The organism is Lentzea flaviverrucosa (assembly GCF_003350445.1).
GTDB lineage: Bacteria > Actinomycetota > Actinomycetes > Mycobacteriales > Pseudonocardiaceae > Lentzea > Lentzea californiensis.
The window spans coordinates 223,945-279,229 of record NZ_QQAU01000005.1 but is presented as its reverse complement, the minus strand read 5'-3'; the positions used below and the strand labels follow the sequence as shown (position 1 = coordinate 279,229).

Here is a 55,285-nt window from a genome sequence, read left to right as displayed (position 1 = left end):
CTGCAGGCACCGGTCGCGACCGACCTGCGTACCGTTCTCGCGGTGATCCACGCCGCCGAGAGCGTCGAGCGCATGGGCGACTTGGCGCTGCACGTGGCCAAGGCCGCGCGCCGCCGGCACCCGGCGTCGGCGTTGCCGGAGGACGTGCAGCCGTACTTCACCGAGATGGGCCGGATCGCGGTCAAGCTCGCGAACGAGGCGGCGTCGATCATCCGCAACAAGGACGTCGACCGTGCGCGCAGCCTCGAGGACGAGGACGACGCGATGGACGACATCCACCGCCACCTGTTCTCCGTGATCATGGACAAGGAGTGGCAGCACGGCGTTCCCGCCGCGGTCGACGTGACGCTGCTCGGCCGCTTCTACGAGCGCTTCGGCGACCACGCGGTGTCGGTCGCCAAGCGCACGGTCTTCGTCGTCACCGGCCGGATGCCCGGCTACGGTGGCGACGACAACCTTTAGATCATTCGGAAATCAGCGAAACTGCCCATCGCGCTCTGCCACCAGCTCCGGATCGGCGTAAGCCTCGGAGAACTCGGCGAGCACGGTGGGCAGTTCTTCGTCCCACACCGCCCGCGCCTCGTCACGCGGCAGATTCCTCGCGTCCACCGTGAAGTACGCCCACGCGCGCACGATCTCGGGCAGCAGCGCCAGGTCCGCGTCGGACACGTGCAGCTTCGCGGCCACGTTGAGGATCAGCACGGCGGTCAGCGACGCCGGCCCGTAGACGACGGGATCCCGGTTCTGTTCCACCGCAGCGGAAACGACGATCCGCGCGAACGCCCGGGCGGCCTCGACGTCGGCGATCCCGTGCTCCGAGGCCAGGAACGCGCCGACGACCTCGTCCGTCCTTTCCGGACTGATGGCGGGGATCTCGTACTCCTTGGGCACCAACGCGCTCACTCGGGCGTCGGCGAGGGCGATGAGCTGCACGGGGTGCCGCACGTCCTCCTCGCCCATCAGACCCTCCTCGGCCTCCTCGTCCGGGCCGTCCTCCCAGAACTGCTCGATGTCCGGCCACACCAGGTCGTAGACGCCGGTGGCGCTCAAGGGGGTGATCTCGTCGCGGAACGCCTCGGGCGTGGAGGCGATCATGTCCTCCAGCAACGCGACGGTGCCCTCGTCCGGCGTCGAGAACAGCTCGATCGCGGTGGCGCCGAGCACCGGCTGGCGCATGAACAGCACGGTCTCGCCGACGCCGGCGCGTTCCTGGGTGATCGCGATGACCTCGACGTCGCCCAGCAGGTTCGTGACGAGGAAGGCGTCGCGGAAGTCGGGGACGGTGCCGGCGACGTACCAGTCCGGCTCGGCGATGCCGCGTGCCGCAACGGTTTCCGCGGCGGCGAACGAGGCGGCCCTGTTCTCCTCCGAGCCCACGCCCGCCAGCGCGCGCAACGCGGTGAGCGCCGCGGGGTCGTCCATCGCCTGCAGCGCCTCGATCAGCGGCGCGGTGCCGGACCCGGCGAGCCAGAGCGTCGCGTAGAGCTCGCTCGCCCAGGCGTCCGCGAGCAACCAGGACTCGGAACGCACCGCGGCCGCCGACTCGAGCAGCGCCCCGTACGGGGACTGCTGCTCGGGCCTGCGGCCGGGGGCCTTGCCTTGCTTCTTCTTGCGGCTCTTGCTCTGCGGGCTCACGCCAGCAAGATAGTGCAACCCGCGAATTTAGCCGAACCGGCCGGAGATGTAGTCCTCGGTCGCCTTCTGGCTGGGGTTGGAGAAGATCTTCTCCGTGTCGTCCACCTCGATCAGCTGTCCGGGCTGACCGACACCCAGCAGGTTGAAGAACGCGGTCTGGTCGGACACGCGCGCCGCCTGCTGCATGTTGTGAGTCACGATGACGATCGTGTACTCCTTCTTCAGCTCCGTGATCAGGTCCTCGATCGCCAGCGTGGAGATCGGGTCCAGGGCCGAGCAGGGCTCGTCCATGAGCAGCACGTCGGGCTGCACCGCGATGGCACGCGCGATGCACAGACGCTGCTGCTGACCACCGGAGAGGCCGCCGCCCGGCTTGTCGAGCCGGTCCTTGACCTCGTTCCAGAGGTTGGCGCCGCGCAGCGAGCGCTCCGCCACCTCGTCGAGCTTCTTCTTGTCCTTCAGGCCCGCGAGGCGCAGCCCGGCCACCACGTTGTCGCGGATGGACATCGTGGGGAACGGGTTGGGGCGCTGGAACACCATGCCGATGGTGCGGCGCACCTCGACCGGGTCCACAGTGGACGTGTAGATGTCCTCGCCGTCGAGCAGCACCTTGCCCTCGACGCGGGCGCCGGGAGCGACCTCGTGCATGCGGTTGAGCGACCGCAGCACGGTCGACTTGCCGCAGCCGGAGGGGCCGATGAACGCGGTGACGTTCTTCGGCGGCACCGCGAGCGAGACGTTCTCCACGGCGTGAAACTTGCCGTAGAAGAGGTTCAGGTCCTTGATGTCGAGTCGCTTGGCCATGTTCGCCCGCTCACTTCGTCTTCGGCGCCAGCGACCGCGAGATCACGGTCGCCAGGAGGTTGAACAGCGTGATCAGCACGACGAGCGTGATCGCCGCGCCCCAGATGCGGTCGAAGCCCGCCGCCGTCGGGTTGTTGCGCTCGTTCACCATCATCAACGGGAGCGACGCCATGGGGCCGTCGAACAGGTTGTAGTTGATGAACGGGGCGTACGCCGCCAGCACCAGCACCGGTGCGGTCTCACCCATGACGCGGGCGAGCGCCAGCATGATGCCGGTCAGGATGCCGGACAGCGCGGTCGGGATGACGATCTTGGCGATCGTCTTCCACTTCGGGATGCCCAGCGCGTAGGACGCCTCGCGCAGCTCGTCCGGGACGATCTTGAGCATCTCCTCGGTCGTGCGCACGATGACCGGCACCATCAGCAGCACCAGCGCGAGCGACACGGCCAGGGCACTGCGGCTCAGGCCGAAGGTCGTGATCCAGACCGTGTAGACGAACAGCGCCGCGACGATCGACGGGACACCGGTCAGGATGTCGACCATGAACGTCGTCGCCTTCGACAGCCGCGAGCGGCCGCCGTACTCGACGAGGTAGATGGCGACCATGATGCCGATCGGCACGGAGATCACGGCGCAGACGAGGCCTTGGACCAGCGTGCCGTAGATCGCGTGGTACGCGCCGCCACCCTGCTGCCGGGCCAGGAGGCCCGACATGGACTTCTGCCACCAGTCACCGTCGAGGATGACCGGGAAGCCGCGTTGGATCACGGTGTAGAGCACCCACACCAGCGGGATGATCGCGATCAGGAACGCGCCCCACACGAGTGCGGTGGCCATGCCGTTCTTGATCCGGCGGCTGACGCTGACCGACTGGAACGTCGGCGGCGTCGCGAGGCGCTGAGGATCCGCGAGATTCGTGCTCACTCGTACTCCTTGTGGCCGGCGACGATCGAGCGCGCGATGGCGTTCACGACGAAGGTCAGCACGAACAGCACCAGACCGGCGGCGATGTAGGCACCGGCCGAGCGCGCGTCGTTGAACTCGGGCGCGGCCAGCGCGATCTTCGAGGCGAACGTCGAACCACCGTCGAACAGCGACCAGCCGAACGAGCTGGTGGCGGTGCTCAGGATGATCGCGACGGCGATGGTCTCACCGAGTGCGCGGCCGAGGCCGAGCATCGAGGCGCTGACGTAACCGGCCTTGCCGAACGGCAGGACCGTCGTGCGGACGACCTCCCACTTGGTCGCGCCGAGCGCGATGGCGCCCTCGACGTGCATCGTGGGCGTGCGCTCGAAGACCTCGCGGCTGACGGCCGTGATGATCGGCAGGATCATCACCGCGACGACGATGCCGGCGGTGAAGATGGTTCCGCCGAGCTGCACGTTGACGTTGCCCTTGGCGAAGATCGGGATCCAGCCGAGGTTCGCGATCAGCCACTCGGAGAACGGGAACAGCACGGGGCCGAGCACGAACAGGCCCCAGAGGCCGAAGACGATCGACGGCACGGCCGCGAGCAGGTCGATGACGTAGGCGAACGGCCGGGCGAGCCTGCGCGGCGCGTACTGCGTGAGGAACAGCGCGATGCCCAGCGCGATCGGCATGGCGATCAGCAGGGCGACCAGCGCGACCACGACCGTGACGAGCGTCAGGTCGAGGATGCCGAACCGCAGGTTCGTGGGATCGGTGGTGTTCCACTCGCGGCTGGTCAGGAAGTTGACGTTGTCCAGCCCGAGCGACGGGATGGCCTGCAGGATGAGGAACAGGCCGATCGCGCCGATGAGGACGACGATGAAGACACCGGACCCCGTCGCCAGGCCGCGGAAGATGCGGTCACCAGGCCGGACGTGAGGTGCCTTGGTCGTAACTGGAGCTTCCGGTGTCGGGGGAATCGGAGCCTCCGAGGCGGTGGGAGCAGCCGCGACGCCCCGCTCGGCCCCGGTGTCACCGGAGCCGGCGGGGCGCTTGGCCACGACGGGATCGTTCATCGCGTCTGTGTGTCAGCCGAAGTTTCGCATCAACCTCAGGCGATCGCCTTCACGGCGGTCAGGAGCTTGTCCTGGAACGCCTTGGGCAGCGGCACGTAGCCCGCGTCGGCGAGCTGGGCCTGCCCGGTGGTGGCGGCAGCCGTGAGGAACGCCTTGACGGCCTTGGCGGTGTCGGCGTCGTAGCCCTTCGAGCACACGATCTCGTAGGTCGCGAGCAGCAGCGGGTACGCACCGGCGGTCTTGGAGCCGTAGATCGAGTCGAGGTCGAGGACCAGGTTGTTGCCCTCGCCCTTGATCTTCGCACCGTCGATGGCCTTGCCGGCCGACTCGGCGGTCAGCTCGACGGGACCGGCACCAGAGTCGATCTTGGCGATCGAGAGCTTGTTGTCCTGGGCGAAGGACCACTCGACGTAGGTGATCGCACCGTCGATGGAGCCGACGGCCTGGCCGACACCGGCGGACTTCTCCTTGCCCTCGCCGACACCGCCCTTGAACTGCTTGCCCTCACCCTTGGTCCAGCCGCCGGCGACCTTCAGGTACTTCTGGAAGTTGTCGGTCGTGCCCGACTCGTCCGAGCGGTAGATGACCGAGATGTCCTTGTCCGGCAGGGTCGCGGAGCCGTTCAGCGCCTTGATGGCCGGGTCGTTCCACTTCTTGACCGCACCGGAGAAGATCGCGGTGATGGTCTTGGGGTCCAGCACGAGGCTGTCCACACCGGAGACCTTGTAGCCGACGGCGACGGGGCCGAAGACCAGCGGCAGGTTCCAGGCCGGGTTCTCCTTGCAGCGCTTGGCCGCGTCCGTGGTCTCGGCGCCTTCCTTGAGCGCGGAGTCCGAACCACCGAAGTCGACCTGGCCGGCGTTGAAGTTCTTCACGCCCGCGCCGGAGCCCGAGGGGTTGTACGCGAGGTCCACACCGGGGCAGGCGGCCTGGTAGGCCTGCACGAACGCGTCGACCGCGTTCTTCTGCGCGGAGGAACCCTCGGCGTTGAGCTTGGTCTTGCCACCGCACTCGACCGGGACAGACGCAGCGTTCGACGAGGGGTTCGTGCCACCCGTCGGCGCGTTGTTGTCACTGCCACACGCACTGAGCAGCAGCGCGCTGGCCGCGACGAGGCCGAGAACGGCACCGTGCCGCTGGATCTTCACCTTGGTCCTCCACCTTGCGGAAAGCATTAGCGGTTCGCGACGGACGCCGCCGCTCGCTACGGAAGGTAGGTAGCCAGAATGGACAGACCACCTAGTCAGGGTGAACGGGAGGTGAACACCGAACGGGAAGTGACGGGTCACACGGCCAAAAGAGTGATGGCGTGACCAGCGCGTATGCGTTTTGTGACGGTACGTTGACTACCGGGCGTACTGGACGTCGGCGTCCCACAGGGTGAAGCCGAGCTTCGTGTACACGCGGACCGCCGCCGTGTTGTCCGACTCGACGTAGAGCATGACTTCCTTGACGTGCTGTTCGCGCAGGTGACGCAGCCCTGCGAGGGTCAGCGCCTTGCCGAGGCCACCGCCCTGGCGGTCGGGGTCGACGCCCACGACGTAGACCTCGCCGAGCTCGGGCGTGTGCACCTTCGTCCAGTGGAAGCCCGCCAGCCTGCCTTCGGCGTCGAACGCGAGCAGGAAGCCCTCCGGGTCGAACCAGGGTTCTTCTTCTTTGGCTCGAACGTCCTCGATGGACATCGCGCCCTGCTCCGGGTGCCAGTCGAACGCGCGGTGGTTCACGTAGACGACCGCGGCCTCGTCCCTGCCCGGGACGAACGGCCGGATCGTGATGCCTTCGGGGAGCTTGGGCTCCGGCAGGTCGTTCTCGACGCGCAGCCGCATCCGCAGCAGCTCGCGCACCTTGCGGAAGCCGAGCTTCGCCGCGAGCTTCTCGGCGTCCGGGTGGCCACCGTGCGCCCAGATCCGCAGCGACTCCTGCGGGAGCGCCTTCACCAGCGCCTCGCCCACGCCCTGATGGCGATGCTTCGGGTGCACGGCGAACTCGGCGACCTTGTTGCCACCCGAGTCGCCGATCAGGTCGACGTGCGCGTACCCGGCGAGCTCGCCGTCCAGGTGCGCCAGGAGGTGCCTGCTGCCTGTCGCGCCGGGGCGCATCCGCAGTCGCACGGCCTCGCCGACCGGGGCGACGCCATCGGTGCCCTTCGCTGCCTCCAGCAGACCCGTCACCTCGGCGGCCTGGTCGGCCGTCAGCTCCTCGAACCAGCTCAGTTGCGCCACACCGGCGAACCTACCGCGCGATCAAACGCTCATCCAGGACGCGAGCGGAGTCGTCGATCTCCACCTCGGTCATCTCGGCCGGGCGGCGCGGCGATCCGGGACGCGGCGGGCGGACGAACTTGTAGCCCACGTTGCGGACCGTGCCGATGAGAGCCTCGTGCTCGGGGCCGAGCTTGGCGCGCAGCCGTCGCACGTGGACGTCGACCGTGCGGGTGCCGCCGAAGAAGTCGTAGCCCCAGACCTCCTGCAGCAGCTGGGCGCGGGTGAAGACCCGGCCGGCGTGCTGCGCGAGGTACTTGAGCAGCTCGAACTCCTTGTAGGTGAGGTCGAGCGGGCGGCCCTTGAGGCGCGCGGTGTAGGTGGCCTCGTCGATCACGAGGTCGCCCAGCTGGATCGCGCCGTCGCCACCGGGCGCGGTGGTGCCGCGGCGGGAGCGGACCAGGCGCAGGCGGGCGTCGACCTCGGCGGGGCCGGAGTTCGGCAGCAGGATCTCGTCGACGGACCAGTCCGAGTTGACCGCGACCAGACCGCCCTCGGTGACGACGGCCACCACGGGCACGTCCACACCGGACGAGTCGAGCAGGCGGCACAGCGAACGCGCGCCGACCAGGTCGGTGCGGGCGTCGATCAGCACGATGTCGTGAGGTCCGGCCTCGAGGAGCGCGGAGACCTCGGGGCGCAAGGGGCGCACGGCGTGGGGAAGCAGAGCCAGCGCGGGAAGTACCGCCTCCGGGTCCGGGTCTGTCGTCAGCAGAAGCACGTCGATGCTCATCGCGGCGCCCTCCAAATCGGCCGTGGACGGTCACCATGACCAGACCAGCGGCGTACGGTGACCGGGCCCCGTTGCCTGCGGATGACGGAGACGATACCGGTGCACCCCGAGAAAGTCCCAGGTCAAGAAGCCGTGCTCACACTTGTTTCCACAAGCGTCACGCCTGTTACATCCATGTCACACGATGGGGTGCGTCTGCACGGCGTCCACCACAAGGGTGAAGGCGACCTCGCTTTCGTTGTGGGACATGGGTTCACGAACAACGTGCGCAGGCCGTACGTCTCCCGCGTGCTCGCCCGGCTGGCCAGGAAGGCCGGCGTCGTCGCGTTCGACTTCCGCGGGCACGGACGCTCCGAAGGACGCTGCACGGTCGGCGCCGACGAGGTCCACGACATCGAGGCCGCCGTCCTCAAGGCACGCGAACTCGGGTACTCGAAGATCGCGACCATCGGGTTCTCGATGGGCGCCTCGATCGTCCTGCGGCACGCGGCGCTGGGGGAGAGCCGGCCGGACGCCGTCGTCTCGGTGAGCGGGCCCGCCCGGTGGTGGTCGCGCGAGACCGCTCCCATGCGCCGGGTCCACTGGTTGCTGGAGCAGCCGCACGGCAAGCTCGCGGCGCGGGCGCTCGGGGTTCGGCTCGGCGGCAGCTGGGTACAAGCGCCGGAGAGTCCGCTCGAGGTGGTCGGACGCATCACGCCGACCCCACTGCTGATCGTGCACGGTGACCTGGACCACTATTTCTCCGTGGACCACGCCAGGTCGCTGCACCGCGCGTCCTCCGGACATGCCGAGTTGTGGATCGAACCCGGCATGCGGCACGCCGAATCGGCCGCGACTCCAGACCTGGTAGACCGGATGGCGGCATGGATCGCCGTTAACGTCGAGGACGAGGAATGACTGCGCAGACCCCCGCACGGCCGCGAAAGAAGAAGTCCCGTCGCGGGAAGTTCCTCGTCATCACGGTCATCGTGCTGGGCGTGCTGCTCGTCGCCGCCGACTTCGCGCTGGCCGCGGCCGGCGAGTACCAGATCGCCCAGCGGATGCGGGAGAAGCTGCAGCTCAACGAGGACCCGGCGGTGCGCATCAACGGGTTCCCGTTCATCCTGCAGGCGTTGCGCGGCGACTACCAGCACGTCGAGATCCGCGCGTACGGCGTGCCGATCCGCAACGAGCAGCAGGGCGTCGACCTGCGCGACCTCGACGTCGAGGCGGACCTGCTGCACACCCGTGTCGAGCTCGCGGACCTGCTCGCGGGCAACGTCTCCAAGGCGACCATCGACACCGTCAAGGGCAGCGTCCGGATCAAGGCGATGGACCTGAACCGGCTGGCGAACCAGGTGACGCCGTTCGACAAGCTCTCGATCGAGCCGGACAACCGCGTCGCCACGCAGACCCCGGCCGACCCGAAGGCGCCCAAGACGACCGCCGCGGTGAAGCTCTCCGGCCAGACCAACGTCGCCGGCAAGGTCATCACGCTCACCGCGTACGGCCAGATCGCGCTGGTCAGCGGTGCCATCCAGATCAACATCGACGACATCGAGCTGGACGACGCCTCGCTGAAGCAGATCATCCCGCAGCTGCGCCAGGCGCTCGCGATCAAGATCGACCCGGGCACGCTGCCGTTCAGTGCCACGCCCACCGCCGTCGAGGTGGAGAGCGGTGCGTTCAAGCTGTCCGGCGAGATCGCGGATGTACCGTTGGTCCAACGATGACTGGTGTGTGGGCGCTGCTGGGCGCGCTGGCCGTGGCCGGCGCGATCGGTGTGCTGCTCAAGGTCCGCGAGGGCCGCATCTCCCGTTCGAAGGACACGGTCGACCTGCCAGCCCCCGTGCGCGACCTGCTCGCGCCGGGGGTGACGCTGGTCCAGCTCTCCACCACGTTCTGCGCGCCGTGCCGGCACGCGAAGGTCGTCCTGCGCGACCTCGCCGACCGCACGGACGGCCTCACCCACGCCGAGCTCGACGTCACGAACCTCCCGGACGTCACCACGAAGCTCGGCGTCATGCGCACCCCCACGACGCTCGCCCTGACGTCGGACGGCACCGAGGTGTTGCGAGTCGGCGGCGTGCCGAAACGGGACTCGTTGCTGGCGGCGCTGCGGCCGCATTTGCCCTAATCCGGTCGGGTGAATCTGCATTGTTCCACCAGATGGACATACCTCCCGCACCGAGGGATTGAGGACTACCCTCGCTGGCATGACCTTGCTGCTCACGAAGCGACGCGCGGTTGACCTGTGCCGCACGCGCAGCAGCCTGTGTCGCACGACGAGCTGAACCGGGCTGCTTGACGCCCTTCAGCTACCTCTGCCGGACTGTTTCCTCTCGTCCGTTCGCCCGGAGGTCGTCGTGCCCAAAGACTCCCCTGTAGACCCGCGCGGACCGCGCTTCTCCGCCTGGATGACCACCGTCATCCTCGCGATCGTGTTGCTCACCGGCTGGTGGCGTCTCCTCGCCGCGCAGACGGTGCTCTTCGCGATGTGCGCGTTCATCTCGCTGAAGCTGAACCCGTGGGGTCACGTCTACCGCTACGCGATCCAGCCGCGCCTGACCCCGACCTCCGAACGCGAGGAAGCCGCCCCGCTGCGGTTCGCCCAGGGAGTCGGCTTCGTCTTCGCACTGATCGGCACCCTCGGCTACGCCACCGGCCTCACCACGCTCGGCATGGTGGCGACCGGCATGGCCCTGGTCGCAGCACTGCTCAACGCGGCGCTGGGCCTGTGCCTCGGGTGCGAGATGTACCTGGTGCTGCGCAGGTACGTACCAGCCTTCGCTCGACCGCAATGACGACACGCACTACTACAGGAGCAACTTCCCATGAGCCGTGAGAACGTGCTGGTCTCGGCCGCCTGGTCCGAAGAGAACCTCCAGGCGCCCGGCGTCGTGTTCGCGGAGGTCGACGAGGACACCACCGCGTACGACGGCGGCCACATCCCCGGAGCCGTGAAGATCGACTGGAAGAACGACCTCCAGGACCCGGTCCGCCGCGACTTCGTCGACCGCGAGGGCTTCGAGAAGCTGCTCTCGGCCAAGGGCATCTCCAACGACGACACCGTCGTCCTCTACGGCGGCAACAACAACTGGTTCGCCGCCTACGCGTACTGGTACTTCAAGCTCTACGGCCACACCAACGTCAAGCTCCTCGACGGCGGCCGCAAGAAGTGGGAACTCGACGGCCGTCCCCTGGACAAGGAGGAGGTCGTCCGCGACGCCACCTCCTACAAGGCCCAGGAGCAGGACCTCTCGATCCGCGCCTTCCGCGACGAGGTCGTCGACTCGATCGGCAACAAGAACCTCGTCGACGTGCGCTCCCCCGACGAGTTCTCCGGCAAGCTCCTCGCCCCGGCCCACCTCCCGCAGGAGCAGGCCCAGCGCGGCGGCCACATCCCGTCCGCGGTGAACGTCCCGTGGTCGAAGGCGGCCAACGAGGACGGCACCTTCAAGTCCGACGACGAGCTCCGCGAGCTCTACGCCGAGGCGGGCTTCGACGGCAGCCGCAAGACCATCGCGTACTGCCGCATCGGCGAGCGCTCCTCGCACACCTGGTTCGCCCTGCGCGAGTTGCTCGGCCACGAAGACGTCAAGAACTACGACGGTTCTTGGACGGAGTACGGCTCGCTCATCGGCGTGCCGATCGAACTCGGTTCCGGCAAGGAGGCCTGATCACCATGTCCAACGGCTGCGGCGCCCCCGCTCAGGGCGGCACGATCGACGCTTCCACGACGGAAACCGTCCTGGAGGGCAAGGTCGTCTCGGACGGCACCCCGGTAGGCGGCGCCTTCGTCCGCCTGCTCGACTCGACCGGCGAGTTCACCGCCGAGGTGGTCACCTCCCCGGAGGGCGACTTCCGCTTCTTCGCGGCACCGGGCAGCTGGACCGTCCGCGCGCTGCACCGCACCGGCAACGGCCAGGCCGACGTGTCGGCCTCGGGCCCCGGCGTGCACGCGGTGCAGATCGCGGTCGCCTAGGACCGCAGGTCGCAAGACCTGGCAGGTATGACCGAGGGCCCCGGCGGTGTGACACCGCCGGGGCCTTTTGGCATCCCCGCGATGCCGAAGGCGAGCCGTTCCGACGGCGAAGCCGAGGCTTGGCTCTTCGCTTTGAGCCAAGCCAGAGGGGTGGTGTGTCCCATCACGAGTCGCGCCACAGCTCTTGCTGCACGTGAGGAGGGGTGTCAAACGGACACGCTCTTCGTCCGTTTGACACCCCTCCTCACGTGTGGCCCGCTCTTGGTGCGGCTCGTGATGGGACACACCACCGACGCCACCCAGCTACGCAACAGCAAGCCGCCCAAAGCAACAGGCGTGCCATCTGCCCGCTGACGGCGTGGACCCCTGATCAGATTGCCGGGGTCTGGGGCAGAGCCCCAGGGGAAGCACGCAACCGCAAGGTCGCCGCCCGCAAGGCGACCACCCGCCCGGTCGCGGCAGGCAAGGTGACCGCACGCAAGGTCGCCGCACGCAAGGTCGCCGCCCGCAAGGTCGCCGCCCGCAAGGCGACCACCCGCCCGATCGCGGCACGCAAAGGCGACCACCCACCAGGTCGCATCGCGGCGCTCCCGGTGTCCTCCACCACCACAACTCTGCACGTCACCACCAGCGAGATATCCTCACACCGTGGAACACATCTTCACCGGACTCCTGGTGCTAGTGACGATCGCCGTAATGTGGTTCGCCGGCTACGTCGTCTACCGCCTCTACTCCGACCAGCGATGAGCAGCGGCGACGAGGCCATCCGCCTGGCCGAGGAACGGGCAGCCGCGACGAGGGCGCGCAACCTCCCCCAGTTCGACGACATGCCCGTCCCGGGCGACACGGCGAACCTGCGCGAGGGCGCGAACCTGCACGACGCCCTCCTGGGCGTCCTTCCGCTGGTGGGCGTGTGGCGAGGCGAGGGCGAGATCGTCTACCCGACGATCGACGGCCCGTTCCGCTTCGGCCAGCAGATCACGTTCGCCCACGACGGCCGGCCGTTCCTCGTGTACGAGGCGAGGTCGTGGCTGTTGAACGAGGCCGGCGAGGTCATCCGCCCGGCGGCGAGAGAACAGGGTTTCTGGCGCCCGCAGGAAGACGACACGATCGAGTTCCTGCTGACGCACAACACGGGCATCGTCGAGCTGTACTACGGCAAGGTGCGCACGCAGACTTCCTGGGAGTTCGAGACGGACGCGGTCATCCGCTCCGCGACGGCCAAGGACGTCAAGGCCTCGCAGCGCCTGTACGGCGTGGTGAACGGCGACCTCGCGTACGTCGAGGAGCGCGCCATGATGGGCCAGGAGATGCAGCCGCACGCGTCGGCGCACCTGAAGCGCGTCGTCGGCTAGCTCGGCTAGCTCGGCTTGCTGGATCGCTGGATTGTTGAACGATTCGCGTGTCGGATTGTTCAACAATCCCACGATTCCCCGTAACATGGGCTCATGCTTCTGCGGCGCTGCGGAACCGACGCGCTCCTCGTCGAGGTCGACTCACTGAGCGAGGTCGCGGCCGTCCGCGCCGCCCTCGAACACCTCGACGGCATCGAGGAGCTGGTCCCGGCCGCGCGAACAGTCCTGGTCAAGGGCGCGCTGCCCCAGGTCAGGGACGCGCTGAAGACCATCGACCTGACCAAGACCCCCGCGAAGCACTCACGCGAGATCACCATCCCGGTCGTCTACGACGGCCCGGACCTCGCCCTCGTCGCCGAAACAGCCGGCATCACCCCGGGCGAAGTGGTCGAACTCCACACCACCGCCACCTACGAGGTCGCGTTCTGCGGCTTCGCACCGGGCTTCGGCTACCTCACGGGCCTCCCGGAGGCACTCCAGCAGCCAAGGCTCGACTCCCCGCGCACGAAGGTCCCGCAGGGCTCGGTCGGCATAGCGGGCGAGTTCACCGCCGCCTACCCCAGGCCGACACCGGGCGGCTGGCGACTGATCGGCCGCACCGAGACGACCCTGTTCGACCCGAGGGCCGAGACCCCCGCACTGCTGCAGCCGGGCGACCAGGTGAAGTTCGTGGTCGCATGAAGCGCAGCGTCACGATCATCAGGACCGGTCCGCAGGCGTTGGTCGAGGACCTCGGCAGGCCAGGCAACGCGCACCTGGGCGTGCCCCCGTCGGGCGCGCTGGACCAGGTCTCGCTCAAGCTCGCCAACCGCCTCGTCGGCAACCCCGAGAGCGCGGCCGGACTCGAACTACTACTCGGCGGCCTGACGCTCAAAGCCAACGCGAGTTGCACGGTCGCCGTAACCGGACCGCCCACCGAGGTCCACGTGAACGGCAGGCTCGCCGACTCGCACCACCCGATCCACCTGAAGCAGGACGAGGTCCTGGAGATCGGCACTCCGCAGACCGGCCTGCGCAACTACCTCGCGCTGTCCGGCGGCATCGAGGTCGACGAGGAACTCGGCAGCCGCTCGACCGACCTGCTCTCCGGAATCGGTCCAGACCCGTTGCGGGACAACGACGTCCTGCATCTTGGGACACCCAATCTGCCCGAAGGTGCCGATGTGGTGCCGCCGCACCACGCGCTGCAAACGTTGGTCATCCCGATTCGGCTCGGACCGCGGGACGACTGGTTCGACGACGCGGAAACCCAGCTGCGGCAGGGGTCCTGGACGGTGTCGGATCGCAGCAACCGAGTGGGCGCGCGGCTCAACGGAACGAAGCTGAATCGTCGTGACGGGGAGATTCCCAGCGAGGGGATGATCACCGGCGCGGTGCAGGTGCCGCCGGACGGGCAGCCCGTGGTGTTCCTGAACGATCATCCGACGACGGGCGGCTACCCGGTCATCGGGGTGGTGGACAACGATTACCTGCGTTTTCTCGGTCAGGCGCGGCCGGGCACGGAGGTCAGGTTCCGGCCGGTCGACTGAGCGCGGGGGCCGTTGACGGAGTGGTCCAGACCAAATACCGTGACTGGCAGCCGCCGCGGAATCTCTACCAAACTGGAGTTCCGCATGCGCCGGATCCCTGCCCTGCTAGCAGTTCTGATAGCCGCCTTGGCCCTGGTGTCCCCTGCAAACGCCGCCACGGGCATCACCGCGACCTTCTCCCGCACCGGCACGAGTGCCAAGTTCGTCGTCGCCAACGCGAGCACGACCGCGCTCAACGGGTGGTCGGTCAAGTTCGACCTGCCGGCCGGTGTCACGGCCAGCGCCCCGCAGAACGCGACGATCACCCAGAACGGCACGCGAGTGACGCTCACTCCGGCCTTCTACATCAACAACCTGCCGCCGGGGCGCAACACCGAGCCGTACAGCCCGGCGTTCACGCTGAGCGCCGCGGCCGACCCGACCGCCTGCACGATCAACAACATGGCGTGCGACGGCAGCGGCACCGCACCGCCGGCGCCGACCGGGCTGACCGCCGAGTACTCGGTGGCCGGGGGCGCGGCGAAGTTCGTCGTCCGCAACCACTCCGCCGCGGCCGTCTCCGACTGGTCCATCTCCTTCACGCTGCCCAGCGGTGTGACGGTGAGCAACGGCCAGAACGGCACGGTCGCCCAGAACGGCAACCAGGTCACGATCACCCCGGCGCACTACAACAAGACCATCAACGCCGGCGCGAGCACCGAGCCGTACAGCCCGGCGTTCTCGATCAGCCAGAACACCGACCCGGTGACGTGCCGGATCAACAACGCCAACTGCGACGGCAGCGCGGACACTCCGCCTGGCACGCCAACGGGTCTCGCGTCGCCGACGAAGACCACGCGCACGGTGGGCCTGCAGTGGAACGCCTCCACACCGGGCTCGCTGCCGATCGCCGGCTACGACGTCTACAACGGCGCAAACCTCGCCGGCAGCTCCACCACGACGTCGACCATCATCAGCGGCCTGAACCCGAACACCGCGTACTCGTTCACGGTGCGGGCCAAGGACACCAAGGGAACTCAAAGCGCCCCGAGCACCACGCTGAGCGTCACCACCAACAACCCGGCCAACGACACCACGCCCCCGACCGCGCCGGGCACCCTGCGTTCGACGGCGAAGGACGCGGGCAGCGTCACGCTGGCGTGGAACGCCTCCACGGACAACAGCGGGGTCGCGAACTACGACGTCTACGTGGGCACGACCGTGAAGACGACGGTCTCCGGCACAACAGCGGTCGTCACCGGCCTGTCGCCGTCCACGAACTACACCTTCACCGTCAAGGCACGGGACCTCTACGACAACGTGTCCGCCGCGAGCAACGCGCTGAACGAGCGCACTGGTGACATCGTCGGCGGCTACGCCCGTGTCGGGTACTTCGTGCAGTGGGGCATCTACGGACGCCAGTACTTCGTGAAGGACATGGACGCCGCGAAGATGACGCACGTCAACTACGCGTTCGGCAACATCGACCCGGTCAACCTGACGTGCCTGCACGGCGTCACGAAGGGCACGAGCCCGAACCCGCAGGACCCGAACCAGGGTGACGGCGCGGGCGACGCGGAAGCCGACTACAGCAGGCCGATGAGCGCGGCGCAGTCCGTGGACGGCGTCGCGGACAGCGGCTGGGAACCGTTGCGCGGCAACTACAACCAGCTCAAGAAGCTCAAGGCGAAGCACCCGAACCTCAAGGTGCTGATCTCGCTCGGCGGTTGGACGTACTCCAAGTACTTCTCGGACGTGGCGGCGACGGACGCGGCGCGCAAGAAGTTCGTGGCGTCGTGCATCGACGTCTACCTCAAGGGCAACCTGCCCGTGTACAACGGCGCCGGCGGCCCCGGCACCGCGGCGAACATCTTCGACGGCTTCGACCTCGACTGGGAGTGGCCGGGCGCGGAAGGCCACGCGGGCAACCACTTCGGCCCGCAGGACAAGGTGAACAACACCCTGTTGATCGAGGAGTTCCGCCGGCAGATGGACGCGTACAGCACCACCACGGGCAAGCGCTACCAGCTCACCGCGTTCACCCCGGCCGACCCCGCCAAGATCGAGGCGGGCTGGGAGCTCGGGCGGGTCGCGCAGTCGATGGACATCTTCAACGTCCAGGGCTACGACTTCCACGGCTCCGGCAGCGACAACTCGTGGGAGCCCAACAGGACCGGCCACCAGGGCAACCTCTACCCGGACCCGGACGACCCGTACACGACCAAGTTCAGCGTCGAGAGCACCGTCCAGGCCTACCTCGACGCGGGCGTGCCGTCGCGCAAGATCACGCTCGGGCTCGCGTTCTACGGCCGCGGCTGGCAGAACGTGGTCAACGGCGGCAAGAACGGTGAGTGGCAGACCGCGGGAGGTGCGGCAACGGGGCAGTTCCCGGAGGAGTCGGGCACGCGCGGGTACGCCAACCTCGTCGCGTCCGTGCCGAACTGCACCGTGTTCCACGACGAGGTCGCCGTGGCCACGTCCTGCTACACCGGCAACCAGTGGTGGACCTTCGACGACGTGTGGTCGATCCAGAAGAAGACCGCGTGGCTGAAGTCGAAGAACCTGCTCGGCGCGATGTTCTGGGAGATGTCGGGTGACCGCGGCCCGTTGATGGCCGCGGTCGACGCCGGACTCAGGTGACGCAGGTAGCTCAGTACTCCGACTCGTACAGGTCCTGCAGCTCGGTGAGCAGGGCCGACGAGTCGGGCAGCTGCTTGCCGTCCAGCACGGTCACCCGCGTGATCTTGCGGACGCTGGACGCGAGGAAGACGCCCTCGGCGTCGTAGAGCTCGCCGGTCTGGATCGGCTCCACGAGCACGGTCCAGCCGGCGCGCTCGGCGGCGCGGAACAACGCGTACTGCGTGGTGCCGGGCAGGATGCCGAGCTTCGACGGCGGCGTGACCAGGGTCTTGCCGCGCACCAGGATCAGCGTCGAGGTCGGGCCCTCGAGCACCGAACCGTCGGACGTCGTGAAGACGACCTCGGCGGCACCGCGGCGCTCGGCCTCGCGCAGCGCGGCCATGTTGACCGCGTACGACAGCGACTTCGCGCCCAGCAGCAGCCACGGCGCGCGGTCGGCGAGGTCCGCGTCGATGCCCCGGTCCAGGGTCACCGCGGACAGGCCCTCGACGCGCTGCTTGAGCACCTTCGCGCCGATCTCCATGCCGAGCGCGAACCCGGTGGGCGTGCCGTCGCCGCCCTCGACGCCGCGGGTGTAGACGAGCTTGAGCGCGAACTCCTCGCCGCCGGTCCAGTTGCCGATGACGAGCTCGACCGCGCGCTCGAACTCCGCACGCGGAGGGGGCTGCATGTCGAGCATGGCCGCGGACCTGTCGAGCCGGTCGAGGTGGGGCGTGAGTTCGCGGGGCTTCCCGTCGACCACGAGGATCGTTTCGAACACGCCGTCGCCGCGTATGAGTCCGAGGTCCTCGACGCGGATCTGCGGCGAGTCGGGGTCAGCGAGGGTTCCGTCGAGCAGTGCCAGCACGCGCATGCGCCGAGCCTACTAGCGGCAACTAACATGGTTGACGTGGAGACCGCAAGAGGCCTGCGCAAAACGCTGCACGACCGCGGTATGAGGATGACGCCGCAGCGTCAGCTCGTGCTGGACGCGGTCAGGTCGCTGGAACACGCGACACCCGAGCAGATCTGTCAGCGCGTCCAGGAGACGGCGCCGACGGTCAACATCACCACCATCTACCGCACGCTAGATCTCCTCGACCGGCTCGGACTGGTTCGGCACACGCACCTTGGCCACGGTGCGCCGAGCTACTCGGTCGAAGATCACCGGCACGTGCACCTCGTGTGCCACGTGTGCGGTTCGATCCAGGAAATCCCGTGTGAGCTTCTCGACCCGTTGGTCGGAACATTGCGGGAGCGCGACGGGTTCGAACTTGATGCAAGCCATCTCGCGCTGTCCGGCACGTGCCGCGACTGTTTGAAGCAGGAGCAGGAGATCGAGTGACCCTCCCAGGAGCCGTCCCGCCGCCCGACGATTCCACGGATGCCGGCGTCGCCTGGCACTACGGCGACCCGTTCGCCGAACAGCGTTCCGCCGCCCGTTCGGTGGTCGTGGTCGACCGCTCGAACCGCGGTGTCATCGCGATCCCCGGCGAGGACAGGCTCAAGTGGCTGCACCAGCTCACGAGCCAGCACTTCGAGCAGCTCGGTGAGGGCGTGGCGACCGAGGCGCTGATCCTCGACGCCCAGGGCCGCCTGGAGCACCACATGGTCGTCGCGAACGTCGGCGGCACGGTGTTCCTCGACGTCGAGAAGGTCGACGACCTGCTCGCGTACCTGAAGAAGATGGTCTTCTGGTCCAAGGTGGAGCCGCGCGACGCCACGGCGGAGTTCGCGCTGCTGACGATCACCGGGCCGGAGACGCCCGCGCTGCTGGAGAAGCTCGGCATCCCGATGCCGTCGAACGTGGACGCGCTCGGCGAGGGTTTCGTGCGCAGGGCGTCGTGGCCGGGCCGGGACGCGGTCGACCTGCTGGTCCCGCGGGCCGAGCTCACTGACTGGTGGCAGCGGATCACCGACGCGGGCGCACGTCCGGCGGGCAGCTACGCGTTCGAGGCGCTGCGGGTCGAGTCGCTGCGCGCCCGGCAGGGCATCGACACCGACGAGCGCACGATCCCGCACGAGGTCGGCCTGATCGACCCGGCCGTGCACCTGAGCAAGGGCTGCTACCGGGGCCAGGAGACGGTCGCGAAGGTCCACAACGTGGGACGCCCGCCCAGGCGGATGCTCCTACTCCACCTGGATGGTTCTGCCGACGCCCAGCCGGAGACCGGCGACCCGGTGACGCTGGACGGGCGCGTGGTCGGCCGGGTGGGCACCGTGACCCTGCACCACGAACTCGGCGCCGTCGCGTTGGCGCTGGTCAAACGGTCCGTACCGATCGAGGCCGAACTCGTCGCAGGCGCTCCCGAACGGGAGGTTCCGGCACGAATCGACCCCGACTCGGTGCCCGCGGACACGCCCGGTCTGGGCCGGGAAGCTGTTCGCAACTTGCGGGGCTGAGCCCAGCGGTCCGGTCACCAGCCTCCACCTGCGCTTTCGCCGGTCAGACGGGTGCATCGTGACGCCGCCCCCGCGCCCCTCATATCGGGCACATGGGGGTGCGGGGGCGGTGTCGCGAGGCGCCCTGCTGAGCGCCGAAAGCGACGGTGGAGGTTGGTGACCGGACCGCTAAAGTCCGGTGCATGTCACAGGGCACGCTGATCACTGTCGCTCCCACCGGAGCGGAGCACGCGAAAGCCGACGTCCCGCAGCTTCCGGTGACCCTGGAAGAGCTGGTCAAGACGGCGCAGAGCTGCGAGCAGGTCGGCGCGGCGATGATCCACGTCCACATCCGTGGCGAGGACGCGAAGCCGTCGCTGGACCTCGGCCGGTTGAAGGCCACCGTCGAGGCGTTGCGCTCCGAGACGAGCCTCGTCGTGCAGCTCTCGACGGGCGGGTCGGTGCACGACCCCGAGTCGGACCGGCTGCGCGTGCTCGAGGCGATGCCGGACTCGGCGTCCTGCACGATGGGCACGGTCAACTTCGGTGACGACGTGTTCATGAACCGCTGGGAGTTCATCGTCTCCCTGCACAAGGGCATGCAGGAGCGCTCGATCGTCCCGGAGTACGAGATCTTCGACATCGGGCAGCTCGCGTCGCTCAAGCGCCTGCTGGACCAGCACGGCCTGCCCGCGGGCGGTCACGTGCACGTCGACTTCGTGATGGGCGTACCCGGCGGGATGCCCGGTGACGCCGCGACGCTGGTCGCCGCGGTGAACGCCCTGCCGGACGGGGCAACGTTCTCCGCCACCGGCATCGGCCGGACGACCCTTCCCGTGATGTTCACCGCTTTGGGTGCGGGTGGCCACCTCCGAGTGGGTATGGAAGACACCATCAGCTACTCGCGGGGGGTGCCGGTGCGGGACAACGCACAGCTCGTGGCACGTGCCGCAGGTCTCTCCAAGATCGCCCAGCGACCCGTTTTGACCCCGGACGAGGCGCGAAAACTGCTGGGCGTGCACATTTGAGACAAGTTTGGTGCATGGGATGTGTTGGCGGGTAGGGAGGATCTACCGCAGGATGGACACGTGATCGAGGTGCGTCCTGGCGGGCGCCGCCGAATCGACAGGGTGCTCGCCCCCGACTACACGGAGGGCGTCGAGCAGCGCCCGCTCGTCGAGGTGCGCGAACTCCGCGACGAAGCTGCGCAGGAAGAGACAGATCTGTCCTACCTGCGGCGGTTGTTGCACGCGCGGATCGACATCGTGCGTGCGGAACAGGAGCGCCGCAGCTCGGGCGGCTCGGCTGTGGTCGACCAGTTGGCCACCATCCTCTCCACAAACGCCGTGGGTCCCGCGACCGGTCTCGGCCGGTATCAGACCCATGAGCCGTCACGGGCTGATGCGCACCACCGGCACGTCGAAGCGCTCATCTCCGACGTGGATCTCTCCGACGTGAGCTCGTTGACCGACGATCGCCTCGGCGACGTGCTGGAGACGCTCATCTCGGAAGAGGCGTCCGTGTCGGTGCGGCGGCGCGAGGTGCAGGTGGTCGTGGACCGGCTCAACGCCGAGATCGCTGCGCGCTACCAGCGCGGGAGTGCGTCGGTGGACGAGTTGCTGGCCGCCGAGCGCGGCCACCACCGTCCCAAGAGATAAGACGAGCTTTCCACTTACTGAGCAGCCGACCTAGCGTGCCCCCATGGGGTATCGCTGGGTCGTGCTGTCCGTCGGGGCGTTGGCGCAGGGCACGAACGCGGCCGTGTTCCTCGGCCTGCCCGCGATCAGCCCGCAGCTCCAGCAGCACTTCTCCCTCACCTTGCCCCAGGTCGGGCTACTTCTCGGTGCGGTCAACCTCGGCACGATGATCGCTCTCGTGCCGTGGGGCGTCGTCGCGGACCGACGCGGCGAACGGCTCGTGATGACCATCGGCGGCGTGGGTGCCGCATGTTGTCTTCTCGCCGTGGCGTTGGGCAACGCCTGGATCGCCGGTCTCGCGTTGCTCGGCACCGGGCTGTTCGGCGCCAGCGTCAACGCGGCCAGCGGCCGTGCGGTGATGTCGTGGTTCAGCCGGGAGTCGCGCGGCCTCGCCATGGGCGTCCGGCAGACGGCGACCCCGCTCGGCGCCGCGCTCACCGCGGCCGTCCTGCCCGGGATCGCGATCTCGGCCGGGATCCCCACGGCGTTCGTCGCGCTCGCCGGCGTGACGGCCTTCGTGGCACTGGCGGTGGCCCTGCTGGTCCGGGAACCACCCGGCGCGGTCCGGGCGGGCACGGACCACGGGCTGGTGCTCAAGGACCTCCGGTTGCTGCGGCTGTCGCTCGCCAGCGGGCTGCTGGTGGTGCCCCAGTTCACCGCCACGGCACTGCTGGTGCCCCTCCTGCACGGACACCGCGGCATGAGCGTGACGGCGGCAGCGGCCGTCTTCGCCGTGGCGCAGCTGCTCGGCGGTGCCGGACGGCTGGCGGTCGGCGTGTGGTCGGATCGCGCACGCAGCCGGATCGGGCCGCTGAAGATCATCTCCGTGCTCACGGCGGTCGGATTCGTGCTGGTCGCGGCACTGGACCAGGCGCCGCTGCCGTTGCTGATCGCCGTCCTCGTCCCGACCAGCCTGTTCGCGCTGTGCTGGAACGGGCTGGCGGTCACCGAGGCCGGTGAGCTCGCGCCGGAGGGCCGCAGCGCCACCGCCATCGCCATGCAGAACTCGGCGAACTACCTGAGCGCGGCACTGACGCCGTTCGTCGCGAGCTTCGTCGCGGTGCACGTGGCGTGGCCCGCCGCGATGGTGCTGGCAGCGGTGGCCGCCGTAGCCGCGCGGATTCTGCTTCAGCCGTGGCGTTCCCTGCGGGCCAGTTCGCCCCAGAACTCGCGCAGCGTCTCGTAGCGCAACGCGACCTCCTCGGCGTCGTCCGCTTCGAGGGCGTCGATGATGGCGTTCACGTCGGCCGCCGAGGTGTCCTCCAGGAGGTCCTTGTCCTCCAGCAGCTGCACCAGGCCGCCGTAGTCGAGCTCGACGGCCGAGTGCGGGTGGAAGTGCTCGAGCCAGCGGCCCGTGTCGGCGAGGACCTTGGCCGGCCCGTCATCGCCCAGCGAACGCTTCACGACCTCGAGGGCCCGCGCGATCCGCCGCCTGGCGTCGGCCATGGCCACGCGCCACGACACCTGGCGCTCCGGGTCGTCCTGGGCGCTGGCCAGCACCACGCGGCGCTGGGCGGGGTCGACGAGGGCGAACCACGGCAGCGGGATCGTCCAGGTCGTGGAGATCACGTGGACCGCGCCCGCGGAGAGCTCGGCCATCACGGCGGACGCGCGCGAACGGACCGTTTCCGACGAGAGGCTGAGTGCCTCGTCCTGCAGGATCCGCGGCGTGGAGGCCAGGAAGCCGACCAGAGCGGCGGCGGAACGGGCCCTGAGGTCGAGCGGGCAGACGAGCGGCCCGGGACCGACACGGGCGGCTTCGGAGGTCGGAACCTCGGCCGGACTGATCGTCATCACGTCGTACGACTCGCCCGGGAGGAGCTTTTGTCCCAACTGTGATCGCAACCACAGCTCTCTTTCCCGGTCTCCTACCTCCGACCGGGGGACAGGGCCCGCTTCCAGGGCTTTTTCGACCTTGGAAGCTAGCTTTGCGTCCAACACCGATAACGGTTCGTACACCCGTAGGTAGGCGACGAACGGTCTTGGCACGTGTGCATCCTTCCACGCGAGGGGGGCCGCGAGATTTGGCGGTACGTGTCACGCCTACCGCGTCGCGAGGAACCCCATCGGCACGGTACGGTAGTTACCAGGAATCAGTTGTCGAGACGAGTGGGGCCGCCGTTCCCCCGGCCGCCCCCGTCCCTGTGCGAGGGGGTCGAGCCATGGGGCGCGGCCGAGCTAAGGCCAAGCAGACGAAGGTCGCCAGGGAGCTCAAATACAGCTCTCATGAGACCGACTTCGCTGCGTTGCAGCGCGAGCTGTCGACTGATGAAAGGTCGCCGAACGGGAGTAGTGGTGGCGATGAGCCACACGACGACCCGTACGACGACTACGACGATTACCGTCGCTGAATTCAGCCTTCGGAGTTCAAGGGTTGGGCGTCCGGTTCACCGGCGCCCAGCCCTTGAACTCTGAGGGCTCTTTCAGAACGCCCTGGCGTACTGCTTCGGCGCCCTGACCTCCACACCCAGCTGCTGTGCCGCATGCAGTGGCCAGTACGGGTCGCGGAGCAGTTCGCGCGCGAGCAGGACCAGGTCGGCGGAACCGTCAGTCAAGATCTGTTCGGCCTGAGTCGCCTCGGTGATCAGGCCGACCGCACCCGTGGGCACGTCTGCCTTGCGTCGCACAGCTTCGGCCAGCGGCACCTGGTAGCCGGGCCCGATCGGGATTTCCGCCTGCGCGGTGTTGCCACCGCTGGACACGTCGATCAGGTCCGCACCCGCGGCCTTGAGCGCCTGTGCCAGCACAACGCTGTCGTCGGCAGTCCAGCCGTCGTCGACCCAGTCGGTGCCGCTGATCCTCACGATCACGGGCACCTCCGGGCCGACCGCTGCCCTCACGGCGGCGGTGACCTCGACGGGCAGGGCGATGCGTTCCTCGATGCTGCCCTCGTTCGTGAGCGGCGAGTAGAACTCGTGCAGCAGGTAGCCGTGGGCAGCGTGGACCTCCAGGACCTCGAAACCGGCCTCGATCGCCCGCAGCGCGCCGTCGACGAACGCCTTCACGATCCCAGTGTGGTTCTCGAGCTTCTCCGGCGTGTTTCCGCCGGGAAACGGCTCGGTCGTCGGCGCCACCGGCACCCAGTCACCGATCGCCTTGCGCCCGGCGTGCGCGAGCTGGATCGCGGGCACCGAGCCGTGCTCCTTGATGAACCTCGTGATCGGCTTCCAGGCCTCGACCTGCTCGTCGTTCCAGATGCCGGTGTCCTGCGGCGAGATCCGGCCGCGCGGCTCGACCGCCGTCGCCTCGGCCATGACGAGGCCGGCGCCTCCGACCGCGCGGGAACCCAGGTGGACGAGGTGCCAATCGGTCGGCACGCCGTCCTCCTTCGTCACCGAGTACTGGCACATCGGGCTGACCGCGATGCGGTTCGGCAGGGTGACCGAGCGCAGGGTCAGCGGGGAGAACAACAGGCTCACGGAAAGCTCCCTCAGAACGTTCGTTTCGCTACGAATATTTCAAGGGCCGAGGCCGGCGCGTTGTTCCCGGATGTGAGGGATCTCAGTCACTGAACAGCGACGCAGAGACACGGGCGGGCGTGAAGTCCGGAGGCCACAGCGTCCCGCGGTTGACGCGCGCCCCGGTCAGGACCGCCTTGTCCAGGTTGACGGCGCGCATGTCGGCGCCGCGCAGGTCCGCGTCCGTGAGGTCGGCGGCGCGGAGGTCGGCGCCTTCGAGGCAGGCGACCCGCAGCGAGGCCCTGCGCAGGCAGGCTCCCCGCAGGTCCGCGGCGCGGAGGTCCGCGGCATCGAGGACACCGTCGTCCAGACGGGTCCCGAGCAGTCGCGCACCGGCGAGGTTCGCCCGGCGGAACACCGCTCCCGCCAGCTCCAGCTTCCCCAGGTCGGCGCCGCGCAGGTCGACGTGCGACAGGTCGACCGCCGCGCCGGGCCTGCGGGTGAGCATCACCACAGCCGTCTCGACGTCCGGCGCCGGACTTCCGACAACGGCCGGCGACTGCTCCGCGGCGGTCCACGGAGATCGTTCGCGCAGGAAGTCCCCGATGGTGTCGTCCACGAGCAGCCGGCTCCTGGCCGAGTCCTTCGCGACCTCTTCCAGCGAGTGGAGCCCGCCGAGCCTGACCTCGGCGTGGTCACTGCCGAGGTCCTCGACGGCGCGGCGGTACCGGTCGATGACCTGGCCGTCCCTGACCTGGTGCCAGCCCAGCGCACCACCCACGACGACCAGGACTCCGCCCAGCAGCAGCAGCGACGTCGATCGCGGAGCGGTCTGCGGCACCAGCAGCACGACACCGAGCACGAACAGGGTGACCGCCCCGAGCCTGAACATCCGCTTGCTCACGGAGAGTCATCCTCGCGATGACCACCGTCCGGCGGTATCCGCTGTTGGAGTTCAGCTCAGATAGCGGACCTGCTTGACCTTGCCCTCCAGCACTTCCTCGCGGGCCTGGGCGATCTCCGACCGGTGCGAGACCTCGGGCACCCCGACCTCCCACCAGGCCCCTGCCTCGGTCCACGACGACGGGTGCGTGCGGATCACGACGACGGCAGGGCGCTTCTCGGCGACCGCGACCTCCCGCGCCTTGCGGTAGACGCCTTCGAGGTCGGCCAGCGAGTCGACCGGGAAGACCGCGCAGCCCATCGCTGAGGCGTGGGCGGCGAAGTCGGTGCGCGGGGGTTCGGGGTGGCCGGTCGTGCAGTCGGCGTACAGGTTGTTGAAGCCCGCGCCGCCCTGGCCCGTCTGCAGGCGGTGGATCACGGCGTAGCCGTCGTTGTCGCAGACGACGGCCACGAAGCCGTGGCCCGCGAAGGCCGCCGAGAAGAGCTCGGAGTTGAGCATCAGGTACGAGCCGTCGCCGAGCAGCGTGGTGACGACGCCCTGGGTGTGCGCGATCGCGGCTCCCCAGGCGCCCGCCAGTTCGTAGCCCATGCAGGAGAAGCCGTACTCGACGTCCATCGTGGACTCGCCGGTGGCGCGCCAGCCGCCGATCAGTTCGCCGGGGAGCCCGCCGGACGCCGTCATGACGTAGTCGGTGGGTTCGCTGACGTCGTTCACGACGCCGACGACCTGGGCGTACGTCGGGAGAGCGGTGGACGGTGTGCGCAGCGAGGTGATGTGGGCGTCCCACTTCCCGCGTTCGGTCTGAGCGCGGCCTGCCCAGTCCGCAGGAGCCTGCCAGGAACCCAGGACGTCGGTGAGTTCGCGCAGGCCCTCGTCGGCGTCGGCGACCAGGGCGAACGAGCCGTGCTTCACGGCGTCGAAGCGGGCCGCGTTCAGGGAGAGCAGGTGGGCGTCCGGGGAGAAGACGGTCCAGGACGCGGTGGTGAAGTCCTGCAGGCGGGTGCCCACGGCGATGACCAGGTCCGCCTCGCCTGCCAGGACGTTGGCCGAGGTCGAGCCGGTGATGCCCAGCGGGCCGGCGTGCAGCGGGTGCTCGTGCGGGACCAGCGTCCGGCCCGCCGTCGTTTCGACGACCGGGATGTTGTGCTGTTCGGCGAAGCGGAGAGCGCGGCCCGCGGCGCCCGAGTAGCGGACGCCGCCGCCCAGGACGAGCAGGGGGCGGGAGGCGTTGCGGATCGCCGACGCGGCTTCGGCCAGGGCGAGCAGGTCCGGGCGCTGGCGCAGCGGGCGGTGGATCACGGGGGCGAACAGCGCGTCGGGGAAGTCGTACGACTCCGCCTGGACGTCCTGCGGCAGCGCCAGCGTCACCGGGCCGCAGTCGGCCGGGTCGGTCAGGACCCTGGCCACCTGGGGCAACGTCGAGAGCAGCTGTTCGGGACGGGTGATGCGGTCGAAGTAGCGGCTGACCGCGCGGAAGGCGTCGTTGACCGTGGCGGTCGGGTCGTGGAAGTGCTCGACCTGCTGGAGAACGGGGTCCGGGGCGCGGCCGGTGAACGTGTCGCCCGGCAGGAGCAGCAGCGGCAGGCGGTTGGCGTGGGCCACGCCGGCCGCGGTGACCATGTTCAGCGCGCCGGGGCCGATCGACGACGTGGCGACGCCGACCTGGCGGCGGTGGGTGGCCTTGCCGATGCCGACGGCGGCCAGGGCCATGCCCTGCTCGTTGTGCCCGCGCCGCACCGGGATCCGGTCGCGGACCTCCTCCAGCGCGTTGCCGAGGCCGAGGACGTTGCCGTGGCCGAAGATCGCGAACACGCCGGGGAACAGCGGCGCGACCGTGCTGTCGAAGAGTTCGGTGCGCTGGGCCAGCATCCAGCGGACCAGCGCCTGCGCGGTCGTGAGCTTCACTTGGCCCGCCCCTCTGCGGTCGTGACGGGGCAACGGGGATCGAGTTCCTGCGTCGCCCAGCTGTCGCGGATCCAGGTGTGGGCCGGGTCGTCGCAGAACGCCATCGAGCGCTCGGAACCCGGACCGGCCAGGACGTTCAGGTAGTACATGGGATATCCCGGCGCCGCGACGCACGGGCCGTGGTAGCCGCGTGGGATCAGGAAGACGTCGCCGTCCCGCACGGTCACGTCCTCGTCGATCGCGCCGTCGTCGGTGTAGGTGCGGTGGAAGCCGAAACCCGTGCGGGACGGGGTGACCTGATCACGGTCGGCGATGCGGAAGTAGTAGATCTCCTCGTTGTTCACCTCGCACGGCTCGGACTCGTCGTGCTTGTGCGGCGGGTACGAGGACCAGTTGCCGTCCGGGGTGATCAGCTCGCACGCGTTGAGCTTGTCCGCGTGGTCCCACACACCCGGCACACCGAAGTTCGTGACCTGGCGGGTCGCGTTGCCGGAGCCGCGCACCTCGACGGGTACACCGTCGGCCGGGCCGTACTTCGGCGTCAGGCGGTTCTCGCAGCGTGCCATCGGAAGTGCGATCTCGCAGCCGTCCACAGAGGATAGCTTGACCGAGGCGTCGCGCGGCACGTACGCGAAGTCCGTGACGCGGGTGAAGACCGACTCACGGCCCTGCAGCTCGTACCGCTCGTCGTCGACCTCGACCGTCAGCGACCCGGCGAGGGGCAGCACGAACGCCTCGAACTCGCCGGTCTCGATCGTGCGCACCCAGCCGGCCTCGATCCTCAGCACGCGCAGGCCGGTGTAGGTCCAGCTCGCGTCCTCCGGCGTCAGGTAGATGACGTCGGTCGAGGTCGAGAGAGTCCCGTGTGGACGGTGCAAGGTCATTCCGTGACCCCCTTCGCGGTACGCAGGATTTCGGCGGCGGCGGCAACGGCAGCAGCTACGTCGCCGTCCGGCGGGTAGAGCAACGCCCGGCCGACGACCAGGCCGCGCACGGTCGGATGGCCCAGCGACCGGCCCCACGACGCGAGGTCGTCCTGGGGGTTCGCGGACGGCACGCCACCGAGCACCAGCGCGGGCAACGCGGTGGTGTCCAGCACGATCTCCGGTTCCTCCGGCGCGGGCAGCTTCAGCCACGTGTACGCGGAGGTCGATCCCAGTCCGGCGGCGACGGCCGAGGCACGGGAGAGAGCCGCAGAGTCCTTCTGCAGCACCAGTTTGTCGTTGTGGTCACGCTTGTACGGCAGCGGTTCGACCATCGCCATCAGGCCGTGCTCGGCGAGTTCGGTGACGGCTCGCGCGCAGCCTTCCAGCGTCGGGATCGTGCCGGGGTCGGAGTCGACCAGGCGCAGCAGCATCTTGCCGCCGTCGAGCCCGAACGTCGCGATGGACGACGCGTCGTAGGCGGTGAACCTGTCGTCGATCTCCCAGTCCGCACCGGCCAGGCCACCGCGGTTCATCGAGCCGATGACCACGCGGTCGTTCAGGCCGTCCAGCAGCAACAGGTCCTCGATCACGTCCGGCGTGCCGAGCACACCGTCGACGTCGGGGTTCGCCAACGCCGTCAGCAACCGGGCCAGCAGCGAGCGCCGGTCGGCCATCGCCATCGGGTCGCCGCCGACGCCGAGCGCACCGCGCGCCGGGTGGTCCGCCGCGACCAGGAACAGCGTGGACTTGCCGTTCAGCAACGAGTTCCGCCGCTTGCGCGACTGGTAGGCCCGTCTGATCGAGCCGGGGTCCTCGGCCCGCCGCCACAACAGTTCGCGCCACTGGCCATCGGTGATCACAGCAGGTCCTCGATCTCTTCCTGGTCGGGCATCGCGTCCGCACAGGCCAGGCGGGAGGCGACGATCGCACCGGCGGCGTTGGCGTACCGGGCGATCTTCACCGGGTCCCAGCACGACAGCAGGCCGTGCACCACCGAGCCGCCGAACGCGTCACCGGCGCCGAGCCCGCAGACGACCTCGACCGGGTTCGGCTCGACGGTCCAGCGACCTTCGGGCGTGGCCACGAGAACGCCCTCGGCGCCCTTCTTGACCAGCGCCAGCGAGATTCCGTGCCCAAGGAGCCGATCAGCGGCTTCATCGGGATCGGACGTGCCGACCGCGATCTCGCACTCGGTCCGGTTGCCGACGGCGACCGTCACGTGGTCGAGCATCCAGCTGATCTCGGCACGCGCGGTCTTGACGTCCGGCCAGAACATCGGGCGGTAGTCCAGGTCCAGCACGGTGTGCCCGCTGCGGGCCCGGTTCGCCAGCATCATCCGCTGCGACGTGCGAGCGGGCTCGGCGGAGACCCCGGTGCCGGTGACCCACAGCAGCGGGACTTCGCGCGTGAGCGACCACGGCACGTCGTCCTCGCCGATCGTGAGGTCCGGCGCGACCGGCAGGCGGTAGAACAGCAGCGGCGGGTCCGCGGGTGGGTTGAGCTCGCAGAACACCACCGGTGTCAGGAGGTCCGGCGAGGTGCCGACGTACTTCGACGACACCCCGAAGCCTTCCAGCGCCTCGCGGACGTAGGTGCCGAAGCCGTCCGGGCCGACCTTGGTGAGCACACCGGCACGACGGCCGAGCCGCGCGGCGGCGACCGCGACGTTGGTCGCGGTCCCGCCGAGCGACTTGGCGAACGTGCTGACCTGGGCCAGCGGCACCCCGGACTGCTCCGGGTACAGGTCCACCCCGACCCGGCCCACGGTCAGCACTTCTAGAGACGTCACGCCTCGGCACCCCGCAGCTCGTGCTCCAGCGCCTCCAGCTCGGCGCCGCCGGCCATCTGGCGCGTCAGCTCGTTGATGTCGATCTCGGACTTCTCGTAGCTGCCCAGCGCACGGCCGCGCTTGAGCAGCAGGAACCGGTTGCCGACCGGGTAGGCGTGGTGCGGGTTGTGGGTGATCAGCACGACGCCGAGGCCGCGATCACGCGCCTGGGCCACGTACTTCAGCACCACTCCTGCCTGCTTCACGCCCAGCGCGGCCGTCGGCTCGTCCAGGATCAGCACCTTGGCGCCGAAGTGCACCGCGCGGGCGATGGCGACGCACTGCCGTTCGCCGCCGGACAGCGTGCCGACCGGCTGCTCGACGTCGCGGAGGTCGATGCCCATGTCGGACAACGCCTTCCTGGTGACCGCCTTGCCCTTCTTGCTGTCCAGGAAACCGAAGCGGGTCGTCGGTTCCGAGCCCAGGAAGAAGTTGCGCCACACCGACATCAGCGGCACCACCGCGAGGTCCTGGTACACGGTCGCGATGCCGCGGTCCAAGGCTTCGCGGGGCGACGAGAACTTGATCTCCTCGCCCTCGACCTTGAACGAGCCCTGGTCGTGCTGGTGGACACCGGCCAGGATCTTGATCAGGGTCGACTTGCCGGCGCCGTTGTCGCCGAGCACGCAGGTGACCTCACCCGCGTTGACCACGGTGGACACATCGCTCAGGGCGATGACGCTGCCGTAGGTCTTGCCGATGTTCTCGGTCTCGATGAGGGACGTCATCGCCGGACCCTTTCCGCTCGGCGGCGCAGCATGTTGTTCACCAGCACGGCGGCCAGCAGCATCACGCCGAGGAACAGCTGGAACCAGTCGCTGTTCCAGCCGGCGTAGACGATGCCCTGCCGGGCCATGCCGAAGATCAGTGCGCCGATCGCCGCGCCCACCGCGGAACCGAAGCCTCCGGTGAGCAGACACCCGCCGATCACCGCCGCGATGATGTACTGGAACTCGAGGCCGATGCCCTGGTTCGCCTGCACGCTCGCGTACCGCAGGATGTTGATCGAGCCGACGAGCCACGCGGCGAACGCCGTCGTCATGAACAGCAGGATCTTCGACCGCACGACCGGCACACCGACCGCGCGCGAGCTCTGCGCGGCACCACCGATCGCGAAGATCCAGTTGCCGAACTTGGTGCGCATCAACACCGTCGACGCGACGACGGTGAACAGGACCCACCAGATGATCGACACGTAGAAGCTCGTGCCGCCGATCTGGAACGTCGAGGCGAACAGGAAGCCCGCCGACTCGTACCCGGCGGCCTCGCGCATGCCCGACACCTGCACGCTGCCCGTCACCAGGCGCGTGATGCCGAGGTTGAGGCCCTGCAACGCGAGGAAGCTGCCCAGCGTCACGATGAAGCTCGGCAGGCCCGTGCGCATCACGAGCCAGCCGTTCAGCGCGCCCACCGCCAGTGCGAAGGCGAGCGACACCAGCAACGCCAGCCAGACGTTGAGTCCCAGCTGGGTGGCGAGGAGAGCCGTGACGAGCGCGGTGGACGCGGTCATGACGCCGGCGGACAGGTCGAACTCGCCACCGATCATGAGCATCGCCACCGCGACGGCCATGATGCCGAGCATGGAGGCGTCGTCCAGCCAGGTGGCGGCACCACCCACGCTCAGGAACTGCTCGGTGACCACGGAGAAGAACAGGAACACCAGCAGTGCGCCGAGCATGGCGCCGATCTCCGGGCGTTTGATCAGCTGATCCATCGCCCTGGGCTTGCCCAGCCGTTCGTCGGCAGCCGGTGGAGCTGTGGCCGTCACGGTCATCTCCCCGCCTCCTCCTTACCTCTTGCCGTTCTTGGCGTACTCCGCGACCTTGTCCACGTTGGACTTGTCGACGAAGCCGGGACCGGTGAGGACGGGCTTGCCGCCACCGAGGGTGTTGGCGTTGTCCTTGAAGAGCTTCAGCATCACGATCGGCAGGTAGCCCTGCTGGTACTGCTGCTGGTCGACGGCGAACAGCACGTCGCCCGCCTTGATCGAGCTGACCACGTCGGCGTTCAGGTCGAACGTCGCGACCTGCGCCTTGGAGCTCGCGCCCTTGATCGCGGAGGCCGCGTTCACGGCGACCTGCGGGTTGAGCGCCAGCACGCCGTCGACGGCGGTGTCGGACTGCAGCTTGGCCTTGATGCGGGCCTCGATGTCGGTCGGGTTGGAGATGTCGACCTGGAGGTTCTCCACCGCACCGCCGAAACCGCTGCGGGCACCGTCGCAACGCTGGTTGAGGCCCGAGTTGCCGGCCTCGTGGATCACGCAGAGCAGCTTGGTCTTGCCGGCGGCCTTGAGCTTCTTGCCGGCTTCCTCACCGGCGATCGACTCCTCCTGGCCGACGTGCGCCATGGCACCGAACTCCGCGCTCTTCGCGCTGCCGGAGTTGATCGTGATGACCGGGATGCCGGCCTTCACCGCGTTGTCGATGGACGTCTTGAGCGCGTCCGGGTTCGCCATCGACACGACGATGCCGCCGACCTTCTGCGACACGGCGTTGTCGATCAGCTTGGCCTGGGCGCCGGGGTCGCCGTCGGAGTTGTAGGTGACGCCGACGCCGAGCTGCTTGGCCGCGTCCTCGGCACCGACCTTCACGACGCTCCAGAACGCGTCACCCGCGGTGCCGTGCGTGATGACGGCGACCTTGAGGTCCCCGGTGGCCGGTGCGCTGTTGTTCTGCGTGTTTGAGGTGTTGGTTCCCGTGGGACCGCTGCAGGCGGCGAGTAGAGCAACACCGGCGAGAGCAACGCCCGCGCGGATGACCAGACGAGACTTCATCGTCTCCAGTCCCTTCAGAGGATCTTGCTGAGGTGCGCGAGACTGCGCCCGGTGTCCTTCAGTGGCTTGTCCACTGGACTTCCGTGCTTGAGCTGGGTGTCCTGCTCCAGCACGAACCAACCGGTGTAGCCCGCCTCTTGAACGAGCTTCACCAGCGCTTCCACGTCCACGTCGCCGTCCCCGAGCGGCACGTAGATGCCCTGTTCCACGGCATCGGTGTAACTGAGCTCGCCGCTGCGCACCTTCGCCGCGATCTCGTCACGCACGTCCTTGAGGTGCACGTGACCGATCCGGTCCGGGTAGCGGCGCGCCAGCTCGACCGGGTCCGTGCCACCGATGAGGAGGTGGCCGGTGTCCAGGCAGAGCTGGAGATCGGAGTCCGCGAGGAACCTGTCGACCTCCGCCTCCCGTTCGACGTGGGTGCCCACGTGCGGGTGCAGCACGGTTTGGAGGCCGTGCCCGGCGGCGATCTCCCGGATCTTCGCGCAGGTGGCGACGAGGGTGTTCCACTCGTCGTCGGTGAGCTTCGGTGTCTCGTCGTAACCGTCGAGCCCGGTCGCGGCGGCGAGCACCAGGACCTCGGCGCCGCCCGCCTTCAGGATCGCGGCGACGCGGTCCGCCTCGTCCAGGGTGGACTGGGCACCGGTGTGCAGCGTGACCGCGAGGAAGCCGCCGACCAGGGTGAGGTCGTGGCTGCCCAACAGCGTCTTGAGCTGGTCGGGGTCGGCCGGCAGGTAGTCGGGCGGGCCGAGTTCGGTGGCGGTGAGGCCCAGGGAGTGCATCTCGGCGAGAACGGTGTCCGAGGGCAGCACCTCGCCCCACCCGGGAACCTCGCACACGCCCCAGGAGATCGGTGCCCCAGCGATCTTCGCCATGCCTAGTTCCCCTCGATCCGCACCGGTGCGCCACTGCGGCGCGACTGCTCACAAGCTTCGGCCAGGCGCAGGCTGATCAAACTCTCTCGCGCCGGGGACGGGTTCGCGACCTCGCCCTTGATGACCTGCGTGAACAGGTTCATCTCGTTGACGTACGCGCGGTGGAAGCGCTCCGGGAAACCGGGGTAGGCGTCCGGTCCGGCGACGTGGCCGCCGGGCTCCAGCGAGTTCAGCGGTGTGCGCGCGTCGACGCCCGCGACCAGGGAGTCCTTGCTACCCAGGACCTCGATGCGGTGGTCGTAGCCGACCGGGTCGTGCCGTCCGCCGGCCAGCGTGGCGTGCGCGCCGCCCTCGAACTTCAGCATCACGACGGCGTTGTCCACGTCGTCGGCGTCCGCGAACGCCTGGTGCACCAGGACCGAGCCGCTCGCGTAGACCTCGACCACCGGCTGGCCGACCAGCCACGGCACGCAGTCCAGGTCGTGGATCAGCAGGTCGCGGAAGATGCCACCGGAGGCGGGCAGGTAGGAGAAGTCGGGCGGGTTCGCGTCGTTGCCGACGGCCCTGACCAGGTAGATGTCGCCGACCTCGCCCGCGCGGATGCGGCGGTGGAGCTCGTAGACGGCCGGGTCGAACCGGCGCTGGAAGCCCACGAGCACCTCGACGCCGGACTTCTCGACGTCCGCGATCAGCGCGGCCATCTCGGCGACGTCGCTCGCGATCGGTTTCTCGCACAGCGTGGGGACGCCCTGCGCGATGGCCGCGCGGAGCATCTCGGGGTGGGTGTTCGTCGGGGTGGCGAGCAGGACGCCGTCGACGTTGCCCAGGAGGCTGTCGAGGTCGTCCACCGCCTTGGTCCCGGCGAGGTCGGCCGACGCCTGCGCTGCCCTGCCGGGTACCGGGTCGAAGAGGAGCACCTCGTCGACTCGATCCAGTGCGGCGAGGTTGGTCGCATGCATGGTGCCGATCCTGCCGACACCCGCTACTCCGATCCGCATCGCAGGTTTCCCCTGTTCATCGCCGAGATGTGTTAGAGCGCTCTATTGGTTGGAGCGCTCTAACCCTGTAACTTCGGCCACAGGGTGTCAAGAGGGGAGGTGGTTGCGAAGTGGTCAGGCCGACGATGGAAGACGTCGCTCTGCGGGCGGGCGTGTCCCGCGCACTGGTGTCGCTGGTGATGCGCGGTTCACCCAAGGTGAGCGAGTTGCGACGCAGCGCTGTGCTGAAGGCCGCGGAGGAACTGGGGTACTCCCCGCACGCCATGGCGCGGTCACTGGCCTCGCGCACGTCGACGGTTCTCGGCGTGATGGTGTCCGACCTGCACAACGCGTTCTTCGCGGAGGTCGTGGACGGCATCGACGAGGTGGCGCGCGAGCAGGGGTTCGACATCATCATCAACACCGGCGGCCGCTCTCCCGCCCGTGAGCGCCGGGCCCTGGAATCGCTGCTGTCCTTCCGGCCCGCCGGGCTGATCCTGCTGTCGCCTGTGGTGCCGGCGACCGCGATCGGCAAGGCCGCCGAACAACTTCCGGTGGTGCTCGTGGCCCGGTCGTCGCGCGTGTCCACTGTGGATACCGTGAACGACGACGGCGAGACGGGCGCACGACTGGCTGTCGAGCACCTGGTTTCATTGGGGCACAAGCGCATTGCTCATTTGGACGGCGGGGAGGGCACACAGGCCAGCCCTCGGCGGCGCGGGTACGTCGCCGCAATGGAAGCCCACGGGCTCGTGCCGCAGGTCGTGTCGTCCGAGTACACGGACGCTGCCGGGGCGCGGGCGATCCGTGGGCTGCTCGACGATGATGCTCTGCCCACGGCCATCCTGTCCTGCAACGACTTCAACGCCGTCGGCGCGATCTCCGCTTTGGAGGACGCCGGGTTGCGCGTGCCGTCCGACGTTTCCGTTGTGGGGTACGACAACACTTCGCTGGCGGCTCTGCGCCACATCTCGTTGACCACGATCGACCAGCCCCGTGCCGAGTTCGGCCGGTTGGCCGCCGACGCGCTCCTGCAGCGCGTCCGTGAAGAGCGCACCGAACCCGTGCGCCATCTCCTCAACCCCTCGCTCGTAGTCCGCAGCACGACAGCTCCCCCAGGAGGACCGCGTTGAGCACCATCCCCCACTGGATCGACGGCGCCCGCACCACCGGGGTGTCGTCCCGGACCTCTGACGTCTTCAACCCCGCCACCGGTGAGGTCGCCGCGCAGGTCGTGCTGGCCGAGCAGGCGGACGTCGACCTCGCGGTCTCGTCCTCGCTGAAGGCGGCGCAGTCCTGGTCCGAGTCGTCGCTGTCGACGCGCTCGCGGATCCTCTTCGAGTACCGCCACCTGCTGCACACCCACCGCGACGAGCTCGCCGCGATCATCACGTCCGAGCACGGCAAGGTGCTCTCGGACGCGTCCGGTGAGGTGCAGCGCGGCCTCGAGGTCGTCGAGTTCGCCTGCGGCATCCCGCAACTGCTGAAGGGCGAGCACTCCGAGCAGGTCTCGCGCGGTGTCGACGCGTACTCGTTCCGGCAGCCCCTGGGCGTCGTCGCGGGCATCACGCCGTTCAACTTCCCCGTGATGGTGCCGATGTGGATGTTCCCCATCGCCATCGCGACCGGCAACACGTTCGTGCTCAAGCCTTCCGAGCGCGACCCGTCGGCGTCCATCAGGCTGGCCGAGCTGTTCGGCGAGGCCGGACTGCCCGACGGCGTGCTGAACGTGCTGCAGGGCGACGCCTTCGCGGTCAACGCGCTGCTGGACCACCCGGACGTCGCCGCCGCGTCGTTCGTCGGCTCGACCCCGATCGCCCGGCACGTCTACTCGCGCGGCACGGCGGCCGGCAAGCGCGTGCAGGCCCTGGGCGGCGCCAAGAACCACATGGTCGTGCTGCCCGACGCCGACCTCGACGTGGCCGCCGACGCCGCGGTCTCCGCGGGCTACGGCTCTGCGGGAGAACGCTGCATGGCGATCTCGGTTGTCGTGGCCGTGGGCGAGACGGGCGACGAGCTCGTCGAGAAGATCGCCTCGCGGACCCGCGACCTGCACCCGTCCGTGCTGCCGGGCACTGATCCCTCAGCCCAGATGGGACCGCTGGTCACCGGCGTGCACCGGGACCGCGTCCGGTCCTATGTGGACGCGGGTGAGGCCGCTGGCGCCTCGTTGGTCGTGGACGGCCGGGGTTACGCGCCCGAGGGTGCGGAGAACGGCTTCTGGCTGGCGCCGACGTTGTTCGACCACGTCACCCGCGACATGACGATCTACACCGACGAGATCTTCGGGCCGGTGCTGACGGTCGTGCGCGCGGAGACGTTCGAGGACGCGCTGGAACTGGTGAACGCCAACCAGTACGGCAACGGCACGGCGATCTACACCGGTGACGGGCTTGCCGCCCGCGAGTACCAGCGGCGCGTGCACGTCGGCATGGTCGGCATCAACGTGCCGATTCCCGTGCCGATGGCCTACTACTCGTTCGGCGGCTGGAAGGACTCGCTGTTCGGCGACACGCACGTGCACGGGGCTGAGGGCGTGAAGTTCTACACGCGGGCCAAGGCCGTCACGGCCCGGTGGCCGCAGCAGCACGGCGTGAACCTGGGCTTCCCGACCCACGGCTGATCCGTTCGGAGCAACGGCCGCCCTGTCCGCCTCAGGCGAACGGGGCGGCCGTTCGCATTTGGTACGAACCAATGACGACCCGAACGACTCGCTGATCTGGAGAAATGAACTAAGCGAACGATTGTCCTGCTGAAATCGTCCGCAGTTTCGCTGATCTTGGAATATCAGGACACGACTGATCGGTTCGACAAAGGTGCTGGACACGGAGGTAAGATCCGCGTTCACACTGTCGAACACCGCTCCCTTTTCGCGGGCGCCGCCCCGTTCGTTACACCCGCACAAAGGGAGAAGAACGCCTCAGCAGGAGGACCGAACACGATGTCGCCCAGCGAGGACGACAGTCCGTTCGCGACGGCATGCCGCGCCACCACCCGAATCGAATTCGTCCGCGCACTCAACCAGCTGCGCACATCGAGAGAGCTGTCGTGCCGGCAGGTCTCGATCAACGCGGGCGACCTCGCGTTGGCGAAGAGCAGCGCACACGCGATGTGCACCTACCGGCCCCCGAAGCAGGAAGAACCGCTGAGAGCCTTCCTGACCGGCTGCGGAGAGCCGCCTGAGGCGCTCGACGGCTGGGTGGAGCAGTGGCGGCGCGTGACGGCCTCCCGCGCCAACGGGAGGCCGTACCCCGCTGCTCAGCTGGTCCAAAGCTCGGCCAGGGGTTTCTCGCCACCGGAATAGCATTCCGGCGCGCTCGCGAGCCTAACGGCCCGCCACAGCTCCGGCCAGGGAGTTGGACGTCATTGGACGCGGACAATACGACCAATCGACCACCTCGTGGTCAGCGACTGCGGAAAAGTGGTCAGAAACTGGCCAGTTGGACCTTGTTGGACGGAGCTGGACACCGTTGCACGGGGGACATGAAAAACCTGGACGGCGATTCAGTTGGCAATCACCCGTGTGAGTGACATGCTCGTGCTCAAGCCGTTATGTCGCCGGGTCCGGTGGCAACGCCAATTGCCCGCACGGACGCTTTCCACACATCCGGCTTTTCGCTGTTCCGCAAATCAGTTGGTCCACCCCGGCGCGCGGTGACGCCTGCGCCGACCCCATCCAGGAGTTTCTGATGACCACCACCCCTTACAACGGGGCTCTTCACCCGCGCCGGCGGTGCTCCACCTCCGGCGCCAGCACGGTCATGCTGGCGACGGCCGCGTTCATCTTCACCGCGTGGATGCTCGCGCACGACCACTCGCCGGTCGTCGCCGTGTCCACGACGGCCGCGGTGCTGGCCGTGACGGTCACCCTGGGCCGCAGCCGCCCGTTCACCGCGAGGTTCGGCCCGCTGCCGCCCGTGAACCCCGTGGTGATCTGGCCGGAAGAGCAGCGGTGACCTACCCGGAGGGCGATCCGCTCGAGCGCCTGCACCGGCTCTGGCCGCAGCTCCTGCTCGGCCTGTCGAGACCGGGGAGGCGCGCGGAGGCGATCGCGGCGTACCGCGAGATGAACGCGATTCTCGGAACAGAACTCGGCATCGACCCGCCGCCCGTGCAGCCGCTGATCGCGACCTCGACCGCCGAACTGCGGGCGGCGACCGAAGCCGAGTTCGTCGAGCTGCTGCGAACGATCCAGGTCCGGTCCGGCCTGACCCTGCCGGAGGTCCACCGCCGGGCGGGCAGACGGCTGCCGCGCAGCCAGGTCTACTCGTTGCTCAGGCGCGGCAAGCTGCCGACGAAACCCGAGCAGGTGCGGGCGTTCGTGACGATCTGCGGGATGCCGGAGCCGCAGGTGGCCCGCGTGATGGAGCTCTGGGCGACGTTGCGCGAGCAGACCGAGCTCGCGGTGCGCGGCCCGCAGGACGAGAGACCGTTCGCGATCCTGATCGTGCGCAGCGCATGAGAAAGCCCCCGCTCGGTTGCTGAGCCGGGACAAGCGAAAGCCCCCGCCGGGAGAGCGGGGGCTTTCGCGTGCGATCAGGCGTCGACCTTCTCGCGTTCCGGTTCCGCCGAAGCGGGCGGCTTCGGCAGGAACCTCTTGAGCAGCGGGAAGAACAGGATCACGACGATGACCACGTAGACGACGACCGCCATCGGGCTGTTGACCAGACCCGTCAGCGAGCCGTCCGAGAGCTGCAACGAGCGGCGCATCTGCTGTTCCGCGGCCGGGCCGAGGATGACGCCGATGATCGCGGGCAGCACCGGCAGGCCGTAGCGCCGCATGCCGAAGCCCAGCAGGCCGATCACGAACATCAGCAGCAGGTCGAAGATGTCCGCGTTGACCGCGTAGGCGCCGACCGAGGCGAAGAACAGGATGCCCGCGTAGAGGTACGGACGCGGGATGCGCAGCAGCTTCGCCCACAGCGGCGCGAGCGGCAGGTTCAGCACCAGCAGCAGGGTCAGGCCGATGAACAGCGACGCGATCAGCGCCCACACCAGGCCTGACTCGCGCTGGAACAGCAACGGGCCCGGCTGGATGCCGTACTGCTGGAACGCCGCGAGCATGACGGCCGCGACCGCCGTGGTCGGCAGGCCCAGCGTCAGCATCGTGACCAGGGTGCCCGCGGCGGAGGCGGAGGCCGTGGACTCCGGACCCGCCACGCCCTCGATGGCGCCCTTGCCGAACTCGTCCTTGTGCTTGGAGAGCCGCTTCTCCGTCACGTACGACAGGAACGTCGGGATCTCCGCGCCGCCGGCCGGGATCGCGCCGAACGGGAACCCGATCACCGGGCCGCGCAGCCACGGCTTCCAGGTGCGCTTGAGGTCCGCCTTCGACAGCCACGGGCGGCCGACCGGGATCGGTTCGAACGGCTTGCGGCGCAGGTGGGCGGCTACCCACAGGGCCTCGCCGACCGCGAACAGCGCCACCGCGACCACGACGATGTCGATGCCGTCGGCGAGGTGCAGCGAGCCGAACGTGAGGCGCTGCTGGCCGGTCATCTCGTCGAGACCGACCAGGCCGAGCGTCAGGCCGATGAGCAGCGAGGCGAACCCGCGGATGCGGGACGCGCCGAGCACCGAGGTGACGGCGATGAACGCCAGCACCATCACGGCGAACAGGTCGGGCGCGCCGATGTCGACGGCGTGCTTGGCGACGAACGGGGCCAGCAGCACGATCAGGATCGTGCCGATGATGCCGCCGGTGAAGTGGCCGATGGCAGCGGCGGCAAGCGCTTGCGCACCACGACCCTTGCGGGCCATGGGATTGCCTTCGAACGCCGCTACGACCGCGGCGCTCTCGCCCGGTGTGTTGAGCAGGATCGACGTGGTCGAACCGCCGAACATGCCGCCGTAGTAGATGCCCGCGAACATGATGAACGCGCCGGTCGGCTCCATGCCGTAGGTGACGGGCAGCAGCAGGGCCACCGCCATGGCCGGGCCGATGCCCGGCAGGACGCCGATCGCGGTGCCCAGGAGGACACCGATCGCGGCGAGCAGCAGGTGTGTCGGCGTCAGCGCGGTCGCGAAGCCGTCGAGCAGTTGTTCCACCTAGAACACCTCCATCAACGGGCCACCGGGCAGGGGGACGCCGAGCAGGTTGTTGAACACCACGAAGGTGAAGATCGACAGGCCGGCCGCGAGCAACGGGTCGCGCACCAGGTTGCGGCTGCCCAGCGCGTAGGCCGCGCCCCAGAACAGGATCGCGCCGGAGATCGGGAACCCGACCACGCCGATCAGCACGGCGTTCGCCAGGAAAGCGCCGCACAGCAGCAGGACCGTGCGCCAGTCGGCGGGTGCGGACAGGTCGACGTCCTCGCCGGCCTCCGCCTCGCCCTTGCCGCCGCGCAGCACGTCGCGGGCGAGCAGCGCGGCGACGAGCAGCAGCAGCGAGCCGACCAGGATCGGCACGGCCTTGGGGCCGACCGGGCCGCGCTGGGCGAAGTCGGTGGGGATGCGCAGCGCGTCGGTGAGCACCAGCACGCCGAGCACGACCAGCAGGGCGCAGATGCCCAGCTCGGAGTGGTCGCGGAGCCAGCTCCTGCGCTCCGGTTTCGTCACGGTCGTCATGCCAGCCCCAAGTCCTTGAGCACCGTTGCCACCCGCTTGTTCTCGTTTTCCAGGAAGGTCCTGAACTCGTCTCCCGGCGCGAAGGCGTCCGTCCAGCCGTTGCGCTGCAGCGCTTCCTTCCACTGCGGCGTCTTCTGGAGGTTCTGGAACACCTCGACCAGCTTCGCCTTGTCGGTCGGCGAGATGCCCGGAGGAGCGACGATGCCGCGCCAGTTGGTGAACTCGACGTCCACACCGGACTGCTGCAACGTCGGCGCGTCGACGCCCTCGATGCGGTCCTTGCTCGTCACCGCGAGCACCCGCAACGTGCCGGCCTGGATCTGGTCGCGGTACTCGCCGACGCCGGAGACGCCGAACGCGACCTTGCCGCCGAGCACCGACGCCAGCAGTTCGCCACCGCCGTCGAACGGGATGTAGTTGACGGTCTTGGGCGGCAGGCCCACGGCCTTGGCGATCAGCATCGGCGCCAGGTGGTCGGGACCGCCGGGAGCCGAACCGCCGCCGACCGTCACGGTGCCGGGGTTGGCCTTCCAGGCGTCGACGAGTTGTTGCATCGACGTGTACGGCGAGTCCTTCGCGACCACGACGATGTCCGGCTCCTCGATCAGCTTCGCGATCGGCGTGGTGTCGAGCAGCGAGTTCGGCGACTTGTTCGTGTACACCGCGCCCACGACGCCCAGGCCCATCGACATGATCAGCTTGCCGTTGCCGCGCTCGCCGACCGTACGGCCGAGTCCGACCGTGCCGCCGGCGCCGGGGAGGTTGAACACCTCGGCGTTGCGCAGCAGGTCAGCGTCCTCCATGGCCTTCGCCGCCGTGCGCGCCGTGATGTCGTAACCGCCGCCCGGCGCGTTCGGCACCAGCACCCGCAACGCCCGCACCTGACTGCCTTCGCCGCTGTCCGCACCCGGCGTCAGCAGCGGTGGCACGAGCAGGACGGCGAGCAACGCCGCCGCCACCGCCACCCACACCTTCACCGACACTGTGATCCCCGCCTCTCGTCCGCGTGGTTGGACATGTTGCTCTGGTGTAAACCTTGATGTCGCTCTTGCGCTTCTAAGGTTTCTTTCGGTCTTTCTGGTCACGGGAGGTCTCATGCGTCGCCGCCGTTCCCTGGCCAGTCAGCTCCTCGCATGGCAACTCGTAGTCGTCACGCTGCTACTGGGCGCGGTGGGCGCGCTGACAGTCGTCCAGACGGGCAACAACTTTCGCTCCAACGAGGAACGCCGGATGCTGTCGGTCGCCGAGACCGTCGCCGCGAACTCGCTGGTCCAGGAGCGGATGGGCAACTGGCGCGAGCTGTCCGCGCCCGCCGAGACCGCCCGCAGCCTGTCCGGTGCCTCCTACGTGCTCATCCTCAACGACAAGCGGCTCGTGATCGCCTCGCCGGACCCGTCCCAGATCGGGTCCACACTGGACACCAGGACCACCGCGCTGGAGGGGAGGTCCTGGACGGGCACGGTCCGCGACTCGATCGAGGCGCACGTGCCGGTGTTCGACCCGCAGAGCCGCCGGGTCAACGGCATCGTGATCGCGGGTGCGGAGAACCCCGGGGTCTTCGCCGGAGCGCTGGAGCAGCCCGTCGACGTGCTGCGCTACCTGGCGATCGCGCTGATCATCGGCGTCACCGGGTCGTTGCTGCTGGCCCGCCGGGTGAAGAACCAGACGCTCGGGCTGGAGCCGCACGAGATCACCGCGCTGGTCGAGAACCGCGAGGCGTTGCTGCACGGCATCCGGGAGGGCGTTGTCGGCCTCGACGGGCAGCACCGCATCACGCTGGTCAACGACCACGCGAGCGACCTGCTGGCGTTGCCGGAGGACGCGGTCGGCCGCTCGGTGGAACAGCTGGAGCTCAACGCCCGGCTGCGCGACGTGCTGACCGGCCGGGCGACCGGCGTCGACCAGCTGGTGCTGCGGCAGGGCGTCGTGCTGACGTTGAACCGCATGCCGATCGAGGGCGGCGACGGTGCCGTCGTGACGTTGCGAGATCGCACGGAACTCCTTGCGCTGCAACATGAACTCGACGCCTCACAGCACGCGACGGACACGCTGCGGGCGCAGGCGCACGAGTTCGCGAACCGGCTGCACACCATCGCCGGGCTGATCGCGCTCAAGGAGTACGACGAGGTCACCAACTACATTCACCAGATCAGCTCGGCGCAGGACCAGTGGCGGGCCGAGGTCGGCGAGTCGATCGGCGACCCCGCCGTGGCCGCGCTGCTGATCGCCAAGGCGTCGCTCGCGGCCGAACGCGGCACGGCGCTGCGGATGGGCCCGGACAGCGTGCTGGGCAGGGTCGACGAGGCGTTGTCGGCGGACCTGGTGATGGTGCTGGGGAATCTCGTCGACAACGCGTTGGACGCGCTGGGTTCGCTGAACACGAACGGCGCGGGGAAGTGGATCGAGGTAGGTGTGACGCAGTTGGACGAAGAGGTCCAGGTCGTGGTGCGCGACTCCGGTCCCGGCGTGGCGCCGGAACTCGCCGACGAGGTGTTCCGGCACGGGTTCACGACCAAGGCGGCATCGCACGGCGAACGCGGCATCGGGCTCGCGCTGATCAGGCGGGCGTGCCTGCGGCGCGGCGGTTCGGTCAGCGTGTCCGGTTCGGTCTTCACGGCAAGGCTGCCCTGGTGATCCGGGTGCTGGTCGTCGACGACGACTTCATGGTGGCCAAGGTGCACAGCGGTTACGTCGCGCGCACCGGCGGGTTCGAGGTCGTCGGGGTCGCGCACACCGGCGGGGACGCGTTGCGGCTGGTGCGGGAGCTGAAGCCCGACCTCGTGCTGCTCGACGTCTACCTGCCGGACGTGAACGGCCTGGAGGTGCTGAAGTCGTTGCGCGCCAACGAGGACGTGGACGTCATCGTGATCACAGCGGCCACCGACGTCGAGACCGTGCGCAGTGCGATGCGCGGTGGGGTGCTGCACTACCTGATCAAGCCGTTCGACTACTCGGCCCTGCGCGACCAGCTCGCGCACTTCGCGTCGTTGCGGGAGAAGCTGCACCGGCTGGACTCGGCCGGGCAGGCGGACGTGGACCAGGTGTTCGGCGCTCGGCCCAGCTCGAAACCGTTGCTGCCCAAGGGGTTGACTCCGGAGACCGCGCGGCTCGTCGAGAACGCGCTGCGCTCACACCCGGAAGGGCTGTCAGCGTCGGAGTGCGCTTCGTCGACGGGCGTCGCACGGGTCAGCGCGCGCCGGTACCTGGAGCACTTCGTGTCGATGGGACGGGCCGAGGTCCGGTTGCGATACGGCGGAACCGGGCGGCCGGAACGAATCTACGCGCTAATCCCAGGCGCCTGAACGGCCGCGGCCGCGCTTGGTGTCCGCGCGGCGCTTCTTCGAGGCGATGCGGCGTTCCTGCGAACCCCTGGTGGGCTTGGTCGCCCTGCGCACCGGAGGCGGCGGCGCGGCGGCCTCGCGCAGGATCACGGCGAGGCGTTCGCGGGCGGCGGCGCGGTTCTGCAGCTGCGCGCGGTGCTCGGAGGCGGCGATCGTGAGCACGCCGTCGACGAGCCTGCCGGCCAGCCGGTCGAGCATCCGCTGCTTGAGGTGAGCGGGGATCGACGGCGAGGCAGCCAGGTCGAACGAGAGCTCCACGCGGCTGTCCGCCGTGTTCACTCCCTGCCCGCCCGGCCCACCTGACCTGGAAAAACGTTCGCGCAACTCGGACGCCGGCAGCACCAGCGTCCTCGTCACGGTCACGTCGTTCATGCCTCCAGGTTAGAAGGTCAGACCCGGAAGTGTCGCGATCTTTATCAGCTCCTCGCGGTCCAGCAGCGGCGCGGACCGCTGCGGAGCGCCGCCGATGTCCGGATCGCCCCACACCCCGTTGCTGAAGCGGCCGATGTTGTCGCTGCTGAGCATGATGCTCGTGCCGTCGGGGCGGATGGCGTCGACGTACACGACCTGCGCACCCGGGGTCGTGCTCGGCAGCTGGATGCTGCGGATCCTGATGCCGTCACGTTCCTCGATGCGGCATGACGGATCGTCGCAGTTGCCCGGGTCGGGGCTCGTGGCACGGCCGATCGCGATCGTGACGCCGCCGACGCCCTGTGCGTCCCGCAGCCTGGCCACGGCTCGTCGCTTGTTGTCGGGCGTGTTGGTGTCGCGGGTGAAGAACACGAACGCACCGGCCCTGATCTCGGGGACGTCCTCGGCGGTGACACCGGCAGGCAGTGCGTACTGCCTGCGCAGCACCTTGGTCAGCTCTGCGTTGCGGTCGACCACACCCCCGGCGTCCTGGGACGTCGCCGGTGCCGACGCCTCGTGCGGCATCGCCGCCAGGTACCCGGTCACGCCGGCCCCGGCGAGCAGCGTGAACACCATCGCCCCCGCGATCGCCGTGCGCCGGCGGACGAGCTTGGTCCTGCCCCTGCGGATCACCTCTGAGGTGTAGATCCGCGACGCCGGCTCGTTCTCCAGCAGGTCGCGCAACGCGGCGAGGCCCTTGGCGGCCTGGCTCTTCACCGTGCCCTCCGTCCTGCCGAGGATGCGGGCGGTCTCGGTGATGCTCAGGTCCTCCCAGTACCGCAGCACGACGACGGCGCGTTGTCCCGCGGGCAACGCGCCGAGGGCACGGCGGAGGTCGAGATCCGTGGTGGCGTCCGTGACCGCGCTCTCCGGCACGGCGTCGACGATGCGCTCGCGCTGGAAGAACCCGCGCCGGGTCTCGTCGATGGCGGTGCGCACCAGCACCTTGCGCGCGTAGGCGTCGACGCTGTCCTTGCGCACGCGCGACCACGCGACGTACATCTTGATCAACGCCTGCTGGACGATGTCCTCGGCTCGATGCCAGTCACCGCACAGCAGATAGGCCGTGCGACGCATGACGAGCGCGCGTGCGTCGACGAACTCCCCGAACTCGCGGTCGCGGTCCAAGTGCCCCTCCTCGGTCGCCGCTTAGTACGCGACGACCGAGTCAGGAGGTTGCCTCAGAAACGGGGGTGATCGCCAACCAGTGCGGCGCCGCCCTCTTCGGACTTGGTGATCTCGCCGAGCACCCACGCCGGCACGTGGCGGGCGGTGAGCACGGCCAGCGCGCGGTCGACGTCCTCGGGTGCGACGACGGCGACCATGCCGACGCCCATGTTGAACGCCTTCTCCATCTCCTCGCGCTCCACGCGGCCACGCTGGGCGATGAGCTGGAACACCGGCGCGGGCGTCCAGGTGCCGCGGTCGAGCGTCGCGTGCAGGCCCTCCGGCAGCACGCGGGCCAGGTTCGCGGCCAGGCCACCACCGGTGACGTGGGAGAACCCGCGGACCTCGGTCTCGGCGATCAGCGCCAGGCAGTCCTTGGCGTAGATCTTGGTCGGCTCCAGCATCTCCTCGCCGAGGGTGCGGCCGAACTCCTCGACGTGGCCCTCCAGCGGCATCCGCGCGATCTCCAGCAGCACGTGCCTGGCGAGCGAGTAGCCGTTGGAGTGCAGGCCGGACGAGCCCATCGCGATCACGACGTCGCCGTCGCGGACGCGGTCGGGGCCGAGCAGCTTGGAGTGCTCGACCACGCCGACGCCGGTGCCGGAGATGTCGTAGTCGTCGTCGCCCATCAGGCCGGGGTGCTCCGCGGTCTCGCCGCCGAGCAGCGCGCAACCGGCCTGGACACAGCCTTCGGCGATGCCCTTGACCAGCGACGCGATCCTGTCCGGGACGACCTTGCCGACCGCGATGTAGTCCTGCACGAACAACGGCTCGGCGCCGCACACGACCAGGTCGTCCACGATCATGGCGACCAGGTCGATGCCGACGGTGTCGTGCTTGTCGAGCGCCTGCGCGATCGCGATCTTGGTGCCGACGCCGTCCGTGGAGGACGCGAGGATCGGCTCCTTCCAGCGGTCGAGCTTCAGCTGGAACAGGCCGGCGAAGCCACCGATGCCACCGAGCACCTCGGGCCGGTGCGCCTTGGCCGCCCACGGCTTGAGCTTCTCCACCGCCTCGTCACCTGCGGCGATACTGACTCCGGCGGCGGCGTAGGTGGCCTTGGCGCTGTCGGTCACGTCAACTTCTTCCACTTGGATCTGGGAGCTCAGGGACGACGCAAGGCGTCTTCGGCACCATAGCCGCTCGCCAGAACGGGAGCGGCTGAGCCCGACACGCCCTTGAGCCCCTCGAGCAGGTGCTTGCCGATGAGCGCGTCCTGCGGCAGTTCGATCGGGTACTCGCCGTCGAAGCAGGCCGAGCACAGCCGCGACTTGGGCTGTTCGGTGGCCGCGACGAGCTGCTCCAGCGACACGTACCCGAGCGAGTCGGCGCCGACCGAGCGGCGGATGCCGTCGTCGTCCAGGCCGTTCGCGATGAGCTCCGCCCGCGAGGCGAAGTCGATGCCGTAGAAGCACGGCCACTTGACGGGCGGCGACGCGATCCGCACGTGCACTTCGAGCGCACCGGCCTCGCGCAGCATGCGCACGAGCGCGCGCTGGGTGTTGCCGCGCACGATCGAGTCGTCCACGACCACCAGGCGCTTGCCCCGGATGACGTCGCGCAGCGGGTTCAGCTTCAGCCGGATGCCGAGCTGGCGGATCGTCTGCGACGGCTGGATGAACGTCCGGCCGACGTAGGCGTTCTTGACCAGACCAGACCCGTACGGGATGCCGCTGGCCTGCGCGTAGCCGATGGCGGCGGGCGTGCCGGACTCCGGCACCGGGATCACCAGGTCGGCCTCGACCGGGTGTTCCTTGGCCAGGCGGCGGCCGATCTCGACGCGCGTCGCGTGGACGCCGCGCCCGGAGATCGTCGTGTCCGGCCGGGCCAGGTAGACGTACTCGAAGATGCAGCCCTTGGGCTCGGGGGTCGCGAAGCGGGTGGACCGCAGCCCGTCGCCGTCGATCGCGATCAGCTCACCGGGCTCGACCTCGCGCACGAAGCTCGCGCCGACGATGTCGAGCGCCGCGGTCTCGCTCGCCACGACCCAGCCGCGTTCCAACCGGCCGAGCACCAGCGGGCGCACGCCGTGCGGGTCACGCGCCGCGTACAGGGTGGACTCGTCGGAGAACGTCAGGCAGTACGCGCCCTTGACCGTCGGCAGCAGCTCCAGCGCGGCCTGCTCGATGCCCTTGTCGGCCGCCGCGTGGGCGAGCAGGCCGCAGAGGATGTCCGAGTCGGTGGTGGCGCCGTTGCGCTCGACGATGCCGAGGCTCTTGGCCTTCTCCAGCAGCTCGGCGGTGTTCACGAGGTTGCCGTTGTGGCCGAGGCTCAGCCCCGAACCGGCGGCGGTGGTGCGGAACGTGGGCTGCGCGTTCTCCCAGGTCGTGGACCCGGTGGTGGAGTATCGGCAGTGCCCGACGGCCACGTGGCCCTTGAGGCTCTGCAGGACCTGCTCGTCGAACACCTGGCTGACGAGCCCGAGGTCCTTGAAGACGACGACCTGCGCCCCGTCTCCGACCGAGATGCCCGCGGCCTCCTGGCCGCGGTGCTGCAGGGCGTAGAGCCCGTAGTAGGTCATCTTGGAGACGTCTTCACCCGGAGCCCAGACGCCGAAGACGCCGCACTCCTCACGGGGTTCCTGTTCGGACTGGGAATGGTCGTCGACCACCGAATTGGCTCCCTAACGATGGGGCTGGCTTCACCCCGAGTGTAAGTGGAGCAGGGGGCCAACTACCCCCTCCAGACCCCTGGTGAGGTGATGAAACTCATGCCATCCGGCACTTCGAGAGCTGCAGCGGGATGCCGTTGAGGTACTCGAAGCCCTCGGACTGTTCCTGGCCCACGCAGATGATCTCGTCGCCCACCGCCACCTCGTCGCGCACCTTCGACTCGTCGGCGAAGTCGTCCGGCTCCACGAAGGCACCTTCGAACGACCTCGGCTGGGGTGCGCCGGCGGGCAGGTCACCTACGACGTCGAGGTAGACGCGGGTGGCGCAGATGACGTCGCTGTAGCCGTCGTAGCAGGTGTTGATGCTGGTGACCTCGAAGCGGATCTCGCCTTCCCAGCGGCCGAGCCCGCAGCCGGCCAGCACCAGACAGGCCGCGAGCGCCGAAATGATCTTGCGCATCAAGCCTTTTTGCAGTTCTTGAGGTGCGTCACGACGTTGGAGTTGCCGAACGCGTTGCCCTTCTCCTGCTCGACTGAGCAGAGGACCTCATCGCCAACCTCAGCACCTTTGATCAGGTTCGTCTGCATGAGCTGGCTCTTCAACTTCCCAGGTTCCAGCGAGCCCTTGGGCGCGTCGCCCACCAACTCGAGATCGAAGTACTCGGTCGGGGTTTTGTTGTTCACCGAGAGGATCTTGTATCGAAGGTCCTGTTGCCAGTTCGCCGCACATCCGGTGAGCAGCAGGCAGCCGAGCAACACCGCGGCGAGCTTGCCCATCAGTGCCCCCGTCCGACCTGGAGGACGTCCAGCACGCGCCGGTCGCCGGTCATCTCCTTGAAGTTCATGCGGTTCCAGAGCCAGAAGTAGACGACCTCGGCCTCGCCGGTCACCTGTGCATCGCCCTCTTCACCAGGGGCCGCGGCACGGAGTTCGGGCACCTCACCCGCTGTCAGGGAGATCAGCCACGACTCCGGCACGTCCGTGGGACGCACCAGCGCGGTGCCGGTCACGGTGCTCGGCACGTCGCCGTCGAGATTGGCCGCGACGATCGTGCTCAGCACCTCGTCGATGCCGTCGGCGCAGAGGTCGGCGTCCGTGGCGACGACCTGGCGGACGACCGTCTGCGCGTCGAACCGGCGCAGCACCGTCTCGTGCGCGATCCGGCGGTGCCACACCCAGGCCAGGTCGGGCGCCGCGGGCGAGAACGTCCACACCGGGCGATTTCCCGGCGCGGCCGTCAGGATCTCCGCGGCCGCGGTCAGCTGCAGGTCGAGGTACTGCAGCGGTGACAGCCCGGCAGGCGGCGGCGTCGGCCGCATCGCGGTGCGGCTGCCGGTGCGCAGGTACTCGGTGGAGGTTTCCAGGAAGCGCGCGAGGTGGATCACCAGGTCCTGGACGGTCCAGCCGGGCCGGGTCGGCACCTCGGCCGCCGGGTCCGCGTCCACCACTGCCCTGCGGAACAACTCGGCCTGCTCGATGAACACAGCGGTCCACCGTTGGGCCGTCCACCCTGTCTGCACCATGAACGACATCGTGCCCGAAACGGTCCATCGACGAGAGTGGAACCGGCCATCATGTATCTGCGTCGCATTGATCGGTGACCAACAGGGGGTGGCGATGTTCGGCGTTGAGCCAGAGCTGCTGCGCAACGCGTCCAAGGAGTTCGGCAACGGCTCCGACGCGGTGCGCGAGGCGGCGGAGATGATCTCGATGCTCAGGCTCGACGCGGGTGCGTTCGGCGAGGTCGACGCCGCCGCGGAGTTCGCGGACGCGCTGTCGAAGTTCGTCGGCACGCACTCCCAGGACCTGCGGCGCGGGTCCTCCTGGTACACCGACGCGGCAGAGGGTCTCGTGTCGAACGCCGAGTCCTACCAGCGCACGGACGAGGACCACGCGTCCGCGCTGAAGAAGCTCATCGCGGGATTGGGGGGCGGTCAGTGAGCTACACGGATCCCGAGAGCCTGTACGGCAGGCTCGCGTCCGGTGATGTCGGCCGGATCGCCGCGGCCGCGGACCCGATCACAGGTGCGATCAGCGCGGTCGGCCGGGCGGGCGAGTTCGTCACGAACGGTGGCAAGACCGCCGTCAGCGACTGGACCGGTGACGCCGCGACGAAGTTCACCGCGCGCGCCCAGTTGTCCGCCACCGCCGCCAAGGCCGCTGCCGAACGGCTCGGCGCGGGCGTCGACATCGTCCAGGCCGCTTCGCGTGCCTATGGCCAGATGCGTGGCGCCGCAGACCAGGCGATCGGCGTGTGGCGCGGCCGTCCTCCCGGCATGGACGCCGAGCAGACCCGCCAGCTCGCCAACCAGGTCAACGAGCACCTGGACAAGGTGAAATCGGGCTACAACAACGTCTTGCGCTCCTATGCGAGTGCGCTCACGAAGATCCCGCCGGGCTTCGAGGAGTCCGCGCGCACCGACGGCGGCTGGAGCCGTGCCGCCCAGGGTGGAGGAGCGGGCGGCGCGCTGCCGCCGGTGCCGCCGCCGGGTTCCGATCCGAAGGCCGTCGCCGACTGGTGGAAGTCGCTCAGCAAGGAACAGCAGGACGCGCTCAAGAACACCAAGTACCAGGAGCTCGGCCAGCTCCGCGGACTGCCCGCCGACGTGCTGGACGCCGCGAACCGCAAGCGGATCCCTGAGGATGTGGCCAGGTACAACGCGGAGAAGGACCAGCTCAAGCAGCAGCTCGCCGACCGTGCTCGCGAACTCGGTGTCGATCCGAACTCCTCAGAGGGCCAGCGCGCTCTGCGCAACGATGCCCAGGGCTCGCAGCTGATGTCGCAGTACGACGAAGCGGCACGACGCGCGAAGAACTCGGAGGATGCGAACGGCTCGCTACGGGAGGCCGACAACCTGGCCATGGAGAGCGGCAAGCAGGCGTACGTCCTCGCGTGGAGCCCTGACGGCGCCGGTGCCAAGGAGGGCGCGATCGCCGTCGCGTTCGGCAACCCGGACACCGCCAAGAACGTCGCGGTCTGCGTGCCCGGCACCACTTCCACGCTCAGCAGCTTCGGCCTCGACCAGGCCTCGGCTCTCAGCGAGAAGATGGGTCCGGACGGCGCCGCGATCCAGTGGCTCGGCTACGACGCGCCGGAGTTCCTGCCAGGCCAGGTGAACGATCCGCAGCAGGCGATCGAGGGCGGTCAGATCCTGGCGAAGGACGTCGAGGGCTACCGCACCACCAACCCGAACGCCCACGTCACGGTGATCGGCCACAGCTACGGCAGCACGGTCGTCGGCTACTCCGCCATGGACAACGGCCTGAAGGCGGACGACATCGTGTTCGTCGGCTCGCCGGGTGTCGGCGCGTCCAACGTCGACCAGTTGTCAGCGGGGAGCGGGCACGTCTACGTCGGTGGCACGGAACACGACCCGGTCATCCAGGCGACGAGTGGTGACTGGTTCACCAAGGACGGGTCGTCGACCGGTCCGTACGACTCCTCGTTCGGCGCGAAGACGTTCGGCACCTCCGGCGAGTCGTGGATCGGACACGCCCACTCGTCCTACTACGACAAGGACTCCGAGTCGCTCGGCAACCTGGCCAGGATCGCCAACGGCGACGGCGGCAGCGTCACCGAGCAGCGCTGGCAGGACGCTCCGACGCCGCGTGAGGTGCCCGGTTCGGACATCCCCGGTGTCGGGCCGGTCATCGACTGGGGCGTCAACACCGGCAAGGAGGTCGTCGACATGGGCGAGGACGTCTGGCGCGGTGGAGGTCAGGTCGTGGACGACATCTCGAACGGCCGCTGGGGTGACGCGGCCGGGCACGCGGTGGACACCGTCGGCGAGGTCGCGAGCGACGCCGGTGACGTCGTGGTCGACACGATCGGCAACGCGGTGGAGCTCGGGCGCGACGTCGTCGACGGCGTCGGCGGCGCGGTGAAGACGATCGGGTCGTGGTTCTAGAACTTCACGACCGGCAGCAGGGGTGAGAGGTCGGCCCGGGTACCGGAGGCGTTGACCCGGGCACCGTCCAGCGCGTCGGTCCAGGCGAGCGCGCCGGTGGCCAGCTCGAGCCACGTGCGGGCGTCCGTCTCCACCACGTTCGGGGGTGTGCCGCGGGTGTGCCGCGGCCCTTCGACGCACTGCACGGCCGCGAACGGGGGAACGCGCACCTCGACGCTGCGGCCGGGCGCGATCTGTTCGAGGGTGCGCAGGCTCAGCCGGACGGCGGCGGCGAGTGCGGATCGTTCTGGCTGGTCAGCTTCGCCTCGCAGCCACGGGAGCACGGCCTGCACGGCGGCTCGCATCTCGGCTGGGTCGACGGCTTTGGCTGGCACGTCGCCCACATTAGCGAAGGGGCAGTGGCGCTCCCCGGGCTGTTGGTATACCTCTGGGCTGTGATCAGGAACTTCGCCGTCGTCGGTCCCGGGCAGTCGACCAGGGAACGGCTGACGGCGGCGCTGGCGGCGGCACCGAACATCTCGACCTACCGGATCGGGCGGGGCGCGGACCCGTTGCCCGTCTCGGCCACCTTCGACCCCTCCGACCAGCCTGGCTGCCGGACCCTGCTGGACTGGTTCGAGCGCGGTGCGCCGTCCGGCGCGGTGCTGCTGGTGGACGACTGGGCGCTGTGCGCCGGGTACGACCCGGAACTGGTCGGCTCCGTCGAGTGGATCGCCGCCTTCGGGCCCGGCCGGGGTGTGCAGGTCGTCGTCACGGCGCGGAACTGGGCGGACGTGCCCGGCCGGCTGCGGCGGCACCTGCACGGTGAGGCCGCGGACTTCCTCGGCCTGCACGAGATCGAGCCCGACCTGAGCAACAAGTACCAGCGCGACGACCTGAAGGCCGCGGTCGGTTCCAGCGCACGTGGGTGGCCCGTCTACCTCGACGTCAACAGCCCCGTCAGCGTCTGCGCGGGTCCGGCCGCGGAACGCGAGCAGAAGCTCCTGAGCGCGTTGCTGGGCCTCATGATCACGCACTCGTCGAAGGATCTGAACTTCGGTCTGTTCGACATGAAGAACGTCGGTGTGTTCGACGGCCTGGACGCGGCGCCGCACGTGGCGTTCGCGCTCACCGGCGAAGCCGACGACGAGACGCTCGAGCGGTTCTGCGTCGGCCTTGCCGGCGAACTCGACCGCCGGCAGCGGCTCGCACGGTCAGGCGATCCGTTTCCGGCCCTGATGGTCTGCGCCGACAGCGCCGAGGTGCTCGTCGATCGGGTCCCTGGTTACGAGCGCGTCCTGGACGCTCTCGCCCGTGCCGACCGTGAACTCGGCGTCTACCTGCTCTACTCCGGCGACGTGGTCTCCCTGCCGTCCGAGGTCCCCGCCTGGCCGGCCGCGACGCCGCCGTACGACCTGGAGGAGTGGGCGGAACTGCTGCCGGACATGCTGATCGGCTCCGCTCCGCCCGCCCACGTCCTCGCGCTGCCGCCACAGCGCCAGAGCCACGCTGACGTCACGCTGAAGATGGTGCCGCCGCAGCGCCAGAGCCAGCCGGACCTCACGCTGAAGATGCTGCCGCCCGGTGCCATCGGCCTGGTGGACGATCCGTTCGCACAACGGCGTGACGTGCTGGTGCCGGCGTTCACCGAGGAACTCCGCCACGGCGCCATCGTCGGCAGACCGGGCACCGGCAAGAGCACCACGCTGCGCACCCTCGCCGGCGTGCTCGGTGATCCGGGTCGCTACCAGCTCCTCGACGGCCCCGGCGAGCCGCTCGACCCGCAACGCCACATCGTGGTGACCGCCCGCACGTGGGACCAGGTGCCGCCGTTCATCAGGAACAGCCTGGCGTTCGCCGTCGAGTTCCGCCTGGACGACCCGGCCACCTCGCTCGTCGACCCCGCTCAGGCCGCCCGCGTGCCGGACCGGCCCGGCTTCGGCCTCTCCCTGCCCCACCGCCTCCCCGCCCAGATCGCGCTCCCGTGAACCACCTCGCCCTCATCGGGCCGCCCGACCTCGTCACGCGCCGAACCGCCGCGCTGCAAGGGCTCTACCGCATCGGGCGGGGTGAGGCGGCTGGGGCCGCGGTGAGCTTCGAGCCTTCCGACGAGCGGCGGCGGCAGAACCTGCTGGCGTGGTTCGAGCGCGGGGCCGAGCCCGGCGCGACGCTGCTGGTCGACGACTGGAAGTACTGCAGTGACACCGATCCGGGGCTCGCCGACTCCGTCCGGTGGATCGCGGCGGCGGCGTGGAACGTGCGGGTGATCATCACCGCGCGGGCCGTGGACGAGCTGCCGGAGCGGTTGCCGTTGCGGGTCGAGGTGCTGGACTTCCTCTCGCTGCACGGGTTGGCGCGGTTCACCAAGGCGCTCGCGTGGAAGGGGCGGTGGTGGAAGGTCCCGGTCGGGGTCAGCGGCGGCGGCAGGCCGGTGGTCGCGGAGCTCACGCACTTCGCCGACGGGAAGTGGCGGACGGGATCGCACCTGAGCGTCACCGCGCCGGACGCGTTCCGCAGTCTGGTGCTGGGGTTGATGACCACGCACTCGCCCAAGTTGTTCCAGGCGGTCCTCATTGACGCGCACGACACGGACGTGTTCGCCGGGCTCGACCAGGCTCCGCACGTGCTGGCACGTCATCGTGACGCGGCAAGCGATCCCGCGCGGATCGCGGGGGAACTGCTGGCCGAGTCGGAACGCCGGCTCGAGGTCGTCGGCAACACCTGGACGGTCTTCGACCACCGCGGCTTCGACCAGGTGTTGCCGCAGCTCC

Annotated in this window: 59 protein-coding genes and 1 pseudogene (2 of these 60 running past the window's edge); 29 read left to right on the top strand and 31 right to left on the bottom strand. The window is 69.1% G+C overall.

Annotated elements, in window-relative coordinates; genetic code table 11:
* On the top strand, window positions 1-462 hold the 3' portion of the coding sequence (gene phoU, locus DFR72_RS18090; protein WP_090066067.1) for a phosphate signaling complex protein PhoU. The gene continues 204 nt to the left of window position 1, outside the view; the window shows 462 of its 666 coding nt (coding positions 205-666); the start codon falls outside the window, past its left edge; it ends in the stop codon at window positions 460-462.
* Between the two features lie 12 nt (window positions 463-474).
* On the opposite strand, the gene DFR72_RS18085 is transcribed toward phoU, so the two are convergent.
* The 7 genes from DFR72_RS18085 to DFR72_RS18055 form a co-directional block, all read right to left on the bottom strand.
* Window positions 475-1,635: a hypothetical protein gene (locus DFR72_RS18085; RefSeq protein ID WP_090066068.1), complete on the bottom strand. Its 1,161-nt coding sequence runs from the start codon at window positions 1,633-1,635 to the stop codon at window positions 475-477.
* Between the two features lie 27 nt (window positions 1,636-1,662).
* Window positions 1,663-2,439, bottom strand: a complete 777-nt coding sequence (gene pstB / locus DFR72_RS18080) for a phosphate ABC transporter ATP-binding protein PstB (RefSeq protein WP_090066069.1) — start codon at window positions 2,437-2,439, stop codon at window positions 1,663-1,665.
* 10 nt (window positions 2,440-2,449) lie between these two features.
* Complete coding sequence (gene pstA / locus DFR72_RS18075) at window positions 2,450-3,364, bottom strand: phosphate ABC transporter permease PstA (RefSeq protein WP_090066070.1); 915 nt, start codon at window positions 3,362-3,364, stop codon at window positions 2,450-2,452.
* Window positions 3,361-4,425, bottom strand: coding sequence for a phosphate ABC transporter permease subunit PstC (gene pstC, locus DFR72_RS18070; protein WP_090066071.1), 1,065 nt, complete (start codon window positions 4,423-4,425; stop codon window positions 3,361-3,363). The genes pstA and pstC overlap by 4 nt, the downstream gene beginning before the upstream one ends.
* A 35-nt stretch (window positions 4,426-4,460) precedes the next feature.
* Entirely contained in the window at window positions 4,461-5,573 is a 1,113-nt protein-coding gene (gene pstS / locus DFR72_RS18065; protein WP_211335455.1) for a phosphate ABC transporter substrate-binding protein PstS, read from the bottom strand.
* A gap of 198 nt (window positions 5,574-5,771) precedes the next feature.
* Complete coding sequence (gene mshD / locus DFR72_RS18060; RefSeq protein WP_090066073.1) at window positions 5,772-6,647, bottom strand: mycothiol synthase; 876 nt, start codon at window positions 6,645-6,647, stop codon at window positions 5,772-5,774.
* A 10-nt stretch (window positions 6,648-6,657) separates the two neighbouring features.
* Entirely contained in the window at window positions 6,658-7,419 is a 762-nt protein-coding gene (locus DFR72_RS18055) for a response regulator transcription factor (RefSeq protein WP_090066074.1), read from the bottom strand.
* Between the two features lie 174 nt (window positions 7,420-7,593).
* Between DFR72_RS18055 and DFR72_RS18050 the strand changes: the two genes are divergently transcribed.
* The 11 genes from DFR72_RS18050 (at window position 7,594) to DFR72_RS18000 (ending at window position 16,886) form a co-directional block, all read left to right on the top strand.
* Complete coding sequence (locus tag DFR72_RS18050; RefSeq protein WP_245983110.1) at window positions 7,594-8,316, top strand: alpha/beta hydrolase family protein; 723 nt, start codon at window positions 7,594-7,596, stop codon at window positions 8,314-8,316.
* Window positions 8,313-9,131 carry an LmeA family phospholipid-binding protein gene (locus DFR72_RS18045; protein ID WP_090066076.1) on the top strand — a complete coding sequence of 273 codons (819 nt, stop codon included), beginning with the start codon at window positions 8,313-8,315 and terminating at the stop codon, window positions 9,129-9,131. The genes DFR72_RS18050 and DFR72_RS18045 overlap by 4 nt, the downstream gene beginning before the upstream one ends.
* The gene (locus DFR72_RS18040) at window positions 9,128-9,535 is read left to right on the top strand and encodes a thioredoxin family protein (protein WP_090066077.1); all 408 of its coding nucleotides are present in this window, start codon (window positions 9,128-9,130) and stop codon (window positions 9,533-9,535) included. The genes DFR72_RS18045 and DFR72_RS18040 overlap by 4 nt, the downstream gene beginning before the upstream one ends.
* A gap of 79 nt (window positions 9,536-9,614) precedes the next feature.
* Window positions 9,615-9,692: a putative leader peptide gene (locus DFR72_RS47905; protein WP_360045477.1), complete on the top strand. Its 78-nt coding sequence runs from the start codon at window positions 9,615-9,617 to the stop codon at window positions 9,690-9,692.
* 72 nt (window positions 9,693-9,764) lie between these two features.
* Entirely contained in the window at window positions 9,765-10,202 is a 438-nt protein-coding gene (locus tag DFR72_RS18035) for a DUF4395 domain-containing protein (RefSeq protein WP_090066078.1), read from the top strand.
* Between the two features lie 30 nt (window positions 10,203-10,232).
* The gene (locus tag DFR72_RS18030; protein ID WP_090066079.1) at window positions 10,233-11,078 is read left to right on the top strand and encodes a sulfurtransferase; all 846 of its coding nucleotides are present in this window, start codon (window positions 10,233-10,235) and stop codon (window positions 11,076-11,078) included.
* A gap of 5 nt (window positions 11,079-11,083) precedes the next feature.
* On the top strand, window positions 11,084-11,383 hold the full coding sequence (locus DFR72_RS18025; RefSeq protein WP_090066080.1) for a DUF1416 domain-containing protein: 300 nt from the start codon (window positions 11,084-11,086) through the stop codon (window positions 11,381-11,383).
* Between the two features lie 743 nt (window positions 11,384-12,126).
* Window positions 12,127-12,738 carry a heme-binding beta-barrel domain-containing protein gene (locus DFR72_RS18015; protein ID WP_090066082.1) on the top strand — a complete coding sequence of 204 codons (612 nt, stop codon included), beginning with the start codon at window positions 12,127-12,129 and terminating at the stop codon, window positions 12,736-12,738.
* 93 nt (window positions 12,739-12,831) lie between these two features.
* Window positions 12,832-13,419, top strand: a complete 588-nt coding sequence (pxpB, locus tag DFR72_RS18010; RefSeq protein WP_090066083.1) for a 5-oxoprolinase subunit PxpB — start codon at window positions 12,832-12,834, stop codon at window positions 13,417-13,419.
* On the top strand, window positions 13,416-14,267 hold the full coding sequence (locus tag DFR72_RS18005; protein ID WP_090066084.1) for a 5-oxoprolinase subunit C family protein: 852 nt from the start codon (window positions 13,416-13,418) through the stop codon (window positions 14,265-14,267). Before pxpB ends, DFR72_RS18005 begins: the two co-directional genes overlap by 4 nt.
* Window positions 14,268-14,351: 84 nt before the next feature.
* Window positions 14,352-16,886 (top strand): glycosyl hydrolase family 18 protein, encoded by a 2,535-nt coding sequence (locus tag DFR72_RS18000; RefSeq protein WP_090066085.1) that lies wholly within the window; start codon window positions 14,352-14,354, stop codon window positions 16,884-16,886.
* A gap of 10 nt (window positions 16,887-16,896) precedes the next feature.
* Here DFR72_RS18000 and DFR72_RS17995 read toward each other — a convergent pair whose 3' ends face one another.
* Window positions 16,897-17,739 carry an aminodeoxychorismate lyase gene (locus tag DFR72_RS17995; RefSeq protein WP_090066086.1) on the bottom strand — a complete coding sequence of 281 codons (843 nt, stop codon included), beginning with the start codon at window positions 17,737-17,739 and terminating at the stop codon, window positions 16,897-16,899.
* 81 nt (window positions 17,740-17,820) lie between these two features.
* Here DFR72_RS17995 and DFR72_RS17990 point away from each other — a divergent pair, with 81 nt between their 5' ends.
* The 5 genes from DFR72_RS17990 to DFR72_RS17970 all read left to right on the top strand — a co-directional run bounded on the left by DFR72_RS17990 (window position 17,821) and on the right by DFR72_RS17970 (window position 22,130).
* Entirely contained in the window at window positions 17,821-18,210 is a 390-nt protein-coding gene (locus tag DFR72_RS17990; protein WP_425459900.1) for a Fur family transcriptional regulator, read from the top strand.
* Window positions 18,207-19,268, top strand: a complete 1,062-nt coding sequence (gene ygfZ / locus DFR72_RS17985) for a CAF17-like 4Fe-4S cluster assembly/insertion protein YgfZ (RefSeq protein WP_090066088.1) — start codon at window positions 18,207-18,209, stop codon at window positions 19,266-19,268. The genes DFR72_RS17990 and ygfZ overlap by 4 nt, the downstream gene beginning before the upstream one ends.
* Before the next feature lie 182 nt (window positions 19,269-19,450).
* The gene (locus tag DFR72_RS17980; RefSeq protein ID WP_090066089.1) at window positions 19,451-20,275 is read left to right on the top strand and encodes a beta-keto acid cleavage family enzyme; all 825 of its coding nucleotides are present in this window, start codon (window positions 19,451-19,453) and stop codon (window positions 20,273-20,275) included.
* A gap of 60 nt (window positions 20,276-20,335) precedes the next feature.
* The gene (locus DFR72_RS17975; RefSeq protein ID WP_090066090.1) at window positions 20,336-20,905 is read left to right on the top strand and encodes an RsiG family protein; all 570 of its coding nucleotides are present in this window, start codon (window positions 20,336-20,338) and stop codon (window positions 20,903-20,905) included.
* 43 nt (window positions 20,906-20,948) lie between these two features.
* On the top strand, window positions 20,949-22,130 hold the full coding sequence (locus DFR72_RS17970; protein WP_090066091.1) for an MFS transporter: 1,182 nt from the start codon (window positions 20,949-20,951) through the stop codon (window positions 22,128-22,130).
* Here DFR72_RS17970 and DFR72_RS17965 read toward each other — a convergent pair.
* On the bottom strand, window positions 22,073-22,933 hold the full coding sequence (locus DFR72_RS17965; protein WP_090066092.1) for a DUF8083 family protein: 861 nt from the start codon (window positions 22,931-22,933) through the stop codon (window positions 22,073-22,075). The genes DFR72_RS17970 and DFR72_RS17965 overlap by 58 nt on opposite strands.
* 173 nt (window positions 22,934-23,106) lie before the next feature.
* Between DFR72_RS17965 and DFR72_RS17960 the strand changes: the two genes are divergently transcribed.
* Complete coding sequence (locus tag DFR72_RS17960) at window positions 23,107-23,295, top strand: DUF3073 domain-containing protein (RefSeq protein WP_030477845.1); 189 nt, start codon at window positions 23,107-23,109, stop codon at window positions 23,293-23,295.
* Between the two features lie 72 nt (window positions 23,296-23,367).
* On the opposite strand, the gene DFR72_RS17955 is transcribed toward DFR72_RS17960, so the two are convergent.
* The 11 genes from DFR72_RS17955 to DFR72_RS17905 all read right to left on the bottom strand — a co-directional run bounded on the left by DFR72_RS17955 (window position 23,368) and on the right by DFR72_RS17905 (window position 34,551).
* Window positions 23,368-24,363 carry an NADH:flavin oxidoreductase/NADH oxidase gene (locus tag DFR72_RS17955; RefSeq protein ID WP_090066093.1) on the bottom strand — a complete coding sequence of 332 codons (996 nt, stop codon included), beginning with the start codon at window positions 24,361-24,363 and terminating at the stop codon, window positions 23,368-23,370.
* 82 nt (window positions 24,364-24,445) lie between these two features.
* A complete protein-coding gene (locus tag DFR72_RS46945; RefSeq protein ID WP_090066094.1) occupies window positions 24,446-25,246 on the bottom strand; it encodes a pentapeptide repeat-containing protein in 801 nt (266 codons plus the stop codon).
* A 51-nt stretch (window positions 25,247-25,297) separates the two neighbouring features.
* Entirely contained in the window at window positions 25,298-27,151 is a 1,854-nt protein-coding gene (iolD, locus tag DFR72_RS17945) for a 3D-(3,5/4)-trihydroxycyclohexane-1,2-dione acylhydrolase (decyclizing) (protein WP_090066095.1), read from the bottom strand.
* Complete coding sequence (iolB, locus tag DFR72_RS17940) at window positions 27,148-28,035, bottom strand: 5-deoxy-glucuronate isomerase (protein WP_090066096.1); 888 nt, start codon at window positions 28,033-28,035, stop codon at window positions 27,148-27,150. The genes iolD and iolB overlap by 4 nt, the downstream gene beginning before the upstream one ends.
* Window positions 28,032-28,937: a Cgl0159 family (beta/alpha)8-fold protein gene (locus tag DFR72_RS17935; RefSeq protein ID WP_090066097.1), complete on the bottom strand. Its 906-nt coding sequence runs from the start codon at window positions 28,935-28,937 to the stop codon at window positions 28,032-28,034. The genes iolB and DFR72_RS17935 overlap by 4 nt, the downstream gene beginning before the upstream one ends.
* On the bottom strand, window positions 28,934-29,866 hold the full coding sequence (gene iolC, locus DFR72_RS17930; RefSeq protein WP_090066098.1) for a 5-dehydro-2-deoxygluconokinase: 933 nt from the start codon (window positions 29,864-29,866) through the stop codon (window positions 28,934-28,936). The genes DFR72_RS17935 and iolC overlap by 4 nt, the downstream gene beginning before the upstream one ends.
* Window positions 29,863-30,633, bottom strand: a complete 771-nt coding sequence (locus DFR72_RS17925) for an ATP-binding cassette domain-containing protein (RefSeq protein ID WP_090066099.1) — start codon at window positions 30,631-30,633, stop codon at window positions 29,863-29,865. Before DFR72_RS17925 ends, iolC begins: the two co-directional genes overlap by 4 nt.
* Window positions 30,630-31,679: an ABC transporter permease gene (locus DFR72_RS17920; RefSeq protein WP_090066100.1), complete on the bottom strand. Its 1,050-nt coding sequence runs from the start codon at window positions 31,677-31,679 to the stop codon at window positions 30,630-30,632. The genes DFR72_RS17925 and DFR72_RS17920 overlap by 4 nt, the downstream gene beginning before the upstream one ends.
* Before the next feature lie 15 nt (window positions 31,680-31,694).
* Complete coding sequence (locus DFR72_RS17915) at window positions 31,695-32,678, bottom strand: sugar ABC transporter substrate-binding protein (RefSeq protein ID WP_090066101.1); 984 nt, start codon at window positions 32,676-32,678, stop codon at window positions 31,695-31,697.
* Between the two features lie 14 nt (window positions 32,679-32,692).
* On the bottom strand, window positions 32,693-33,553 hold the full coding sequence (locus DFR72_RS17910; RefSeq protein WP_090066102.1) for a TIM barrel protein: 861 nt from the start codon (window positions 33,551-33,553) through the stop codon (window positions 32,693-32,695).
* A 2-nt stretch (window positions 33,554-33,555) separates the two neighbouring features.
* Complete coding sequence (locus DFR72_RS17905) at window positions 33,556-34,551, bottom strand: Gfo/Idh/MocA family protein (RefSeq protein ID WP_090066103.1); 996 nt, start codon at window positions 34,549-34,551, stop codon at window positions 33,556-33,558.
* A 125-nt stretch (window positions 34,552-34,676) separates the two neighbouring features.
* Here DFR72_RS17905 and DFR72_RS17900 point away from each other — a divergent pair, with 125 nt between their 5' ends.
* The 5 genes from DFR72_RS17900 (at window position 34,677) to DFR72_RS45590 (ending at window position 38,992) form a co-directional block, all read left to right on the top strand.
* Entirely contained in the window at window positions 34,677-35,663 is a 987-nt protein-coding gene (locus tag DFR72_RS17900) for a LacI family DNA-binding transcriptional regulator (protein WP_425459894.1), read from the top strand.
* A complete protein-coding gene (locus tag DFR72_RS17895) occupies window positions 35,660-37,153 on the top strand; it encodes a CoA-acylating methylmalonate-semialdehyde dehydrogenase (RefSeq protein WP_090066105.1) in 1,494 nt (497 codons plus the stop codon). The genes DFR72_RS17900 and DFR72_RS17895 overlap by 4 nt, the downstream gene beginning before the upstream one ends.
* Before the next feature lie 318 nt (window positions 37,154-37,471).
* A complete protein-coding gene (locus DFR72_RS17890) occupies window positions 37,472-37,834 on the top strand; it encodes a hypothetical protein (RefSeq protein WP_090066106.1) in 363 nt (120 codons plus the stop codon).
* 385 nt (window positions 37,835-38,219) lie between these two features.
* On the top strand, window positions 38,220-38,486 hold the full coding sequence (locus DFR72_RS45595) for a hypothetical protein (protein WP_170176306.1): 267 nt from the start codon (window positions 38,220-38,222) through the stop codon (window positions 38,484-38,486).
* The gene (locus DFR72_RS45590) at window positions 38,483-38,992 is read left to right on the top strand and encodes a BTAD domain-containing putative transcriptional regulator (protein ID WP_170176305.1); all 510 of its coding nucleotides are present in this window, start codon (window positions 38,483-38,485) and stop codon (window positions 38,990-38,992) included. Before DFR72_RS45595 ends, DFR72_RS45590 begins: the two co-directional genes overlap by 4 nt.
* 74 nt (window positions 38,993-39,066) lie before the next feature.
* Here DFR72_RS45590 and DFR72_RS17880 read toward each other — a convergent pair whose 3' ends face one another.
* The 3 genes from DFR72_RS17880 to DFR72_RS17870 are packed head-to-tail and all read right to left on the bottom strand — an operon-like array spanning window position 39,067 to window position 42,062.
* Entirely contained in the window at window positions 39,067-40,578 is a 1,512-nt protein-coding gene (locus DFR72_RS17880; RefSeq protein WP_090066108.1) for a tripartite tricarboxylate transporter permease, read from the bottom strand.
* Window positions 40,579-41,097, bottom strand: a complete 519-nt coding sequence (locus tag DFR72_RS17875; protein WP_030477830.1) for a tripartite tricarboxylate transporter TctB family protein — start codon at window positions 41,095-41,097, stop codon at window positions 40,579-40,581.
* The gene (locus DFR72_RS17870) at window positions 41,094-42,062 is read right to left on the bottom strand and encodes a Bug family tripartite tricarboxylate transporter substrate binding protein (protein ID WP_245983175.1); all 969 of its coding nucleotides are present in this window, start codon (window positions 42,060-42,062) and stop codon (window positions 41,094-41,096) included. Before DFR72_RS17870 ends, DFR72_RS17875 begins: the two co-directional genes overlap by 4 nt.
* 130 nt (window positions 42,063-42,192) lie before the next feature.
* Between DFR72_RS17870 and DFR72_RS17865 the strand changes: the two genes are divergently transcribed.
* Together DFR72_RS17865 and DFR72_RS17860 are read left to right on the top strand one after the other, a co-directional pair.
* Window positions 42,193-43,731, top strand: coding sequence for a sensor histidine kinase (locus DFR72_RS17865; protein ID WP_090066110.1), 1,539 nt, complete (start codon window positions 42,193-42,195; stop codon window positions 43,729-43,731).
* On the top strand, window positions 43,728-44,399 hold the full coding sequence (locus DFR72_RS17860) for a response regulator (protein WP_090066333.1): 672 nt from the start codon (window positions 43,728-43,730) through the stop codon (window positions 44,397-44,399). The genes DFR72_RS17865 and DFR72_RS17860 overlap by 4 nt, the downstream gene beginning before the upstream one ends.
* On the opposite strand, the gene arfB is transcribed toward DFR72_RS17860, so the two are convergent.
* From arfB to DFR72_RS17825, 7 genes and pseudogenes are all read right to left on the bottom strand, one after another.
* Window positions 44,382-44,810: an alternative ribosome rescue aminoacyl-tRNA hydrolase ArfB gene (gene arfB, locus DFR72_RS17855; RefSeq protein ID WP_090066111.1), complete on the bottom strand. Its 429-nt coding sequence runs from the start codon at window positions 44,808-44,810 to the stop codon at window positions 44,382-44,384. The two genes, DFR72_RS17860 and arfB, sit on opposite strands and share 18 nt — an antisense overlap.
* A 708-nt stretch (window positions 44,811-45,518) precedes the next feature.
* A pseudogene (locus tag DFR72_RS47900) lies at window positions 45,519-45,977 on the bottom strand (SigE family RNA polymerase sigma factor); the annotation flags it as partial.
* Window positions 45,978-46,030: 53 nt separating this feature from the next.
* Window positions 46,031-47,092, bottom strand: coding sequence for a phosphoribosylformylglycinamidine cyclo-ligase (purM, locus tag DFR72_RS17845; protein WP_090066112.1), 1,062 nt, complete (start codon window positions 47,090-47,092; stop codon window positions 46,031-46,033).
* 29 nt (window positions 47,093-47,121) lie between these two features.
* On the bottom strand, window positions 47,122-48,627 hold the full coding sequence (purF, locus tag DFR72_RS17840) for an amidophosphoribosyltransferase (RefSeq protein WP_090066113.1): 1,506 nt from the start codon (window positions 48,625-48,627) through the stop codon (window positions 47,122-47,124).
* Window positions 48,628-48,724: 97 nt separating this feature from the next.
* Window positions 48,725-49,087 carry a hypothetical protein gene (locus tag DFR72_RS17835; protein WP_090066114.1) on the bottom strand — a complete coding sequence of 121 codons (363 nt, stop codon included), beginning with the start codon at window positions 49,085-49,087 and terminating at the stop codon, window positions 48,725-48,727.
* Window positions 49,087-49,404, bottom strand: coding sequence for a hypothetical protein (locus DFR72_RS17830; protein WP_090066115.1), 318 nt, complete (start codon window positions 49,402-49,404; stop codon window positions 49,087-49,089). Before DFR72_RS17830 ends, DFR72_RS17835 begins: the two co-directional genes overlap by 1 nt.
* Entirely contained in the window at window positions 49,404-50,150 is a 747-nt protein-coding gene (locus DFR72_RS17825) for a maleylpyruvate isomerase N-terminal domain-containing protein (RefSeq protein WP_245983104.1), read from the bottom strand. The genes DFR72_RS17830 and DFR72_RS17825 overlap by 1 nt, the downstream gene beginning before the upstream one ends.
* 94 nt (window positions 50,151-50,244) lie before the next feature.
* Between DFR72_RS17825 and DFR72_RS17820 the strand changes: the two genes are divergently transcribed.
* Together DFR72_RS17820 and DFR72_RS17815 are read left to right on the top strand one after the other, a co-directional pair.
* Window positions 50,245-50,568 carry a type VII secretion target gene (locus DFR72_RS17820; protein WP_090066336.1) on the top strand — a complete coding sequence of 108 codons (324 nt, stop codon included), beginning with the start codon at window positions 50,245-50,247 and terminating at the stop codon, window positions 50,566-50,568.
* Window positions 50,565-52,535: an alpha/beta hydrolase gene (locus DFR72_RS17815; protein WP_090066116.1), complete on the top strand. Its 1,971-nt coding sequence runs from the start codon at window positions 50,565-50,567 to the stop codon at window positions 52,533-52,535. The genes DFR72_RS17820 and DFR72_RS17815 overlap by 4 nt, the downstream gene beginning before the upstream one ends.
* Here DFR72_RS17815 and DFR72_RS17810 read toward each other — a convergent pair.
* Window positions 52,532-52,879 (bottom strand): sterol carrier family protein, encoded by a 348-nt coding sequence (locus tag DFR72_RS17810; protein ID WP_425459899.1) that lies wholly within the window; start codon window positions 52,877-52,879, stop codon window positions 52,532-52,534. The genes DFR72_RS17815 and DFR72_RS17810 overlap by 4 nt on opposite strands.
* Window positions 52,880-52,969: 90 nt before the next feature.
* Between DFR72_RS17810 and DFR72_RS17805 the strand changes: the two genes are divergently transcribed.
* Both DFR72_RS17805 and DFR72_RS17800 read left to right on the top strand, forming a co-directional pair.
* Entirely contained in the window at window positions 52,970-54,502 is a 1,533-nt protein-coding gene (locus DFR72_RS17805) for a type VII secretion protein EccC (protein WP_090066117.1), read from the top strand.
* A protein-coding gene (locus tag DFR72_RS17800) for a hypothetical protein (RefSeq protein WP_090066118.1) crosses the window boundary here: on the top strand, window positions 54,499-55,285 show its start. It continues 914 nt past the right edge of the window; the window shows 787 of its 1,701 coding nt (coding positions 1-787); it begins with the start codon at window positions 54,499-54,501; its stop codon lies beyond the right edge, outside the window. The genes DFR72_RS17805 and DFR72_RS17800 overlap by 4 nt, the downstream gene beginning before the upstream one ends.

Bases quoted from the DNA above. Each gene is read 5' to 3' on its own strand.
- iolB (WP_090066096.1), bottom strand. From the start codon at position 28,035: ATGACCTTGCACCGTCCACACGGGACTCTCTCGACCTCGACCGACGTC.
- DFR72_RS17970 (WP_090066091.1), top strand. From the start codon at position 20,949: ATGGGGTATCGCTGGGTCGTGCTGTCCGTCGGGGCGTTGGCGCAGGGC.
- DFR72_RS17900 (WP_425459894.1), top strand. From the start codon at position 34,677: ATGGAAGACGTCGCTCTGCGGGCGGGCGTGTCCCGCGCACTGGTGTCG.
- DFR72_RS17865 (WP_090066110.1), top strand. From the start codon at position 42,193: ATGCGTCGCCGCCGTTCCCTGGCCAGTCAGCTCCTCGCATGGCAACTC.
- DFR72_RS17925 (WP_090066099.1), bottom strand. From the start codon at position 30,633: ATGACGTCCCTCATCGAGACCGAGAACATCGGCAAGACCTACGGCAGC.
- DFR72_RS18050 (WP_245983110.1), top strand. From the start codon at position 7,594: ATGTCACACGATGGGGTGCGTCTGCACGGCGTCCACCACAAGGGTGAA.
- DFR72_RS17830 (WP_090066115.1), bottom strand. From the start codon at position 49,404: ATGGGCAAGCTCGCCGCGGTGTTGCTCGGCTGCCTGCTGCTCACCGGA.
- DFR72_RS17890 (WP_090066106.1), top strand. From the start codon at position 37,472: ATGTCGCCCAGCGAGGACGACAGTCCGTTCGCGACGGCATGCCGCGCC.
- pstB (WP_090066069.1), bottom strand. From the start codon at position 2,439: ATGGCCAAGCGACTCGACATCAAGGACCTGAACCTCTTCTACGGCAAG.
- DFR72_RS17995 (WP_090066086.1), bottom strand. From the start codon at position 17,739: ATGCGCGTGCTGGCACTGCTCGACGGAACCCTCGCTGACCCCGACTCG.
- pxpB (WP_090066083.1), top strand. From the start codon at position 12,832: ATGCTTCTGCGGCGCTGCGGAACCGACGCGCTCCTCGTCGAGGTCGAC.
- DFR72_RS45595 (WP_170176306.1), top strand. From the start codon at position 38,220: ATGACCACCACCCCTTACAACGGGGCTCTTCACCCGCGCCGGCGGTGC.
- DFR72_RS17910 (WP_090066102.1), bottom strand. From the start codon at position 33,553: ATGGCGAAGATCGCTGGGGCACCGATCTCCTGGGGCGTGTGCGAGGTT.
- DFR72_RS18015 (WP_090066082.1), top strand. From the start codon at position 12,127: ATGAGCAGCGGCGACGAGGCCATCCGCCTGGCCGAGGAACGGGCAGCC.
- DFR72_RS18030 (WP_090066079.1), top strand. From the start codon at position 10,233: ATGAGCCGTGAGAACGTGCTGGTCTCGGCCGCCTGGTCCGAAGAGAAC.
- DFR72_RS17875 (WP_030477830.1), bottom strand. From the start codon at position 41,097: ATGACGACCGTGACGAAACCGGAGCGCAGGAGCTGGCTCCGCGACCAC.
- DFR72_RS18000 (WP_090066085.1), top strand. From the start codon at position 14,352: ATGCGCCGGATCCCTGCCCTGCTAGCAGTTCTGATAGCCGCCTTGGCC.
- pstC (WP_090066071.1), bottom strand. From the start codon at position 4,425: ATGAACGATCCCGTCGTGGCCAAGCGCCCCGCCGGCTCCGGTGACACC.
- DFR72_RS47905 (WP_360045477.1), top strand. From the start codon at position 9,615: ATGACCTTGCTGCTCACGAAGCGACGCGCGGTTGACCTGTGCCGCACG.
- DFR72_RS17835 (WP_090066114.1), bottom strand. From the start codon at position 49,087: ATGCGCAAGATCATTTCGGCGCTCGCGGCCTGTCTGGTGCTGGCCGGC.
- DFR72_RS18055 (WP_090066074.1), bottom strand. From the start codon at position 7,419: ATGAGCATCGACGTGCTTCTGCTGACGACAGACCCGGACCCGGAGGCG.
- DFR72_RS17990 (WP_425459900.1), top strand. From the start codon at position 17,821: ATGAGGATGACGCCGCAGCGTCAGCTCGTGCTGGACGCGGTCAGGTCG.
- DFR72_RS17920 (WP_090066100.1), bottom strand. From the start codon at position 31,679: ATGACCGTGACGGCCACAGCTCCACCGGCTGCCGACGAACGGCTGGGC.
- DFR72_RS17810 (WP_425459899.1), bottom strand. From the start codon at position 52,879: ATGCGAGCCGCCGTGCAGGCCGTGCTCCCGTGGCTGCGAGGCGAAGCT.
- arfB (WP_090066111.1), bottom strand. From the start codon at position 44,810: ATGAACGACGTGACCGTGACGAGGACGCTGGTGCTGCCGGCGTCCGAG.
- DFR72_RS18045 (WP_090066076.1), top strand. From the start codon at position 8,313: ATGACTGCGCAGACCCCCGCACGGCCGCGAAAGAAGAAGTCCCGTCGC.
- DFR72_RS18005 (WP_090066084.1), top strand. From the start codon at position 13,416: ATGAAGCGCAGCGTCACGATCATCAGGACCGGTCCGCAGGCGTTGGTC.
- DFR72_RS17825 (WP_245983104.1), bottom strand. From the start codon at position 50,150: ATGGTGCAGACAGGGTGGACGGCCCAACGGTGGACCGCTGTGTTCATC.
- DFR72_RS17960 (WP_030477845.1), top strand. From the start codon at position 23,107: ATGGGGCGCGGCCGAGCTAAGGCCAAGCAGACGAAGGTCGCCAGGGAG.
- DFR72_RS17980 (WP_090066089.1), top strand. From the start codon at position 19,451: ATGTCACAGGGCACGCTGATCACTGTCGCTCCCACCGGAGCGGAGCAC.
- DFR72_RS17820 (WP_090066336.1), top strand. From the start codon at position 50,245: ATGTTCGGCGTTGAGCCAGAGCTGCTGCGCAACGCGTCCAAGGAGTTC.
- DFR72_RS17905 (WP_090066103.1), bottom strand. From the start codon at position 34,551: ATGCGGATCGGAGTAGCGGGTGTCGGCAGGATCGGCACCATGCATGCG.
- DFR72_RS17915 (WP_090066101.1), bottom strand. From the start codon at position 32,678: ATGAAGTCTCGTCTGGTCATCCGCGCGGGCGTTGCTCTCGCCGGTGTT.
- DFR72_RS18040 (WP_090066077.1), top strand. From the start codon at position 9,128: ATGACTGGTGTGTGGGCGCTGCTGGGCGCGCTGGCCGTGGCCGGCGCG.
- DFR72_RS18025 (WP_090066080.1), top strand. From the start codon at position 11,084: ATGTCCAACGGCTGCGGCGCCCCCGCTCAGGGCGGCACGATCGACGCT.